47 protein-coding genes and 1 pseudogene are annotated in these 46,640 nt (G+C 70.6%); 18 read left to right on the top strand and 30 right to left on the bottom strand.

Annotated features, from left to right (window positions below):
- Both ACZ5CR_RS13210 and ACZ5CR_RS13215 read left to right on the top strand, forming a co-directional pair.
- A pseudogene (locus ACZ5CR_RS13210) lies at positions 1-266 on the top strand (DEAD/DEAH box helicase); the annotation flags it as partial.
- Positions 267-691: 425 nt separating this feature from the next.
- Positions 692-1,558, top strand: coding sequence for an alpha/beta fold hydrolase (locus tag ACZ5CR_RS13215; protein WP_468856804.1), 867 nt, complete (start codon positions 692-694; stop codon positions 1,556-1,558).
- Positions 1,559-1,561: 3 nt separating this feature from the next.
- Here ACZ5CR_RS13215 and ACZ5CR_RS13220 read toward each other — a convergent pair whose 3' ends face one another.
- Entirely contained in the window at positions 1,562-2,467 is a 906-nt protein-coding gene (locus ACZ5CR_RS13220; RefSeq protein ID WP_468856807.1) for an NYN domain-containing protein, read from the bottom strand.
- Between the two features lie 207 nt (positions 2,468-2,674).
- Between ACZ5CR_RS13220 and ACZ5CR_RS13225 the strand changes: the two genes are divergently transcribed.
- A complete protein-coding gene (locus ACZ5CR_RS13225; RefSeq protein WP_389903510.1) occupies positions 2,675-2,827 on the top strand; it encodes a hypothetical protein in 153 nt (50 codons plus the stop codon).
- Between the two features lie 117 nt (positions 2,828-2,944).
- Here the strand turns inward: ACZ5CR_RS13225 and ACZ5CR_RS13230 are convergent, their stop codons facing one another.
- From ACZ5CR_RS13230 to ACZ5CR_RS13240, 3 genes are all read right to left on the bottom strand, one after another.
- Positions 2,945-3,550, bottom strand: coding sequence for a MarC family protein (locus tag ACZ5CR_RS13230; protein WP_468856811.1), 606 nt, complete (start codon positions 3,548-3,550; stop codon positions 2,945-2,947).
- A 101-nt stretch (positions 3,551-3,651) separates the two neighbouring features.
- Positions 3,652-4,518 carry a PHP domain-containing protein gene (locus ACZ5CR_RS13235; RefSeq protein ID WP_468856814.1) on the bottom strand — a complete coding sequence of 289 codons (867 nt, stop codon included), beginning with the start codon at positions 4,516-4,518 and terminating at the stop codon, positions 3,652-3,654.
- Positions 4,519-4,771: 253 nt separating this feature from the next.
- Positions 4,772-5,413, bottom strand: coding sequence for a DUF6758 family protein (locus ACZ5CR_RS13240; RefSeq protein ID WP_389903514.1), 642 nt, complete (start codon positions 5,411-5,413; stop codon positions 4,772-4,774).
- A gap of 224 nt (positions 5,414-5,637) precedes the next feature.
- Here ACZ5CR_RS13240 and ACZ5CR_RS13245 point away from each other — a divergent pair, with 224 nt between their 5' ends.
- Positions 5,638-6,891, top strand: coding sequence for an MFS transporter (locus ACZ5CR_RS13245; protein WP_468856816.1), 1,254 nt, complete (start codon positions 5,638-5,640; stop codon positions 6,889-6,891).
- Positions 6,892-6,927: 36 nt separating this feature from the next.
- On the opposite strand, the gene ACZ5CR_RS13250 is transcribed toward ACZ5CR_RS13245, so the two are convergent.
- Positions 6,928-7,512: a suppressor of fused domain protein gene (locus ACZ5CR_RS13250; protein ID WP_468856819.1), complete on the bottom strand. Its 585-nt coding sequence runs from the start codon at positions 7,510-7,512 to the stop codon at positions 6,928-6,930.
- 482 nt (positions 7,513-7,994) lie between these two features.
- On the opposite strand from ACZ5CR_RS13250, the gene ACZ5CR_RS13255 reads away from it, so the two are divergent.
- Both ACZ5CR_RS13255 and ACZ5CR_RS13260 read left to right on the top strand, forming a co-directional pair.
- Positions 7,995-9,116: a magnesium and cobalt transport protein CorA gene (locus ACZ5CR_RS13255; protein ID WP_468856820.1), complete on the top strand. Its 1,122-nt coding sequence runs from the start codon at positions 7,995-7,997 to the stop codon at positions 9,114-9,116.
- Between the two features lie 28 nt (positions 9,117-9,144).
- Positions 9,145-9,657: a hypothetical protein gene (locus ACZ5CR_RS13260; protein ID WP_468856823.1), complete on the top strand. Its 513-nt coding sequence runs from the start codon at positions 9,145-9,147 to the stop codon at positions 9,655-9,657.
- A gap of 111 nt (positions 9,658-9,768) precedes the next feature.
- On the opposite strand, the gene ACZ5CR_RS13265 is transcribed toward ACZ5CR_RS13260, so the two are convergent.
- Positions 9,769-10,491: a hypothetical protein gene (locus tag ACZ5CR_RS13265; protein WP_468856932.1), complete on the bottom strand. Its 723-nt coding sequence runs from the start codon at positions 10,489-10,491 to the stop codon at positions 9,769-9,771.
- A gap of 299 nt (positions 10,492-10,790) precedes the next feature.
- Here ACZ5CR_RS13265 and ACZ5CR_RS13270 point away from each other — a divergent pair, with 299 nt between their 5' ends.
- Genes ACZ5CR_RS13270 through ACZ5CR_RS13280 form a run of 3 tightly spaced genes read left to right on the top strand, consistent with a single transcriptional unit; the run spans position 10,791 to position 13,808 of the window.
- Positions 10,791-12,068, top strand: a complete 1,278-nt coding sequence (locus ACZ5CR_RS13270; RefSeq protein WP_468856825.1) for a magnesium transporter MgtE N-terminal domain-containing protein — start codon at positions 10,791-10,793, stop codon at positions 12,066-12,068.
- A complete protein-coding gene (locus ACZ5CR_RS13275; protein WP_468856828.1) occupies positions 12,055-12,630 on the top strand; it encodes a DUF1003 domain-containing protein in 576 nt (191 codons plus the stop codon). Before ACZ5CR_RS13270 ends, ACZ5CR_RS13275 begins: the two co-directional genes overlap by 14 nt.
- Positions 12,631-12,674: 44 nt before the next feature.
- Positions 12,675-13,808, top strand: coding sequence for an Mrp/NBP35 family ATP-binding protein (locus ACZ5CR_RS13280; protein ID WP_351163497.1), 1,134 nt, complete (start codon positions 12,675-12,677; stop codon positions 13,806-13,808).
- Positions 13,809-13,929: 121 nt separating this feature from the next.
- Here the strand turns inward: ACZ5CR_RS13280 and ACZ5CR_RS13285 are convergent, their stop codons facing one another.
- The 5 genes from ACZ5CR_RS13285 to sigE form a co-directional block, all read right to left on the bottom strand.
- Positions 13,930-14,601 (bottom strand): hypothetical protein, encoded by a 672-nt coding sequence (locus ACZ5CR_RS13285; RefSeq protein ID WP_468856830.1) that lies wholly within the window; start codon positions 14,599-14,601, stop codon positions 13,930-13,932.
- Positions 14,602-14,910: 309 nt separating this feature from the next.
- On the bottom strand, positions 14,911-15,393 hold the full coding sequence (locus ACZ5CR_RS13290; RefSeq protein ID WP_389903534.1) for a sec-independent translocase: 483 nt from the start codon (positions 15,391-15,393) through the stop codon (positions 14,911-14,913).
- An 82-nt stretch (positions 15,394-15,475) separates the two neighbouring features.
- On the bottom strand, positions 15,476-17,179 hold the full coding sequence (locus ACZ5CR_RS13295; protein WP_468856833.1) for a S1C family serine protease: 1,704 nt from the start codon (positions 17,177-17,179) through the stop codon (positions 15,476-15,478).
- A 126-nt stretch (positions 17,180-17,305) separates the two neighbouring features.
- Positions 17,306-18,340, bottom strand: a complete 1,035-nt coding sequence (locus ACZ5CR_RS13300) for an anti-sigma factor family protein (protein WP_468856836.1) — start codon at positions 18,338-18,340, stop codon at positions 17,306-17,308.
- Positions 18,337-19,104 (bottom strand): RNA polymerase sigma factor SigE, encoded by a 768-nt coding sequence (gene sigE, locus ACZ5CR_RS13305; protein ID WP_344528354.1) that lies wholly within the window; start codon positions 19,102-19,104, stop codon positions 18,337-18,339. Before sigE ends, ACZ5CR_RS13300 begins: the two co-directional genes overlap by 4 nt.
- A gap of 153 nt (positions 19,105-19,257) precedes the next feature.
- Here sigE and ACZ5CR_RS13310 point away from each other — a divergent pair, with 153 nt between their 5' ends.
- Positions 19,258-19,956 (top strand): O-methyltransferase, encoded by a 699-nt coding sequence (locus ACZ5CR_RS13310; RefSeq protein WP_389904411.1) that lies wholly within the window; start codon positions 19,258-19,260, stop codon positions 19,954-19,956.
- A 162-nt stretch (positions 19,957-20,118) separates the two neighbouring features.
- On the opposite strand, the gene ACZ5CR_RS13315 is transcribed toward ACZ5CR_RS13310, so the two are convergent.
- A complete protein-coding gene (locus tag ACZ5CR_RS13315; RefSeq protein WP_003966491.1) occupies positions 20,119-20,286 on the bottom strand; it encodes a DUF3117 domain-containing protein in 168 nt (55 codons plus the stop codon).
- Between the two features lie 320 nt (positions 20,287-20,606).
- On the opposite strand from ACZ5CR_RS13315, the gene chcB reads away from it, so the two are divergent.
- On the top strand, positions 20,607-21,407 hold the full coding sequence (gene chcB / locus ACZ5CR_RS13320; RefSeq protein ID WP_468856839.1) for a 2-cyclohexenylcarbonyl CoA isomerase: 801 nt from the start codon (positions 20,607-20,609) through the stop codon (positions 21,405-21,407).
- Between the two features lie 9 nt (positions 21,408-21,416).
- On the opposite strand, the gene ACZ5CR_RS13325 is transcribed toward chcB, so the two are convergent.
- Together ACZ5CR_RS13325 and ACZ5CR_RS13330 are read right to left on the bottom strand one after the other, a co-directional pair.
- Positions 21,417-22,007, bottom strand: coding sequence for a DNA-3-methyladenine glycosylase I (locus tag ACZ5CR_RS13325; RefSeq protein WP_468856841.1), 591 nt, complete (start codon positions 22,005-22,007; stop codon positions 21,417-21,419).
- Positions 22,004-22,414: a DivIVA domain-containing protein gene (locus tag ACZ5CR_RS13330; RefSeq protein WP_468856843.1), complete on the bottom strand. Its 411-nt coding sequence runs from the start codon at positions 22,412-22,414 to the stop codon at positions 22,004-22,006. Before ACZ5CR_RS13330 ends, ACZ5CR_RS13325 begins: the two co-directional genes overlap by 4 nt.
- A 123-nt stretch (positions 22,415-22,537) precedes the next feature.
- Here ACZ5CR_RS13330 and folP point away from each other — a divergent pair, with 123 nt between their 5' ends.
- The gene (gene folP, locus ACZ5CR_RS13335) at positions 22,538-23,398 is read left to right on the top strand and encodes a dihydropteroate synthase (RefSeq protein ID WP_468856844.1); all 861 of its coding nucleotides are present in this window, start codon (positions 22,538-22,540) and stop codon (positions 23,396-23,398) included.
- Positions 23,399-23,521: 123 nt separating this feature from the next.
- Here folP and ACZ5CR_RS13340 read toward each other — a convergent pair whose 3' ends face one another.
- Together ACZ5CR_RS13340 and dapE are read right to left on the bottom strand one after the other, a co-directional pair.
- On the bottom strand, positions 23,522-24,277 hold the full coding sequence (locus ACZ5CR_RS13340; protein ID WP_389903547.1) for an LOG family protein: 756 nt from the start codon (positions 24,275-24,277) through the stop codon (positions 23,522-23,524).
- A gap of 88 nt (positions 24,278-24,365) precedes the next feature.
- Entirely contained in the window at positions 24,366-25,457 is a 1,092-nt protein-coding gene (gene dapE / locus ACZ5CR_RS13345) for a succinyl-diaminopimelate desuccinylase (protein WP_468856846.1), read from the bottom strand.
- A gap of 61 nt (positions 25,458-25,518) precedes the next feature.
- Between dapE and ACZ5CR_RS13350 the strand changes: the two genes are divergently transcribed.
- Both ACZ5CR_RS13350 and ACZ5CR_RS13355 read left to right on the top strand, forming a co-directional pair.
- Entirely contained in the window at positions 25,519-26,451 is a 933-nt protein-coding gene (locus ACZ5CR_RS13350) for a VldE C-terminal domain-containing protein (protein ID WP_468856848.1), read from the top strand.
- Between the two features lie 303 nt (positions 26,452-26,754).
- Positions 26,755-27,225 carry an ATP-binding protein gene (locus ACZ5CR_RS13355; protein ID WP_389903554.1) on the top strand — a complete coding sequence of 157 codons (471 nt, stop codon included), beginning with the start codon at positions 26,755-26,757 and terminating at the stop codon, positions 27,223-27,225.
- Between the two features lie 72 nt (positions 27,226-27,297).
- On the opposite strand, the gene ACZ5CR_RS13360 is transcribed toward ACZ5CR_RS13355, so the two are convergent.
- The gene (locus tag ACZ5CR_RS13360) at positions 27,298-28,401 is read right to left on the bottom strand and encodes a bifunctional succinyldiaminopimelate transaminase/glutamate-prephenate aminotransferase (protein ID WP_468856851.1); all 1,104 of its coding nucleotides are present in this window, start codon (positions 28,399-28,401) and stop codon (positions 27,298-27,300) included.
- Positions 28,402-28,510: 109 nt separating this feature from the next.
- Positions 28,511-28,831, bottom strand: coding sequence for a ferredoxin (gene fdxA / locus ACZ5CR_RS13365; RefSeq protein ID WP_030573070.1), 321 nt, complete (start codon positions 28,829-28,831; stop codon positions 28,511-28,513).
- Between the two features lie 143 nt (positions 28,832-28,974).
- Between fdxA and ACZ5CR_RS13370 the strand changes: the two genes are divergently transcribed.
- From ACZ5CR_RS13370 to ACZ5CR_RS13380, 3 genes are all read left to right on the top strand, one after another.
- Complete coding sequence (locus ACZ5CR_RS13370; protein WP_468856853.1) at positions 28,975-30,048, top strand: GNAT family N-acetyltransferase; 1,074 nt, start codon at positions 28,975-28,977, stop codon at positions 30,046-30,048.
- Positions 30,049-30,088: 40 nt separating this feature from the next.
- A complete protein-coding gene (locus tag ACZ5CR_RS13375; protein ID WP_468856855.1) occupies positions 30,089-30,925 on the top strand; it encodes a transglutaminase family protein in 837 nt (278 codons plus the stop codon).
- 177 nt (positions 30,926-31,102) lie between these two features.
- Positions 31,103-31,957, top strand: coding sequence for a transglutaminase family protein (locus ACZ5CR_RS13380; protein WP_468856856.1), 855 nt, complete (start codon positions 31,103-31,105; stop codon positions 31,955-31,957).
- A gap of 18 nt (positions 31,958-31,975) precedes the next feature.
- On the opposite strand, the gene ACZ5CR_RS13385 is transcribed toward ACZ5CR_RS13380, so the two are convergent.
- From ACZ5CR_RS13385 to ACZ5CR_RS13420, 8 genes are all read right to left on the bottom strand, one after another.
- Positions 31,976-32,605: a response regulator gene (locus tag ACZ5CR_RS13385; RefSeq protein ID WP_468856858.1), complete on the bottom strand. Its 630-nt coding sequence runs from the start codon at positions 32,603-32,605 to the stop codon at positions 31,976-31,978.
- Complete coding sequence (locus tag ACZ5CR_RS13390) at positions 32,602-33,870, bottom strand: sensor histidine kinase (RefSeq protein WP_468856861.1); 1,269 nt, start codon at positions 33,868-33,870, stop codon at positions 32,602-32,604. Before ACZ5CR_RS13390 ends, ACZ5CR_RS13385 begins: the two co-directional genes overlap by 4 nt.
- Positions 33,867-34,604: an ABC transporter permease gene (locus tag ACZ5CR_RS13395; protein WP_468856864.1), complete on the bottom strand. Its 738-nt coding sequence runs from the start codon at positions 34,602-34,604 to the stop codon at positions 33,867-33,869. Before ACZ5CR_RS13395 ends, ACZ5CR_RS13390 begins: the two co-directional genes overlap by 4 nt.
- A complete protein-coding gene (locus tag ACZ5CR_RS13400) occupies positions 34,601-35,611 on the bottom strand; it encodes an ABC transporter ATP-binding protein (RefSeq protein ID WP_468856935.1) in 1,011 nt (336 codons plus the stop codon). The genes ACZ5CR_RS13395 and ACZ5CR_RS13400 overlap by 4 nt, the downstream gene beginning before the upstream one ends.
- Before the next feature lie 216 nt (positions 35,612-35,827).
- On the bottom strand, positions 35,828-38,047 hold the full coding sequence (locus ACZ5CR_RS13405; RefSeq protein ID WP_468856866.1) for a hypothetical protein: 2,220 nt from the start codon (positions 38,045-38,047) through the stop codon (positions 35,828-35,830).
- 142 nt (positions 38,048-38,189) lie between these two features.
- Complete coding sequence (locus ACZ5CR_RS13410; protein ID WP_468856869.1) at positions 38,190-38,597, bottom strand: DUF6113 family protein; 408 nt, start codon at positions 38,595-38,597, stop codon at positions 38,190-38,192.
- Between the two features lie 83 nt (positions 38,598-38,680).
- Positions 38,681-39,613 carry an N-acetyl-1-D-myo-inositol-2-amino-2-deoxy-alpha-D-glucopyranoside deacetylase gene (gene mshB / locus ACZ5CR_RS13415; protein ID WP_468856871.1) on the bottom strand — a complete coding sequence of 311 codons (933 nt, stop codon included), beginning with the start codon at positions 39,611-39,613 and terminating at the stop codon, positions 38,681-38,683.
- A gap of 73 nt (positions 39,614-39,686) precedes the next feature.
- The gene (locus ACZ5CR_RS13420; RefSeq protein ID WP_389903579.1) at positions 39,687-39,881 is read right to left on the bottom strand and encodes a hypothetical protein; all 195 of its coding nucleotides are present in this window, start codon (positions 39,879-39,881) and stop codon (positions 39,687-39,689) included.
- A 148-nt stretch (positions 39,882-40,029) separates the two neighbouring features.
- Here ACZ5CR_RS13420 and ACZ5CR_RS13425 point away from each other — a divergent pair, with 148 nt between their 5' ends.
- Positions 40,030-42,207: a S9 family peptidase gene (locus ACZ5CR_RS13425; protein ID WP_468856874.1), complete on the top strand. Its 2,178-nt coding sequence runs from the start codon at positions 40,030-40,032 to the stop codon at positions 42,205-42,207.
- A gap of 229 nt (positions 42,208-42,436) precedes the next feature.
- On the opposite strand, the gene ACZ5CR_RS13430 is transcribed toward ACZ5CR_RS13425, so the two are convergent.
- Genes ACZ5CR_RS13430 through ACZ5CR_RS13445 form a run of 4 tightly spaced genes read right to left on the bottom strand, consistent with a single transcriptional unit; the run spans position 42,437 to position 46,509 of the window.
- Positions 42,437-43,510 carry an ABC transporter ATP-binding protein gene (locus ACZ5CR_RS13430; protein ID WP_468856938.1) on the bottom strand — a complete coding sequence of 358 codons (1,074 nt, stop codon included), beginning with the start codon at positions 43,508-43,510 and terminating at the stop codon, positions 42,437-42,439.
- 52 nt (positions 43,511-43,562) lie between these two features.
- Positions 43,563-44,609 (bottom strand): ABC transporter ATP-binding protein, encoded by a 1,047-nt coding sequence (locus tag ACZ5CR_RS13435; RefSeq protein WP_468856875.1) that lies wholly within the window; start codon positions 44,607-44,609, stop codon positions 43,563-43,565.
- A gap of 6 nt (positions 44,610-44,615) precedes the next feature.
- Positions 44,616-45,593: an ABC transporter permease gene (locus ACZ5CR_RS13440; protein ID WP_468856877.1), complete on the bottom strand. Its 978-nt coding sequence runs from the start codon at positions 45,591-45,593 to the stop codon at positions 44,616-44,618.
- On the bottom strand, positions 45,586-46,509 hold the full coding sequence (locus tag ACZ5CR_RS13445) for an ABC transporter permease (RefSeq protein WP_468856879.1): 924 nt from the start codon (positions 46,507-46,509) through the stop codon (positions 45,586-45,588). The genes ACZ5CR_RS13440 and ACZ5CR_RS13445 overlap by 8 nt, the downstream gene beginning before the upstream one ends.
- Positions 46,510-46,640 lie beyond the last annotated feature (131 nt).

Here is a 46,640-nt window from a genome sequence, read left to right on the forward strand (position 1 = left end):
ACGCGGAGCCGGTCGCCGAAGCCGCTGCTGCCGCTGAGGCCGAGGCACCTGCCACCAAGCCGCGCCGCCGCACCCGCAAGGCCGCGGAAGCCGCCGTCGAGACCGTCGAGGCCGAGATTCCCGCTCAGCCGACGGAGGAGACCAAGCCGCGTCGCCGTACGCGCAAGGTCGCGGAGGCGGCTCCGGCTGTCGCCGAGGAGGCCGCCGTGGCGAAGCCGCGTCGCCGTACGCGCAAGGCGGTTGCTGCACCGGCTGAGGAGAGCTGAGGCACTCCGCCAAGGCTCAACGCCTGAAGGCCCGGCACCCCGTACGGGGCGCCGGGCCTTCTGCGTACCCCCCCCCAACTTCCCCTTGCCGTAACCCAGTTCCTGTCCCGGCGCTCCGCGCCGGATGTCTCCCACCCACCCACCCGATCACCCCGCGACAAGACGGCAACGAGCAGGCGAACAGGCGCCGCAGCTAGTGACTCCACCCCCGCCCGACCCGCCAACGCCGGGCAAACGGGCGGGTGGGCGGGAAAGACCCGCCGCAACTCCGACCCACAGGCACCACACTGCAACTGAGCGACACCCCGCCCGACCACCCCGCCGACGCGGGGTAAACGGGTGGGCGGGTAGGGAAGACCCGCGCGGAGCGCGGGAAAGCCGCCCGCCCCCTCCACGCCCCCGCCCCTGCGACTAGCCTCGGAGGCATGAGCAGGCCCCCCACCTTCACCCCGCCCCCCGGCGTCGACGCGCGGCGGCTCCAGACCGTGCGCGGCGACTTCGCCACCCTCGACGCCCGCCCGGCCGGCGAGGCCAAGGGCACCGTCCTGCTGCTCCCCGGATTCACCGGGAGCAAGGAGGACTTCATCGCCCTGCTCAGGCCCATCGCAGACGCCGGCTACCGAGCGGTTTCCGTCGACGGGCGCGGGCAGTACGAGACCCGGGGCCCCGAGAAGGATGAATCCCCGTACGCCCAGGCCGAGTTGGCCCAGGACGTACTCGCCCAGGCCGACGCGGTCACAGTCACCGGCACGCCCCACCTCCTGGGGCACTCCCTCGGAGGCCAGATCGCCCGCGCCGCCACCCTCCGCGCCCCCGCGGACACCTTCGCCTCGCTCACCCTCATGGCCTCCGGGCCCGCCGCCATCTCCGCCTCTCAGCAGGCCCGCGCCAAGATGCTGACGGACGCGCTCGGCGTCCTGTCGATGGCAGAGGCCTGGGAGGCCATCCAGGCCTTCGATCCGCCCGAGGACACCGCCCTCGACGGTGACGTCCTGCGCGAACGCTGGCTGCGGCACAGCCCCGCCCAGCTCATCGCCACCGGCAAGCAGCTCTGCGCCGAGCCCGACCGCGTCACGGAGCTCGCCGCCGTACCCCTGCGCAAGCACGTCATCTCCGGCGAGCGCGACGACACCTGGCCCATCCCCTGGCTCGACGCCATGGCGGACCGCCTGCACGCCCACCGCACGGTCATCACCGGCGCCGAGCACTCCCCCAACACCGACCGCCCCGCGGAGACCACCGCGGCCCTCATCGCCTTCTGGGACCAGAACGCCGGCGACGAGAGCCCCTAGCCCCTAGTACTGCGTCTGCAACTGCCCCCAGAAGCCGTCCCGCAGTGCCCGCCGCAGGTCCGACTGCCCCCGCAGCGAGTACGCGAGCAGCTTCTCCGCCTCCACCAGGAGTTCCTGGTCCACCGATCCCGGCAGATACGGATGGCCCGGCAGCAGGTCCACAAGGGCCGCCCGCCCCCGCGCGGCCAGCCACTTCGCGGCGATCTGCGCGCCGACGAAACGCACGTCCTCGCGCGAGGGACGCGAAGTGCCCGCCGTCTCGTACGACATCGCGGCGTTGCGCCGGGACACGTACGGCTTGAAGAAGTCGAGGTCGAACGTGCGCTGGCTGTCGACCTCCCACAGCAGCGGCTCGGCCTGGTTGCGGCCGTCGGTCGCCTCGATGCCCCACAGGTGCACCCGCGCGCCGTAACCCTGCGCCGCCTCCACCGCCGAGACCAGGTCCTCGTCGCCCCCGATCAGGGCCGCGTCGCTGATCGCGCGGTGCCGGGCCAGCGACTCCAGATCCGTCCGGATGAGGGAATCGACGCCCTTCTGTTGATTGTTCGCGTTGAGGTTGCCGAGACGGACCTTGACATCCGGCAGCTCCGCGATCGACTGCTGCTCCACCGTGTGGATGCGGCGCCGCGCACCGTCGTACCAGTAGACGCGCAGCAGACGGCTGTCCGCGAAGATCGTGCGCGCCTTGTCGATGAGCGCGTCGATCAGGCCCTCCGCGTCCAGGTCGAAGGCCCGCCGGTCCTCGGTGCCGACCGCGAGCCGCCCCGCCGCCGCGTACACATATCCGGCGTCGACGAAGATCGCGTGCGTGGACGGCGTCTTCGCCACCTCGGCGAGCACGCGCTCGAGGAGTCCGTTGGCGCGCTCCAGCTGGGCGCTGATCTCGATCTCGTCGTTCATGGGGGCCATAGGGGCACATTGTCCCGTCGGTCACGCAGCGAACACAACCGGTCTCGCTACTCGTGAGTAATTAGTCTGTCGAAAAATTTCCTTAGCGTAGGGAATGTTTGCTGGGGGCAACTCGTTGTACCCGTAGGAACGCCGGACACAGCTGTCCCGGTGGCCACACACCAGTAGTTCTCCTCCAGGAGGATGACCAGACGAAGGGAGCGCCCCATGCGCTTCGAAATCATGCGACTCGACGACGTCGACGGCTCCGCCGTGGACCGGACCGTCGTGGACGCCGCCTCCGTCAATCGGATCGTGCAGCAGGCCGCAGCGATCGGCCAGCGCATCTATATCCGACCGGCCGAATCTCAGGCCTCGTAACGCACAGGTTGAACAGATAGAGGTTGAAGGGCCCCCGTACACCTTTGGTACGGGGGCCCTTGGCATGTCCGGGCGGCCTGCCCCCGGTGGAGGCGCGTGGAGGCGCGTGGAGGCGCCCTAGGCGCCGTTGATCACCTGCGTCACGCCGTTGATGATCTGCTGCACCGCGATCGCGGAGAGCATCATGCCCGCGAGCCGCGTCACCAGGACCACGCCGCCGTCCTTGATGACCCGGATGATCAGCAGCGAGTAGCGCATCACGAGCCACAGCACGACGTGCATCGCCACGATCGCCGTCCACACGGAGATCTGCGCACCGACGCTGTCGGCGTCCTGGACGGCCAGGATGACCGAGACGATCGCGCCGGGCCCCGCGAGCAGCGGCATGCCGAGCGGTACGAGGGCGACGTTGACGTCCTTGGTCTGCGTCGGCTCGTCCGTCTTGCCGGTGAGCAGGTCGAGCGCGATCAGCAGGAGCAGCAGACCGCCCGCGATCATCAGCGCGGGGACGGAGACGTGCAGGTAGTCGAGGATCTGGTGCCCCAGGACCCCGAAGACCGCGATCACGCCGAACGCGACGCACACAGCCTGGAAGGCCATCTTCCGCTGCACCTTGGCGGGACGGCCGGAGGTGAGTCCGAGGAAGATCGGGGTGATCCCAGGGGGATCCATGATGACAAAAAGAGTGAGAAAGAGGGAGCCGAAGACGGCGACGTCGAACACAGTGATGGCCTTGCGGTGAGTCGTACGAAAGTGCCGCGCGAGGGCGGCGGAAAAGGTGGGGCAGGCAGGGCAGCCTGGCGGCCCGAGCGGGGAAGCCGCTGTTACGCGGCAGGACCTCCGCCCGCGCCCGGCACCGGGAACGCCCCGGTCGCGCGGCGCGTGATCTCCCCGTAGATCTCGGGGTCGGTCGTGAACTCCCCGAGTACGCAGGTCTTCCGGCTGCCGTGGTAGTCGCTCGACCCCGTGGCAAGCAGGCCGAGGTCCACGGCGAGGCCGTGCAGCCGGGTGCGGGTGGCCGGGTCGTGGTCCATGTGGTCGGCCTCGACACCGTCGAGACCGGCGGCGGCCAGCGCCGCTATCGCGGCCTCGGGCACCACCTGCCCCCGCTTGACCGCCGCCGGGTGCGCGAAGACGGTGACGCCGCCCGCGGCCTTGACCAGGCGGATCGCGTCGAAGGGGTCCAGTTCGTGCTTCTCGGCGTACGCGCGGCCGCCGTCCGCCAGCCAGTCGGACGTGAAGGCGTCCGAGACGGTCGGCACGACGCCCAGTTCCACCAGGGCCTCGGCGATGTGCGGGCGGCCGACCGAGCCGTCGCCCGCGATGCGCGCGACCTGCTCCCAGGTGACCGGGACGCCGAGCTCCTGGAGCTTGCCGACCATCGCCTTGGCGCGGGGCACCCGGTCGTCGCGCACGAGCTCGCGCTCGCGGGAGAGTTCCGGCTCGTCGGGGTCGAAGAGGTAGGCCAGCATGTGCAGGCCCACGCCGTCGAGGCGGCACGAGAGTTCGGCGCCGGTGACAAGGGTGAGGCCCGCGGGCAGGGCCGCGACGGCCTCCGCGTGTCCGCGGGTGGTGTCGTGGTCCGTGAGCGCGACGACGTCGAGCCCGGCGGCGGCAGCGTTGCGCACCAGCTGCGCCGGGGTGTCCGTGCCGTCGGAAGCCGTGGAGTGGGTGTGCAGATCGATGCGCACGACGCTGAACTCCAGACTCTGACGGGACGACCTACGGCTGACTACGACTCACTACAGCTGACTACGGCTGACTCGACCGGCGCAAGTGACGCGAGTGAGACGCGAGCGACAGGCGCCAGGGGGACGCTCAAGGATAACGGGACTCGAACACTCCCCCGTCCGCCACAGAGGAGACACCCCTCACGGCGGCAACAGCCCCACCAGGCGCCACCATCACACCGTTACGCCCTCACGCCCTCCGGGCACCACGCCCTCACGGCATCAGAATCCGCGGCGAAAGCGCCCCGCACGGCAGCAGGTCCGTCTCGGCCCCCGCGTCCCGCAGATCGGTGAGCACCAGCTCGTCGTACATCAAGAGCCCCGACTGCTCCGGCCACGCGATCGCCCACAGCCACAGCCCGCGCGCCTCGCCCGCGAAGACCGCACGGTCGTCCGGCGCACCCGCCACATGCCACATCGGGGTCGGCCTGCCTGCCGCGAGGAGCTTGGCCGGTGGCGGCTTCTCCACGTTCAGGTAGGGCCCGGGGTCCGGGCCGTCGATGCCCGCGTACCGCGCGCCGAGGCCGACGCCGAGCTCCTCGGCGACAAGGACCAGCTCTCCCATGCCGCCGAGCGGCGCGGGCCCCGAGCAGGCCACGGCGGTCGCACGGCCGCCGCTGCGGTCGTCACCCGCGCAGGCCACACCCGTGAACAGCCAGCCGACCGGCAGCGGCCACGGCATCCAGACCGGCACCTGCGCGCGGTGCACCACGACCTGGAGAGCCTCGACGCTGGGTGGGATCACCGGCTGCAGCGGATGCACCGTCCCGTGCACACCGCACTGCCAGGAATCGGCAAAGAGACCGGGAGCCCTGACCCGGCCACCACACTTCGGGCAACTGGGTTCGCCCCTCATAACGACCAACCGTCCTCCCCGGCCGTCGCCCCGTCAAGGACGATCACCCGTCCGGTGGCCCTGTCCGTGGCCCTGTCCGTGGCCCCGCCACCAGGCGAAGCTAGATGTAGCTTGCATCTTTTAGCCTCGCTAACTAATATATGTATACGTCAACGATCTCGACGGAAGCCGCTTCTGCGAGCCGCACCACGGAAGCCGCTTACGGAAGCCGCTAAGGAGCAGGCATGAACAGCAGCACAGGAGGTCCCGCCGAAGGGGACCCGTTCGACGAGGGAGCCCCGAGCCTTCTGCGTCAGCCGAAGGCTGTCTGGGCGACCGCGGGCGCGTCCGTCGTCGCCTTCATGGGCATCGGGCTCGTCGACCCGATCCTGCCCTCCATCGCCAAGGGCCTCGACGCCTCCGCCAGCCAGGTCTCCCTGCTCTTCACCTCCTACTTCCTCATCACCGCCGTCGCGATGCTGGTGACCGGATTCGTCTCCAGCCGGATCGGCGGCAAGAAGACCCTGCTCCTCGGCCTCGCACTCGTCGTGGTCTTCGCCGGACTCGCGGGCACCTCGGGATCGGTCGGCGAGCTCGTCGGGTTCCGCGCGGGATGGGGCCTTGGCAACGCGCTCTTCGTGTCGACCGCCCTTGCCGTCATCGTCGGCGCGGCGGCCGGCGGCAGCGCCGCGGCGATCCTGCTCTACGAATCGGCGCTCGGCCTCGGCATGGCGTGCGGACCGCTGCTCGGCGCGGTGCTCGGCAACGCCAGCTGGCGCTACCCGTTCTTCGGCACCGCGGTGCTGATGGCGGTCGGCTTCCTCTGCATCACGGCGTTCCTGAAGGAGCAGCCCAAGCCCGCGCAGAAGACATCACTGCTCGCCCCGATCAAGGCCCTGGGACACGGCGGTCTCGCGTCCGCCGCCGCCTCCGCGTTCTTCTACAACTACACGTTCTTCACGGTCCTGGCCTTCACGCCGTTCGTGCTGAACATGACCCCGTACAAGTCGGGTGCGATCTTCTTCGCCTGGGGCCTGCTGCTCGCGGTCTTCTCGGTGCTCGTGGCCCCGCGGCTGCAGGCGCGGTTCGGCTCCCTGAAGGTGCTCGGCGGTTCGCTGGTCCTTCTCGCGGCGGACGTCCTGGTGCTCGGGTACGGCAACCACGCCACGGCCATCGTCTGCACGATCCTGTCCGGCGCCTTCATCGGCGTGAACAACACCGTCTACACCGAGCTCGCGCTCGGCGTCTCGGACGCGCCGCGCCCGGTGGCAAGCGCCGGTTACAACTTCGTCCGGTGGTTCGCGGCCGCCGCCGCGCCGTTCTTCGCGCCGAAGATCGAGGAGTGGAGCGACATCCACATCCCGTTCGTGGTCGCGGCCGTCACGGCGGCGCTCGGAGCGGTCGTGGTCTGGGTCCGCAAGGACGCCCTCAACCACGAGGCCGCGGAGCTCGAACCGAAGCACGCCACGGAGGACAGCGTCACCGTCTTCGCCAACTGAGGCCGCCGACAAGGAACTTCGGCCCAGTAGGGGACTTCAGTCCAGGGAAACGGACCTGCGTAGCGGATCGCGCAGGTCCGCCCCGCTGTTCAACCACCGTTCCTGAAGGGCCTGCGCGCCGTGCACCCGCTTCCACGCCGCCTCGTTCGGCGTCATGGGCAGCAGCGGCAGGAAACGTACGGGCTCCATCGGCTCGTCGAGCTCCAGGTCCTCCACCAGGCCCCCCGGCTCGGCGACGAGCACCGAGGTGAACTGCGCGCCGGGCCACAGCGGTTCGCCCACGTCGAGCGAGGCGCCGGGGGTCACGATCAGGCCCTCGACCTGAGGTGAGGCCGCCAGTACGGCGAGGGGGCGCAGCACCTTGTCCGTGTCGGCCACGCCGCCTCGTACGGAAAGGATCAGCTCCGCGCGCGGGCCCTTGACCGGGTCGGCCAGGGCGGCGGTGGGGTCGGCCATCGGCTGGGCCGCCATGCCGAGGGTGGCGTATCTGACCACGTCCCCGTCCGTGAAGCGCAACACTTCGACGCGGTCGGTGCCGAGGAAGGTCACCGCGGCGCGGGCGTCCGGTTCACCCAGGCCAGTACGGAGACGGGCCTCGACCAGAGCAAGAACATCAGCCATGACGCGAGCATAGAACTCATCAGTGGAGGGTAAAGACGGGGCTTGACACTTCAGTCGGCTGATAGTGTTGGCCGCTGGTTCCGGGCAGCACGAAGGCAGCACGCAGAGCGCGCTCTCAAGCCCGGGCAGATGACTTCGCGCGCTACGCGCTTGGGACTTCCCCTACGGGGGACCGGCCGGAGGAGGTGGGGCTGCCATGGATCGAAGTCGACCGTGCAGTACCACCCGTTCTTCCGTCTGACACCTCACGCAGCCCTGTAGCTGCCACTGTGCGCCTGTACTCTCCGTGCTCGCGTGCGACGGAAGAGCACTTCGTTTCCACCTGATCTCTCTGAGTTATCTGATCTGAGTCAGTAGCGAAGCTGCCACCGCGATGGTGCGGTGCTCCCCGCTTTGTGGACGTGCCAAACATCTTCAGCAGGACGTCCCCATTCCGGGTAGTTCCACCCGCCGCCGGCGGCCTCCGTCAAAGGAGCCTGCCCATGTCGATGATCCGTGACCTTCGCGCCGCCGTACGCCCCTCGCTCCGCAAGGACGGCAGCGCCTACAGCTCGTACGACACCACGCGCGACCCGACGGCCGCATCCGCCGTCGTCGACTGCGCCGTCTACCGCGACGGCCGCCGCGCGGCCTGCGACGACACCCTCACTCCGCACGAGGCGATGCTCCAGGTGCGCCGCGACGGCGGCTTCGCCTGGATCGGTCTGCACGAGCCGACCGAGGCCGAATTCTCCGGTATCGCCGCCGAGTTCGGGCTGCACCCGCTCGCCGTCGAGGACGCGGTCCACGCCCACCAGCGGCCCAAGCTCGAGCGCTACGACGACACGCTCTTCACCGTCTTCAAGACCATCCACTACGTCGAGCACGCCGAGCTCACCGCCACCAGCGAGATCGTGGAGACCGGCGAGGTGATGTGCTTCACCGGGCGGGACTTCTTCATCACCGTGCGGCACGGCGGCCACGGCTCGCTGCGCGCCCTGCGGCGCCGGCTCCAGGAGGAGCCCGAGCTCCTCGCCAAGGGGCCTTCTGCCGTCCTGCACACCATCGCGGACCACGTCGTCGACGGCTATCTCGCGGTGGCCGACGCCATGCAGGACGACATCGACGAGGTGGAGACCGAGGTGTTCTCCGCCCCGAGCAAGGGCAAGGGCTCCGCGCGCGGTGTCGACGCCGGGCGGATCTACCAGCTCAAGAGGGAGGTCCTGGAGTTCAAGCGGGCCGTGTCCCCGCTGCTTCGGCCCATGCTGCTCCTGAGCGAGCGGCCGATGCGGCTCGTCGACCCGGACATCCAGAAGTACTTCCGCGACGTCGCCGACCACCTGGCCCGCGTCCAGGAACAGGTCGTGGGCTTCGACGAACTGCTCAACTCGATCCTGCAGGCCAACCTCGCGCAGGCAGCGGTCGCGCAGAACGAGGACATGCGCAAGATCACCTCCTGGGCGGCGATCATCGCCGTGCCGACGGCGGTCTGCGGGGTCTACGGCATGAACTTCGAGCACATGCCCGAGCTGCACTGGCGGTTCGGCTACCCGATGGTGCTCGTCCTCATCGCCGGCGCCTGCTTCACGATCCACCGCACCCTCAAGCGCAACGGCTGGCTGTAGCCGCAAGGCCTGTCGATAGGCTGCGCGCATGACAGAAACGCTGCTCGCCCAGGCCCTCGTCGAGGAGGCCACCAAGAAGTCGGGCCTCATCTGGGTGCGCGGCGAAGAACCGGCCCGCGCCCTGTGGCACGTATGGCACGAGGGTGCGGCGCACCTCATCGGCGACGGCCCCGGAGAGCAGCCGTTGCCGGGGCTCGTCGACGGCGGCACCGCCGAAGTCACCGTACGCAGCAAGGACAAGGGCGGGCGGCTCATCGCCTGGACGGCTCAGGTGACCGAGCTGGCGCCGCGCTCCGAGGCGTGGGAGGCGGCTGTCGCCGAGCTCAAGGGCAAGCGCCTGAACGCGCCCGACGGCGAGCGGATGCCGCAGCGCTGGGCGGACGAGTGCCGCGTCGTCCGGCTCACCCCGCGGGACACGATCACCGACCTGCCCGACGGTTCCCTCGCGGCCCCGCCGCTGCCGACCGCGGCGACCACCCGGCAGCCGGTGCCCGAGAGTCTGCCGCGGCTGCTGTTCAAGCGGAAGAAGCGGCGCGGCTAGACGTGCACGCGCCGACCACGGCGTACGCACCGCCTGGCGCGCCCCCACGGCGCACGCACGCCGCCTCTACGCACGCCGCTTGCACGCACACCGCTTGTACGCACACCGCCCCTACGACGTGGGCAGCTGCTCGCCGTAGTCCACCATCTCGTCCTTGTCGGGTTCGGCGAGCGTGAAGTCCTGGCCCCAGTCGCTGAGCCGGAGCGTGCCCGTGTCGCCCGCGCGCTCCAGGCGCAGCGGGTAGGGCTTGCCCTCCAGGGAGACGTCCAGGGTGCCGCCCGCGCCCTCGTCGCCGTTGATCTCGATGGTGGGGTTGCCGTCCGTCGTACCGCGGTCGCCGGTGGCCAGCTCGCCGTGCAGGGTGAGCATGCCGTCCAGGAGGAGGTCCTTGTCCGTGAAGCCGCTCAGCTGCTTGTAGGCCGCGTCTCCCGCGGGCACCTTCACGAACTTGCCGTCGAGCTTGGCCGCGGCCGCGTCGTCCGTCTTGCCGGGCTTCTCGGCGCCGCCCTTGGCGTCCTCGTGGGTCCAGAAGGCGGAGTCGGCCTTCAGGAAGAGCTCCTTGCCGACGCGCAGCAGCTGGAAGGTCTCCCCCTTCGAGGTCACGGAGCCGGTGCCGCCCTCTTCCTTCAGGCGCATGTCGAGCTTGTACGTGTGGCCCTTGCTGACCAGCGTGCCCGCGAGCCGTACCGCGGGTGCCGCGTCGGCCGCCGCTCGGGACTTGCTCTGGATCTTCGCGGCGGAGAGTTTGCCGATGCCGTTCGTGCCCGCGTCCGGATCCTCGTCACTGCTGCACCCGGTGAGGCCGGTGACCCCCACGACGAGACCCGCGCACATCGCGCTCACGAGTGCCGTCTTGCGGATACGGCGGACCGGGGGAATGGCTGGCACAGGGGGCGCTGCCTCTCGTGGGGACGACGGCTACGGCTACGGCAGTACGGCAGCGTACCCGTGCTGACTAGGTGGATCGTCGCCAGTGCGGCCGGACGCTCCGCCGGGGCGCATCCGACCGGGACGGGCTAGCCTGAAGCCCGCATTGCAGGACAGAACAGCACATAACGTCAAGAGCCGACATCAAGAACTGACATCAAGAGCTGACGCCAAGAGCTGACGCAGGAGCGAGGGAGGCGCGTGACATGGCGGCGAGCGCCTCCCGGGTCTTCGTCTCGCACCTGGCCGGCAGCGCCGTCTTCGACCCGAACGGCGACCAGGTCGGACGGGTGCGCGACCTGGTGGCGATGCTCGGGGTGCAGCGCAGGCCGCCCCGGCTCCTCGGCCTCGTCGTCGAGCTGTCCACGCGGCGCCGCATCTTCCTGCCGATGACCCGCGTGACCGGCATCGAGACGGGCCAGGTCATCACGACCGGCGTACTGAACGTGCGGCGTTTCGAGCAGCGGCCCACCGAGCGGCTCGTGCTCGGCGAGATGCTCGACCGGCGGGTCAGGCTCGTCGAGACGGGCGAGGAGGTGACCGTCCTCGACGTGGCGGTGCAGCAGCTTCCGGCCCGGCGCGACTGGGAGATCGACCGGGTCTTCGTACGCAAGGGGAAAGGCCGCACCTTCCGGCGCAAGGGCGAGACGCTCACCGTCGAGTGGTCGGCCGTCGACGGCTTCTCGCTGGAGGAGCACGGCCAGGGCGCCGAGAGCCTGCTCGCCACCCTCGAACAGCTGCGCCCCGCCGACCTCGCCAACGTCCTGCACCACCTCTCGCCGAAACGGCGGACGGAGGTGGCGGCCGCGCTCGACGACGACCGGCTCGCCGACGTCCTCGAAGAGCTCCCCGAGGACGACCAGATCGAGATCCTCGGCAAGCTCAAGGAGGAGCGCGCCGCCGACGTCCTGGAGGCGATGGACCCGGACGACGCGGCCGACCTGCTCGCCGAGCTGCCCGAGGACGACAAGGAGCGGCTGCTCACGCTGATGCAGCCGGACGACGCCGCCGACGTGCGGCGCCTGATGGCGTACGAGGAGCGCACCGCGGGCGGTCTGATGACGACCGAGCCGATCGTGCTGAGGCCCGACTCGACGGTCGCGGACGCCCTCGCGCGGGTGCGCCAGCAGGACCTCTCCCCCGCGCTCGCCGCGCAGGTCTACGTGTGCCGTCCGCCGGACGAGACACCGACGGGCAAGTATCTGGGCACCGTGCACTTCCAGCGGCTCCTGCGCGATCCGCCGTACACGCTGGTCAGCTCGATCCTCGACGACGATCTGCAGACCCTCGCGCCGGAGACCACGCTGCCCCAGGTCGCCGGATTCTTCGCCACGTACGACATGGTGGCGGCCCCCGTCGTCGACGAGGGCGGCTCGCTGCTCGGGGCGGTCACGGTCGACGACGTGCTCGACCACATGCTGCCGGACGACTGGCGCGAGACGGAGTTCCACCAGGAGGAGGGGGCGCCACGTGCCGCCGGCTGACCGCGAGCGGGACACCCGCGTCGAGCAGCGGATCGCTCCCCGCTTCCGCCTCGACCAGCCGAGGCCGCCGCGCCGCAGGTTCCTGCCGGAGTACGACCCCGAGGCCTTCGGGCGGCTCTCCGAGCGGATCGCGCGGTTCCTGGGCACGGGGCGCTTCATCGTCTGGATGACGGTCACCATCATCGTGTGGGTCGGCTGGAACGTCTGGGCACCGCAGGCGCTGCGCTTCGACCCGTTCCCCTTCCTGTTCCTGACCCTCGCGCTCTCCCTCCAGGCGTCCTACGCGGCTCCCCTGATCCTGCTCGCGCAGAACCGGCAGGACGACAGGGACCGGGTCAACCTCGAACAGGACCGCAAGCAGAACGAGCGCTCCATCGCGGACACCGAATATCTGAGCCGCGAGATCGCCTCGCTGCGCATGGGTCTCGGCGAGGTCGCCACCCGCGACTGGATCCGTTCCGAACTCCAGGACCTGGTCAGGGAGCTGGAGCAGCAGCGTGCGGGGAGCCGCGCGGTATTCCCGGCGGAGGAGAGCGGCGGGCGTGATCTAGGCGACCGTTGACGGCTCTTTCCGGGGCGGGGTTACCGCGCCGTACTATCGGTCTTATGGCTACGGAAGACGCGGTGCGTGAAGCACTGGCGACGGTGAACGACCCCGAGATCCACCGACCCATCACTGAATTGGGGATGGTCAAATCGGTAGACATCTCCCCTGATGGGGTGGTGGCGGTCACCGTGTACCTCACGGTCTCCGGGTGCCCGATGCGCGAGACCATCACGAAGAACGTGACCGACGCGGTCGCCGCCGTCGAAGGCGTCACGCACGTCGACGTCACCCTCGACGTGATGAGCGACGAGCAGCGCAAGGAGCTGGCGAGCGCCCTGCGCGGGGGCACCGCCGAGCGCGAGGTCCCCTTCGCCAAGCCGGGATCGCTGACCCGGGTCTACGCGGTCGCGTCCGGCAAGGGCGGCGTCGGCAAGTCCTCGGTGACGGTGAACCTCGCGGCCGCGATGGCGGCGGACGGCCTGAAGGTCGGCGTCGTGGACGCGGACATCTACGGCCACTCCGTACCCCGGATGCTGGGCGCGGACGGCAAGCCCACCCAGGTCGAGGACATGATCATGCCGCCGTCGGCGCACGGCGTGAAGGTCATCTCCATCGGCATGTTCACGCCGGGCAACGCCCCGGTCGTATGGCGCGGACCGATGCTCCACCGCGCCCTCCAGCAGTTCCTCGCGGACGTCTTCTGGGGCGACCTGGACGTCCTGCTCCTCGACCTGCCCCCGGGCACCGGCGACATCGCGATCTCCGTCGCCCAGCTGGTCCCGAACGCCGAGATCCTGGTCGTGACGACGCCCCAGCAGGCGGCGGCCGAGGTCGCCGAGCGCGCGGGCTCCATCGCCGTACAGACCCACCAGAAGATCGTCGGCGTCGTCGAGAACATGGCAGGACTTCCCTGCCCGCACTGCGGCGAGATGGTCGACGTCTTCGGCACGGGCGGCGGCCAGCGGGTCGCCGAGGGCCTGACCAAGACCACCGGCGCCAACGTCCCGGTCCTCGGCTCCATCCCCATCGACGTCCGCCTGCGCGAAGGCGGCGACGAGGGCAAGCCGGTCGTCCTGACGGACCCGGACTCCCCGGCGGGCTCGGCGCTGCGCACGATCGCCGGCAAGCTGGGCGGCCGCCAGCGCGGCCTCGCGGGCATGACCCTGGGAATCACCCCGCGCAACAAGTTCTGAGGCCTTTCCGCGCCTCTGCCGTACGCCGATGGGGCGCCGCTCATGATGAGCGGCGCCCCATCGGCGTATGGGTGCGGGGCAGCAGCCCTGAGGGCTCACCACCGCGATTCCGGCGGAGGGCTCAGGCCGCGTACTCGTGGATGTCCTTGACCACCGAGAAGCCCAGGCCGTACGCGCTCATGCCGCGTCCGTACGCGCCCAGGTGCACGCCCTCCTTGGTGGACCCGGCGAGCACCCAGCCGAACTCGGACTCGCGGTAGTGGAACGAGGTCGGCACCCCGTCCACCGGGAGCGAGAGCGTCGACCAGTCCTCGCCCTGAAGGTCGTCAGCGAGGACCCAGGCCGTCTCGGTCTGCTGGTCCAGCCAGTCGTCACGCAGGCTGTGGTCCATCTGATGGGGCCAGGTGAAGGACAGCAGCCCCACTCCGGCGAGCCAGGCCGCGGACGACACCGAGGTCGCCTCCAGCAGGCCCGTGCCGTCGGGGCTGTGCCGCACCGGGTTGGCCGCGACGGTCACCACGGCCGCGAAGCGCTCCTTGTCGCTGTTCCCGAAGGGTCCGTCGCTCCGTACCGACGGCTCATCGCCGTGCCCGATGGAGCCGTGCTCCACCGCGCCGTCCGCGGCGGTGCCGACCTGCATCAGCCAGCGCTGCCCCGTGAAGGCCTCGTCGAGGCCGTACCAGGGGAAGGGCGCCAGCAGATAGCTGTCGACCGTGCGCCGGGCGGAGGGCGTCGCTTGCGCGCCGCCGTCCGCGGCCGGCGCCTGTGCGCCTACGCGACTTGTCGTCTCCATGTACCCGGCCGCCTCCTCTATCTCATCGGTCCGATGGGCCCGCCCCCCTCGGGCGTCCTCAGCCGGACAACAAGGCAGGATAGCCACACCCGTTCCGGAAGCTGCTACACCGGTAGGCCGACGGGTGTCTCAAAGGGAGTGTCCCGGGGCGCGATCGGGGGCGCGCCGAGGGGGCCTCGCAGGAGGTCGGGCGAAGGTCGGGCGAAGATCAGGCGAAGACCGGGCGGGGGTCGGACACAGGCCGGACGGAGGTCATCGCACGCAGGCCATCGGATGGAGAGGTCAGGTGGCGTCCGCGTCGGACGGAGGTCAGGTGGCGTCCGCGTCGAACGGCGGGTGCTCGGCGGGTGCGGCCTTCCCTGGCTTCTTGTCCATGTCGATACGGCCGTCCTTCTTGGCCATGTCCACACGGTCACCAGCCGCGTCGGACGCACTGGACGTGGCGGCCGCGCCGTCGGCGGATTCACTCTCACGCCCGTGCACGGCATCCGTGACCTCGGCCATCTCCTTCTTGAGATCGAAGCCGTTCCGGATTTCCTTCAGACCGAGCTCGTCGTTGTCGATCTGCTTGCGGATGAAGGTCTTCGGATTCAGGTCCTCGAACTCGAAGTCCTTGAATTCCGGGCCGAGTTCGCTGCGAATGTCTTCCTTGGCGCTGTCGGAGAATTCGCGGATCTTACGGATGGTGCGCGAGGCGTCCTGAATCAGCTTGGGAAGCTTGTCCGGGCCGAAAACGAGCACAGCGAGGATGATCAGCGCCACTACCTCGAGCGGGCCAATGTCTGAGAACACCTTTAGCTCCTTGCCATCCGGACCGGGTCCACGGTACCCGGCGTTCCTGTCCGTCCGGTAGCCGCTGGGCGACAGACGTGGATCAGTTGCCGCTCGACGCACCGAGCACGAGCGTCGCTTTCCGGTCTTTTCCGGCACGCTGGACCGTCAATTCGAGACTGTCCTTGGGGCGGTGGGCTCGGATCTTGACGATGAGCTCGTCGCCGGAGTGGATGCGCTGGCCGTCCACCTCGGTGATGACGTCGCCCGGCTTGATTCCGGCGCGATCGCCGGGGCCGCCCTTGTTCACGGCTGGGCCGTCGTCCTTGCCCTTGTCGCCGACGCGGGCGCCGTCGCCCGTGTACTCCATGTCGAGCGTGACACCGATCACGGGGTGCGTGGCCTTGCCGGTGTTGATCAGCTCTTCGGCGACGCGCTTGCCCTGGTTGATGGGGATGGCGAAGCCGAGCCCTATCGAACCGGCCTGGCCCCCGCCGGGCGCCGAGCTGTCGTCGGCGGAGCGTATGGCGCTGTTGATGCCGATGACCCGGGCCTCGGAGTCGACCAGGGGGCCGCCGGAGTTCCCGGGGTTGATGGGGGCGTCGGTCTGGAGCGCGTCGACGTAACTGATGTCGCTGCCGTCGCCCTTCTCCCCACCGGCGGTGATGGGCCGCTCCTTGGCGCTGATGATGCCGGAGGTGACGGTGTTCTCCAGGTCGAAGGGGGCACCGATGGCCACCACGGGGTCGCCCACCTGGACGTTCTCGGAGTTGCCGAGGGGCAGCGGCTTGAGTCCGCGCACCCTGGAGACCTTGACCACGGCGAGGTCGTACCCGGAGTCGCGGCCGATGACCTCCGCCTTGGCGGTCTCGCCGCCGCTGAACGTCACCGATATCTCGCCGCCGGTCCCCGCGGGCTCGACCACGTGGTTGTTGGTGAGGATGTGGCCCTTGCCGTCGAGCACGAAACCGGTCCCGGTGCCCTGCGCCTCGTCGCCGCTGACGTGCAGGGTCACGACGCCGGGCAGCGAGCTCGCCGCGATCCCGGCGACGCTGTCCTTGGCGCGCGCCTTGCTCTTCGAGTCCACCTGCGGCAGCTCGATGTCCGTACCGCCGCCGTTGCGCTCCAGATAGGCCCCGAAGACTCCGCCGACACCGCCGGCCACGAGGGTGATGACGGCAACCCCGACCAGGATGATCCGCCGCCCGCGCTTCTTCTGCCTCTCCTCATCGACAGGAACGGCACCGGTCTGCTGGAGGGGGGCGTTCCAGGGGTCGTAGGGCTGGCGGGGAGGGGCGGGGGCCTGGGGGTGTTGCGGTTGGGGCGGTGGCTGCGGGGCGACGCCTTGCGGGGGTGTGGGGTTCGGGGTGCCGTGCGGCGGGGTTCCGCTGGGGGCCGCAGGGAGCTGCGTGCCGTGCGCGGGGGTGGCCGCCGGGTGCTGGACGGGCGGGGCGGGGGCCCAGGGGCCCGGCTCGCCGTAGGGCGGGGTGCTGTAGGGGTCGGGGTCGTGCAGTGGGCGGGGGCGCTCGGCGGGGGCGGGGGCGGCCGGGGTGACGTCGACGGGCGCCGAGTCGACCGGAAACGCCTCGGTGGAGCCGGGCACGGGCGCGGGCCCCGGCGCGGAACCCGGCGCGGGCTCACCCCCCGGCATCGCCGCAGGCGGAGTCGCCGCGGCCAGCGTGAAGTCGCCGGACGTGTCCTCCGCTCGTCCGGCGGCCTCTGCCGCCCCCGCGTCCGTTCCGTCAGGCGCGGACGCCGACTTGGGACGGCTCCACCATTTCGCCTTCGTGGGCTTGCCCTCGTCCATGCTCTCCCCACACCTGGCCTACGGCGGACGCCGTTCACATGCTCAACTCCGCGCCCGCCACAAGCCTCGGGCAGGCACGGCCCACCAAGGATTCAACCAGGTTCCCGCGCCGAAGCGCAGAGCACGTCAGCGGATCTGCGAAGTGCCCTGCAGCGTGCCTTCGAGGGGCGAGGCCGCCGCGGTGCGCTCCGGATCCGCCCCGGCGCCCGAAGCGACGCCGCCCAGGGTCGGCACCGAACCAGCGGGAGACGTGCCTTTCGGTGTGGCGGGAGGGATCGGACGGATCAGGGGAGACATGATCGCCGCCCCGGTCAGCATCGGCGCCGTGACCTCATGCCTGGCGGACACGGGCTCGGGCTGCTGGATGCGCGGGCCCTTCGCCGTCACCCCGGGCAACAGGGGTCCGGCAGCCTGCGTCGGCGCGACCGGCGCCGCCAGGACACCGGGACGCGGGCCCTGCGCGGTCAGCGGGCCGCTGCCACGGCGGCGTACGGAATCGGGAGCCGTGGTGGCACCCGAACCCTGCGACCGCAGCGGCGACGCGTTGCTGTTGCTGCTGCCCGAGCCCGCGCGCGAGTCACCCGGGTCCGCGGGAACGCCCGTCGTGACGCCGCCAAGGGCTATCGCGGCCAGCGACACCGCACCTGCGGCGGCGAAGGCGAACCGCCGCCCGCGCCACATCGACCGCTCTGCTGCCTCGTGACGACCGACGTCGTGCCGGTCGACGTCATGGATGCGGAAACCGCGCCCCGCGCTCGGCAGCACCGCGGCATGGGCACCCGAGGGCGCGTAACCGAAGGTGTCGGGCCGCACGCCGAAGACTCCGGTCGGGGGCAGCCCCGACTCGGTGTCCGCCGTGGCGAAGCCGCCGGTCCCAGGAGGCCTGGGACCGGAAGGAGGCTCGCTGCCACCGCCGGGAAGGCCCTGGAGGCGGGCGAGGAAACTCTCGGAGGGAGGCGGCGGTGCCACCTCGGCGAAGACACTCTTGAGCCGCCGCTGCGCGTCGGCCTCGGTCTTGCACTTCGGACAGGTCGCGAGATGAGCGAGGACCCGCTCACGCGCGTCATGGCCCAACTCGCCGTCCACCAGGGCGGCGAGTCGGTCCCCCAGATGCTGCTCGGCCAGACGCGGCTCGACAGGATTCGACCGTGATCCACTCACGCGGTCGCGCCCCCTCCTCCCAGCGCCACGGCTCCTGCGAGCGAGCGACGCTCGGCGCGGGCTTCGGGCGACCGGTGCTGAAGGGCCTTGCGCAACTGCGAGCGGCCACGGTGGATACGGCTGCGGACCGTGCCCAGCTTGACGCCCAGGGTCGCGGCGATCTCTTCGTACGACAGGCCCTCGATGTCACACAGGACCACTGCCGCACGGAACTCGGGAGCCAGGGTGTCGAGAGCCTGCTGCACGTCCGCGTCGAAATGCGTGTCGTTGAAGACCTGCTGCGGCGAGGGCTCACGGCTGGGAAGGCGCTCCGCCGCGTCGTCCCCGAGGGCGTCGAAGCGGATGCGCTGCTTGCGGCGCACCATGTCCAGGAAGAGGTTCGTGGTGATGCGGTGCAGCCAGCCCTCGAACGTGCCGGGGGTGTAGGTCGACAGGGACCGGAAGACACGGACGAAGACCTCTTGTGTAAGGTCCTCGGCGTCGTGCTGATTGCCGGTCAGGCGGTAAGCCAGGCGATAGACCCGTCCGCTGTGCGTGCTGACGATCTCCTCCCAGGTGGGGGGAGTCCACGCCTGCGATTCCGCGTCAGCGGCAAAGGTCGCGGTCTGAGCGGAGCTGGCAGTGTGGAATCGGTCAGCGGTGTCGGTCACAGATTTCGGCTCACCCGCCAACCTGAGAAAGCGCCTCAACGCTCCTCCCCGATCCGCAGACGCAGCCGCACCTCCCCTGTCGGCTCTGGTGGTGTCCAGTGGAGCCCCTACCATAACCACCTCGCCCGTTAGCTCCGGATAAGTGTTTTTACTGGAATTTGGTACGAGCTCCCTGCCAGCTGTCCTGCCTGGTCGAAGGGCCCGCAGCCAGTCTTGATCCATTCGTTACCCCCGGCGTCCGCCTACCCCTACTAAACGCCCGGTCCCATCTGCGGGTTCCCGCCCCCAACGGATACAGTCACGGCCAGGCACCCACGGGGACAGGAGAGGGCCATTACCGGCAACCGGCAGACGAGCTGGGCGTTCGCCGACGCCTTTGTCGCCGAGGACGAAGCAGCGCGCTGGGCCCGTGACCGAGCCCAGGAAGCAGGGCTGCCCTCGGTGTCTCCCGGTACCGGCGCCGCGCTGCGCATGCTGGCCGCCACGGCGGACGCCAAGGCCGTCGCCGAGATCGGGACGGGCACGGGCGTGTCCGGCCTCCACCTGCTGCACGGAATGCGGCCCGACGGCGTCCTGACCACCGTCGACCCCGAGCCCGACCGCCAGCAGTTCGCGCGGGAGGCCTTCCGCGCCGCCGGATTCGCCGGCAATCGCGCGCGGTTCATCCCCGGCCGCGCACTCGACGTACTGCCCAGGCTCGCCGACGGTGGCTACGACCTCGTCTTCTGTGACGGCGACCGCACGGAGTACCTGGACTACCTCGCTGAATCGTTGCGCCTGCTGCGCCCCGGCGGCCTCGTCTGCTTCGAGGGCGCCTTCGCCGACGGCCGGACGGTGGACTCCGGTCCGCAGCCCGCCGAGGTGCTCCGGACCCGCGAACTCCTTCGCACCGTGCGCGAGAGCCACGACCTGATGCCGGCGCTGCTCCCGGTCGGCGACGGGCTCCTCTGCGCCGTCAAGCGCTGAGCGCAGCGCTCCGCGGGGGCGAGCAGCGTTCTCCGCGGGTGCTTCGTGGCTGGTCGCGCAGTTCCCCGCGCCCCTTCGGGGCCCTCCACCACCCTGGACATAGCACTGCCCCGAGCACCATGAAGGTGCTCGGGGCAGTGAAAGAGTGTGAGCGCTTCCGCGTCAGCCGACGACCTTCTTCAGGGCGTCGCCGAGTGCATCGGCCTCGTCCGGAGTCAGTTCGACGACAAGTCGTCCGCCGCCTTCGAGCGGAACGCGCATGACGATGCCCCGCCCCTCCTTGGTCACCTCGAGCGGGCCGTCGCCCGTTCGCGGCTTCATGGCCGCCATGCTCGTTCCCCTTCCTGAAACCAGCTCATCGCAGCCGACAACCCAGGTGTCACCGGCATCGAACATATTGCTTCCTCGCCATTATCCCGCATGGCAGGACCCGATGACCAACATCGGTCTGCATCGCTTGCGCAACGCGCGCCCTCAAAACCACTCAATTCGGCGATGTGGCTGCGATACTGCGCCGCTCCTTACACCTGCTGGACCAGTAATTCTTTGACGCAGGTCACATATCTCCCCTCATGCCGGAGCCCGAAGACCTCCGTCATGCTGTGCTCGGACAAAGATGACCGGCGCAGGACCACTGGAGGGGATTCACCATGGCCGACACCGTGCTCTACGAGGTGAGCGACGGGCTCGCGACCATCACGCTGAACCGCCCCGAGGCGATGAACGCGATGAACACCGAGGCCAAGGTCGCCCTGCGGGAGGCGGCGCGGTCGGCCGAGTCGGACCCGGAGGTCCGCGCCGTCCTGCTCACCGCCACCGGGCGCGCCTTCTGTGTGGGGCAGGACCTGAAAGAGCACGTGGGATCGCTCATGGCGGACCGCGCCTCGGGCACCGGACAGACGATGAGCACGGTGCGGGAGCACTACAACCCGGTGCTGCGCGCGCTGACCGGGATGGCCAAGCCGGTCGTCGCGGGCGTCAACGGCGTCGCGGCCGGGGCGGGCTTCGGCTTCGCGCTCGCCGCCGATTACCGGATCGTCGCGGACACCGCGCGTTTCAACACGTCCTTCGCCGGGGTCGCGCTGACCGCCGACTCGGGCGTCTCCTGGACCTTGCAGCGCGTGATCGGGCCGGGCCGCGCCGCCGATCTCCTCCTGTTCCCGCGCAACATCGGCGCACAGGAGGCGTACGACCTGGGCATCGCCAACAAGGTCGTCCCCGAGGCCGAGTTGGCGGCCGAGGCCCAGAAGCTGGCCCGCACCCTGGCCGAGGGCCCGACCCTCGCGTACGGGGCCCTCAAGGAGTCGCTCGCCTACGCGGCGGGCCACACCCTGGAGGAGGCCCTGGAGAAGGAGGACGAACTCCAGGCGAAGGCGGGCGCGTCCGAGGACCACGCGATCGCCGTCCAGGCGTTCCTGGACAAGGCGAAGCCCAAGTACCTCGGCCGCTAGAGCCCGTCGTCAATGACCCTGGGGGACGCGGATCACGCAGTCCTCCAGGTGGTCGTCGACCAGACCGCAGGCCTGCATCAGCGCGTACGCCGTGGTGGGGCCGACGAACCGGATGCCGCGCTTCTTCAGGTCCTTGGACAGGGCCGTGGACTCGGGCGTGATGGCCGGTACGTCGGCCAGGGCGGCCGGGGCCCTGCGCGATGCCGGGTCCGGGGCGTGCGACCAGATGAGCTCGTCGAGCTCGCCGTCGGCCCAGTCGACGAGCACGCGCGCGTTGGCGAGAGTCGCGTCCACCTTGGCGCGGTTGCGGATGATGCCGGGGTCGGCGAGGAGCCGCTCCCGGTCGGCATCCGTGAACCGGGCGACCTCGGCGATCTTGAACCCGGCGAAGGCGGCACGGAAGCCCTCGCGGCGGCGCAGGATCGTGATCCAGGAGAGGCCCGACTGGAAGGCCTCCAGGCAGAGCCGCTCGTACAGGGCGTCGTCCCCGTGGACCGGGCGGCCCCACTCCTCGTCGTGGTACGCCACGTAGTCCTCGGTCGAGAGGCCCCAGGGGCAGCGCAGTCTGCCGTCCGGTCCCGCCACCGCGTCGCCGCTCACTGGCCGTTCTCCTCTTCGACAGCGTCCTTCGGGGTTTCCTGGCCCTGGGGCGTCGTCGCCGGGGCGTGCGTCTTGAGGAAGAGGCCGGGTCCGCCGACCGCGGTGGCCTGGGCTCCTGCGAGTGCCGCCTCAAGCTCCGCGATGTGGGCGTCGCGCTCGGCCAGTTCGGCGGCGATGCGGCCGAGGGCGTCGTCGACGTCCACCATGCGATAGCCGCGCACGGTCAGCGGGAAGCGCAGTGCCTCCACGTCGGCGCGGCGCAGGGCGCGGTCCGGTGGCAGCGGGTCGGTGAACCGCTCGGCCGGCACGTCGGGCAGCGCGGCGCGCTCCCCGCCGCCGACCACGGCAAGCGTCACCGCGCCGACCACCACGACGAGGGCGACGACCAGGAACAAGAACAAGACCATCTCTTCAGGCCCCCACGCTCGACTGCCGTGCTCAAACTGTCAGGGTCTGATCGTGCCATGCGCCTGTGACAGTTAAGGTCGCAGGCGGCCGGACCACGGCCCCGACAGAGAGGCTCACAGGGGATGCTCAGGCTTGGCAGGCGTGAATTCGACGCACACGAGCCGGTGATCATGGCGATCGTGAACCGGACCCCTGACTCGTTCTACGACCAGGGCGCCACGTTCCGCGACGAACCCGCGCTCGCCCGCGTGGAGCAGGCGGTGTCGGAGGGCGCCGCCATCATCGACATCGGTGGGGTCAAGGCCGGTCCCGGTGAGGAAGTCACGGCGGACGAGGAGGCGCGGCGGACGGTCGGCTTCGTCGCCGAGGTGCGCAAGCGCTTCCCCGATGTCGTCATCAGCGTCGACACGTGGCGGCACGACGTCGGTGAGGCGGTCTGCGAGGCGGGGGCCGACCTCCTGAACGACGCGTGGGGCGGGGTCGACCCCCGGCTCGCGGAGGTGGCCGCGCGCCACGGAGCGGGCCTGGTGTGCACGCACGCCGGTGGCGCCGAGCCGCGGACCCGACCGCATCGGGTGACGTACGAGGACGTCATGGCCGACATTCTCTCGGTCACCCTGGGCCTCGCCGAGCGCGCGGTCGCGCTCGGGGTGCCGCGTGAGTCCGTGATGATCGACCCCGGGCACGACTTCGGGAAGAACACGCGGCACTCCCTTGAGGCGACGCGGCGGCTCGGGGAGATGGTCGGGACCGGATGGCCCGTCCTGGTGTCCCTGTCCAACAAGGACTTCGTCGGCGAGACGCTCGACAAGCCGGTCAAGGAGCGCGTCCTGGGGACCCTGGCGACGACCGCGGTGTCGGCGTGGCTCGGGGCGCAGGTGTACCGGGTGCACGAGGTCGCGGAGACCCGGCAGGTGCTCGACATGGTCGCGACGATCGCCGGACACCGGGATCCGGCTGTGGCCAGGCGAGGGCTGGCGTAAGGGCACGCGCCCCGGCCGGGACTGGCGTAAGTACACGTGGCGCGGCGAGGGCCGGCGCAAGGACGGAGGAACGACCGCCGGGCGTGCGGACGGGAAGCCGCCCGGCGGGGCCGGACCGGCTGCCTACCGGCCGACTTCCTTGGTCACCAGGGCGACCGCCTCGTCCACGTCGTCAGTGATGTGGAAGAGGTGCAGATCGCGCTCCGCCGCCTTGCCGCCCGCGATCACCGTGTCGCGGAGCCAGTCGACGAGCCCGCCCCAGTACTCGGAGCCGAAGAGCACGATCGGGAAGCGGGTCACCTTGCGGGTCTGGACGAGGGTGAGGGCCTCGAAGAGCTCGTCCAGGGTGCCGAGGCCGCCGGGCAGGACCACGAAGCCCTGCGCGTACTTCACGAACATGGTCTTCCGTACGAAGAAGTAGCGGAAGTTCACGCCGATGTCGACGTGTTCGTTGAGACCCTGCTCGAAGGGCAGCTCGATGCCCAGGCCGACGGAGACGCCCTTGGCCTCGCGCGCGCCCTTGTTGGCCGCCTCCATGGCACCGGGGCCGCCCCCGGTGATCACGGCGAAGCCCGCGTCGACCAGGGCCTTGCCGATGCGGATGCCCGCTTCGTACTCGGGCGAGTCGACCGGTGTGCGTGCCGAGCCGAAGACGCTGATGGCGCTGGGGAGTTCGGCGAGCGCGCCGAAGCCCTCCACGAACTCCGACTGGATGCGCATGACCCGCCAGGGGTCGGTGTGCACCCACTCGGACTCGCCCTCGGCGTCCGTGTCGAGGAGCCGCTGGTCGGTCGTGCCGGAGGTGATCTGCTCACGACGCCGCACCACAGGCCCCAAGTGCTGCTCCTCCGGCGGGCCCTGCCCCTCTGGACTACCCATGAACGTCCCCTTCCGCTGACGGTCTTGCTCGACGTGCCTCTTCAGCGTAGGTCCAAGGGCGTTACAGACGACGCATCCTTGTGGGAACTCAGGATGTCAGCCAGGCGCTCAGCCGCTTCTCGGCCTCCGGGATCAGCGAGACCTGCACGCGCTCGTCGATCTTGTGGGCGAGCAGCGGGTTGCCCGGGCTGTAGTTCACGGCGGGCACGCCGAGCGCGCTGAAGCGGGAGACGTCCGTCCAGCCGAACTTGGGCTTCGCCTCGCCGCCGACCGCCGCCATGAAGGCCGCGGCTGCCGGGTGGTCGAGGCCGGGGCGTGCCCCGCCGGTGTGGTCGTCGACGATGAACTCGTCGATGTCGCAGTCGGCGAAGTAGTCGCGCACGAAGGCGAGTGCCTCGTCCTCGGAGCGGTCCGGCGCGTAGCGGAAGTTGACGGCCACGGTGCACTCGTCGGGGATGACGTTGGTCGCGACGCCGCCCTCCACGCTGACGGCGTTGAGGCCCTCGTGGAACCGGAGGCCGTCGACCACCGGCGTGCGCGCCTCGTACGCGGCGAGCTTCGCCAGGATCGGCGCGGCCTTGTGGATGGCGTTCGAGCCCATCCACGCGCGCGCGGAGTGCGCGCGCGTGCCCTTCGTCTTCAGGAGGACCCGCAGCGTGCCCTGGCAGCCGCCCTCGACCTGGTTGTCCGTCGGCTCCAGGAGGATCGCGAAGTCGCCCGCGAGCCAGTCGGGGTGCGCCTCTGCGACATGGCCGAGGCCGTTGAGATGGGCGGCGACCTCTTCGTTGTCGTAGAAGACGAACGTGAGGTCGCGGTTCGGCTCGGTCACGGTCTGCGCGATGCGCAGCTGGATGGCGACGCCCGACTTCATGTCGCAGGTGCCGCAGCCCCACAGGACACCTTCCTCGTCCAGGCGCGAGGGCACGTTGTCCGCGATCGGGACCGTGTCGATGTGCCCGGCGAGGATGACGCGCTCGGCCCGGCCCAGGTTCGTGCGCGCCACCACGTTGTTGCCGTGCCGGTCCACCGTGAGGTGCGGCAGGCCGCGCAGGGCGGTCTCGATCGCGTCCGCGAGTGCTTTCTCCTCGCCGCTCGGCGACGGGAAGTCGACCAGCTGGGCGGTGAGCGCGGCGGCGTCGAGGGTGAGGTCGAGCGGCGTGTCGTGTGAGGTCTGGGCCATGGCTTCGACCCTAACGCCACTAGGGCCTCGCCCTGCCCGTGGCCTCCAGTACCTTGGTCGCGTGCCTGAGCCCCGCACCCTCGTCCGGCACGGTCGCCTCGTGCGTATCGGGGCGGCCGTCGCGGTCCTTCTCGCCCTCGTGGGTTACGTGGTGGTGCAGTACGTCTTCGGGGGCAGGGCCGCTCCACGCTGCACGGTCGTCTCGGGCAACGGCGACGGGGCGTCGTTCGAACTCGGCGCCGACCAGGCGCAGAACGCGGCGACGGTCGCCGCCGTGGGCACGTCGCGCGGCATGACGGAGCGCGCGGTCACGATCGCCCTCGCGACGGCCCTGCAGGAGTCCGGCCTCCGCAATGTCAGCCACGGTGACCGGGACTCGCTCGGCCTCTTCCAGCAGCGGCCTTCGCAGGGCTGGGGCAACGCGAAACAGATCATGGACCCGGCGTACTCGGCGGCGCGTTTCTACGTCCATCTCAAGGACATCCCCGGCTACTCACGCCTGCCCCTGACCGTCGCCGCCCAGCGCGTGCAGCGCAGCGGCTTCCCCCAGGCGTACGCGAAGCACGAGCCGGACGCCGTGCTGCTCACCGCCGCACTGGCCGGCCGCGCCCCCGCCACCTTCACCTGCGAGGGCCGCACGGCCGCAGAGCCCGGCGACCCGGCGAAGGTGCGGGCCGCCCTGGTCCGCGACTTCGGCCGCGACGTGGCGCTCACGAGGGGCCGCGGCGGCACGGTCACCGTGCCGGTGGACGCCATGGCGGGAAGCGCGGAGGGCGGAGCCGGGCAGCGGGGCTGGGAGCTCGCGCACTGGGCGGTGGCCCAGGCGTCCACGCTCGGCATCGAACGCGTCTCGTACGGTGGCCGGGAATGGAGCGCCGCGAACCCCGGCAAGGAATGGCGCATGCCGGGCAAGGCGGGCAAGACGGGCGCGGGCGGGCGGCACGGCGGGGCCGGGACCGGCACGAACGCGGTTCGAATTGTCCTTGGTCAGTAGTACGGATGATCACTCGATCGGGCCACGCTGATCACTCACGGGCGACCTGCCACCCAGGCTTCCGCGCACCCCTCCCCGTACATGCCAAACCCCTTGCGGACCAAGGGGATTAACGATTCAGCAGGCTCGCACGGCGCAGTCCCTTTGCCCGTTTTTATCCACAGCTGATTATGCGATGCATTGCTAATTCTTTACGTTGGGCCACCGCAACCTTCGAGGGCTTCGAGCGGTAGTCACTGCGTCCAAGCGCCGGGCCCCATCCGGCCGGACACACCAACGTTCTCTCCCGTCTGAAGGAGCATCATGTCCCTCCCCCTGACCCGTCGGATCGCCCGCGCCGCGCTGCTCATCGCAGCGGGGGCGGCTCCCGTGGTCGGTGCGGCCGGCTCCGCAAGCGCCGCCGAACTTCCGGCCACCCCCGACCTGGGCGGTGTGACCGCCCTGGACGGTGCCAACCTGGGCAACACCGTCGACGGCGCGGCCCAGAGCAGCACCGGTCTCGCGGGTGAGACCGGCAGCAAGGCCGTGAAGAAGGGTGTCCCGACCGCGGGCAGGGTCGTCGGCACGACCGCCAAGACCACGACCCCCGTGGCGCAGAAGGCCGCCGGTGACCTCGCGGGCAACGCCGGCAACACGGTCGGTGAGACCGCGGGCACGGCCACCAAGGACGGTCTGCCCACCGACGCCGTCGGCGAGGGCCTGCCGACCGACTCGCTCACCAAGGGCGGCCTGCCCACCGACCAGCTGCCGGTCAAGAGCCTGCCGCTCGGCTGACCGTCACGCACACGCGAGGAGGGCCCGGAGCCACTGGCTCCGGGCCCTCCTCGCGTGCCGCCCGCTCTCGCCTCAGGCGAGCCGCTCGACCGCCGCGGCCACGCGCTCGTCCGTCGCCGTCAGCGCGACGCGTACGAAGCGGTCGCCCGCCGAGCCGTAGAAGTCACCGGGGGCCACGAGGATGCCGAGGTCCGCGAGGTGGCCGACCGTGTCCCAGCAGGACTCGTCACGGGTCGCCCAGAGGTAGAGGCTCGCCTCGCTGTGCTCGATGCGGAAGCCGTGCCGGAGCAGGGCGTCGCGCAGGGCGGTGCGCCGGGCCAGGTACCGCTCGCGCTGCTCGCGCACGTGCTGGTCGTCGCCGAGCGCCGCGACGACCGCCGCCTGTGTCGGGGCGGACGTCATCATGCCGCCGTGCTTGCGGATCTGAAGCAGTTCGCCAAGGACGTCCGCGTCACCGGCGACGAACGCCGCGCGGTAGCCCGCGAGGTTCGACCGCTTGGAGAGCGAGTGGACGGCGAGGATTCCCTCGTACGAACCACCGCACACGTCCGGGTGGAGGACCGAGACCGGCTCCGCCTCCCAGCCGAGCTCCAGATAGCACTCGTCGCTCACGAGGAGCACCCCGTGCTCGCGCGCCCAGGCGACTGTGCGGGTCAGCTCTTCCTTGGACAGGACTCGACCGGTCGGGTTCGACGGCGAGTTGAGCCAGAGGAGCTTGATGCCCGTCGGGTCGAGGTCGGTCGGGTCGTCGTAGGCGACGTACTCGGCGCGGGCGAGGCGGGCGCCGACCTCGTACGTCGGGTAGGCCAGGCGCGGGTAGGCCACGACGTCACCCGGGCCCAGGCCCAGCTGGGTCGGGAGCCAGGCCACCAGTTCCTTGGAGCCCACGATCGGCAGCACGTTGCGGTGCGTGACCTCGCGCGCGCCCAGGCGCCGCTCGCACCAGCCGGTGATCGCGTCACGCAGCTCGGGCGTGCCCCAGACCGTCGGATACCCCGGTGAGTCCGCCGCCGCGACCAGCGCTTTCTGGATCAGCTCCGGAACCGGGTCGACCGGGGTGCCCACCGACAGGTCGACGATGCCGCCGGGATGGGCGGCCGCCGTGGCCTTGTACGGCTCGAGCTTGTCCCAGGGGAAGGCGGGAAGGCGGCCGGAGAGACCGGAGACTACGGACACGTGCTGACTCCCGTAATGCGTGGGTGGGCAATGCCCGTGGGTGGGCAAATGCCTCGGCCCCGTACAGCGACAGTGCCGTACGGGACCGGGGCGGCGCTTCAAGCAGCCGTTACTGGTTCTGCGGCGGCAATGCGGCGATGAAGGCGTGGTCGCGCTCGATCAGGCCGAGCTTGCTGGCACCACCGGGCGATCCGAGTTCGTCGAAGAACTCGACGTTCGCCTTGTAGTAGTCCTTCCACTCCTCAGGAGTGTCGTCCTCGTAGAAGATCGCCTCGACCGGGCAGACCGGTTCACAGGCTCCACAGTCGACGCATTCGTCCGGGTGGATGTACAAGGACCGGGAGCCCTCGTAAATGCAGTCGACCGGGCACTCCTCGATGCACGCCTTGTCCTTGACGTCGACACAAGGCTGCGCGATGACGTAGGTCACGCTGTCGTTCCTCCTCGATACGGGCGTTGGCGGGCCGTCTTCAGGCTCCGCTCGCCTGGCGCGCGGGAGCGCGGCGTCGTCGATGCCCACCTCTAGTATCTCCGTTCCCGGGCATGATCCGAACAGGAGGGGCGTACAGAGCTGTGGAATTCACCGCGGGCGGACGGCTTGAGGTCCGCATCACCCCTGCTGACGTGGGCAAACGAGTGTCGGTACGCCGCCTGAACCAAAGGACTGGGCCGGGGATCAAGTTCACTGACACGGTGGGTGTTCTCACATCGTGGAACGACGGTGTGGTGCTGATCACACGACGCGACGGTGAGCGTGTCAGCTTCGAGGAGAGCGCTCTGGTGGCGGGCAAGGTCGTTCCCGCGGCCCCGGCCCGCAGGCGCGGCCCCGCGGCGTCCTACGCGGAACTGGCCCGGGTCTGCGCGCGCGCCTGGCAGCCCGTCGAGAGCGAGCGGCTCGGCGAGTGGGAGCTGCGGGCGGCAGTTCAGGAGGGGCCGCGCGAAGCGCGTCGTGGAGGGGCGGTGGTCGGGCGACGGGTGGGCTTCACCCGGCGGGCCAACTCGGTGCTGCCGCTGGGCGATCCGGGACGGCCCCTGGACGAGGCTCTTACGTACGTACGCCAGTGGTATGAGGAGCGGGGGCTGCCCGCGTACGTGCAGACCGCGACCGGCGCCGAAGGCACCCAGGAGCTGCTCTGCGCGGAGCTCGAGGAGCGGGGCTGGGAGCGCGAGGTGAGCGCGCAGCTCCATGTCGGTGCTCTCGCGCCGCTCGGCGATCCGGACCTGCCCGAGGCGGCCGTGGAACGGGTGCGCCTCTCGCGGTCCTTCGACGAGGCGTGGCTGCGGCGTTACAAGCGGTTCAAGGTGCTGGGACCTCATGTGCTCGAGGTGCTGGCGGGCGGCCCCTCGGTGTGGTTCGCTTCCGTGCCCGGGGCCTCTTTCGACGAGGGGCCCGCGGCGATCGGGCGGTGCGTCGTGGACGGGCGCTGGGCGGGATTCATGGCGGTCGAGGTGGATCCGGCGCACCGAAGGCAGGGACTGGCGACCGCGGTGATGGCCGCACTGTCCCGGCAGGCGCTCGCCGAAGGCGCTTCGGCGGCCTGGCTCCAGGTCGAGGACGACAACGAGGGTGCGCGGGCGCTGTACGGCAATCTTGGCTTCGCCGCGCACCACACGTACCACCACTATCGATACCCGTCGGCTCGGTAGCTTCTACCGGTCGGCTCGGTAAGTAAGGCACGAGGCACGCATGCACGAGGAGTCAAGAACCGCCGCGTCCCGGCGGCGTTTCGCCGAGGAAGCCAGGTCGGAGCGGCCCGACCTGTCCCTGCTCTGCCTCCTCCTGAGCGCGGAGGCGGACCCCGAACTCGGTGACGACGGCATCGACGCGGCGCAGATCGATCTTGACCGGCTCGCCGGGCAGGTGCCCTACCGCCCTGGTGGGGCACGGGAGTGGGCGGGGGCGCTCGCCGAGCTCCTCGGCGCTCGGTGCGGGTTCATGGGAACGCCCGCCGACTACCAGCGCCTGGAGTCCTCCCTCCTGCACGAGGTGCTGCGGCGCCGACGCGGCCTGCCGATCCTGCTCTCGGTGGTGTGGATCGAGGTGGCGCGCCGGGCGGGCGCGCCCGTCTACGGCGTCGCGCTGCCCGGTCACTTCGTGGTCGGCTTCGGCCCCCGTGACGAGCAGGTGCTCACCGACCCGTTCGCCGGCGGGCGGCTCCTGACGGGCAAGGACGCGGAGCAGCTCGTCGCCGGGGCGTCGGGCGGCACGGTGTCCCCCTCGATGCTGACGCCCACCGATCCGCTGAACATCGTGCTGCGGATCCTCAACAACATCCGCGCGTGGGCGGCGGCCCGCCCCGAGCGCTCGGACGTCGCGCTCTGGGCCGTCGAACTCTCCCTCCTGCTGCCCGCGCACCCGGCTCGCCTGCGTTACGAGCGGGCCCAACTCCTCGTACAGCGCGGTGACTTCCTCGCGGGCGCGGCAGAGCTGGAGACGTACGCCGACGTGGTGACTGCGGTGGAGCCGACCACCGCTGACCGCGTACGGGACCAGGCGCGGGCCGCCCGGGCGATGCTCAACTAGAGACCCGCGGCGGACTAGAGGCCCGCAGCGGTCGACCAGGCCGGGGCCTTCCACCGCGGGCCAACGCGGTCGACAAGGTCCTCAAAAAGGGGCCCGGACGTATCCCTGACCGACGGGGGCGACAGCGCGAGGTAGATCGGAGCGCTATCGATCGGCCGGGCAGGGCACGAAGGACCTATGCACCCCCAATCCCCGGAGCGGCGATACCTCTTCGCCGATCAGGCCCGGTCCGCGCGGCCCGATCTCGCGCAGCTGTGCCTGTTGATCGGAGCGGAGGCGGACCCGGATCTCGACGACGCCGGCATCCGCGCGGCGCGGCACATCCTCGACCGGCTCGCCGACCAGCTCGCCAAGCGGTTGGCCGAGCGACCGCCGGACCAGGCCGACGGCCCCCTGTCCTGGGCACTCGCGCTGTCCGAACTCCTGGGCGCGCGCTACGGGTTCAAGGGCAGGCCCGGCGACTACCAGCACCTTCGCTCCTTGCTGCTGCACGAAGTGCTGCGCAGGCGCAGAGGCCTGCCCATCCTCCTGTCGGTGGTGTGGATCGAGGTGGCCCGGCGCGCGGGCGTCCCCGTCCACGGGGTGGCCCTGCCCGGCCACTTCGTGGTCGGCTTCGGCGCGCGCGACGAGCAGGTCCTCGCCAATCCGTTCGCCGGAGGTCCCGTACTTCCCTACCCGGACGCGGAGTTACTGGTGGCGGGCGCCACGGGCGCGCCGCTCGTGCCGTCGATGCTGAGCCCCGCGGGGCCCCTCGACATCGTCCTGCGCGTCCTCAACAACGTCCGCGCGTGGGCGGCGGCCCGCCCCGAGCGCTCGGACGTCGCGCTCTGGGCGGTCGAACTCTCCCTCCTGCTGCCCGCGCACTTGGATCGACTGCACTACGAGCGGGCCCAACTCCTCGTACAGCGAGGTGACTTCCTGACCGGTGCCATGGAGATCGAGACGTACGCCGACGCCCTTGCCGCCAGCGACGAGGTGACCGCGGTGCGACTGCGCCGGGAGGCGCATGGTGCGCGGGCGATGCTGAACTGAGGGAAGCGGCAGGGCGGTTCAGAGCCAGCCCTTGTCCCGGGCGACGTTGACCGCCTCGGCGCGGTTGCGTACGGCCAGCTTCTGGATGGCCGTGGAGAGGTAGTTGCGGACCGTGCCCGCGGAGAGGTGCAGGGCCGTCGCCAGTTCGGCGTTGGTGGCGCCGTCCGCCGCCGCGCGCAGGACCTCGCGCTCGCGGTCGGTCAGCGGGTTCGCTCCCCCGGCGAGCGCCGCCGCCGCGAGCGTGGGGTCGATGACCCGGTCGCCCGCGAGGACCTTGCGGATCGCGTCGGCGAGCTGGGCCGCGGGCGCGTCCTTGACCAGGAAGGCGTCGGCGCCTGCCTCCATGGCGCTGCGGAGATAGCCGGGGCGGCCGAACGTGGTGAGGACCACGATCTTCAACTCGGGGAACTCCGCGTGGAGTTCGGCCGCCGCCTCGATGCCCGTCCTGCCCGGCATCTCGATGTCGAGCAGCGCCACGTCCACCGCGTGCTCGCGCGCCGCGGCGAGCACCTCGTCGCCGCGGGCCACCTGGGCCACCACCTCGATGTCCGGCTCAAGGCCGAGCAGCGCCGCAAGCGCCTCGCGGACCATCGACTGATCCTCGGCGAGGAGCACCCTCACGGCGGCGCCCGCACTGTTCGTACTCATGCGGAGGATCCTAGAGCCGAAGATCCCGAGGCGGAGCCGCCGGTCCCGCCACCCGCGCCCTCGTCCAGCGGCTCCGTGGGCTCCGTGGGCTCCGTGGGCTCCAGCGGCACCCGCGCCGTGAGTCGGAAACCCCTCCGCGCGCCGGGCCCCACGTCGAGGACACCGCCGACCGCCTCCACGCGCTCGGTCAGGCCCGTCAGACCGTTGCCCTGGGCGGCGGCAGAACCGCCTGTGCCGTCGTCCTCCACCGACAGTTCGATGACAGGGCCGTCCAGGGTGTGCCGGGACGTGAACGCCACCGTGCAGCGGCGCGCACCGCTGTGCCGCACGACATTGGTCACCGCCTCGCGCAGCGCCCAGGCCAGCACCGTCTCCCCCTTCTCGCCGGGCAGCACCGCGGGCGCCTCCAGCGGTACGTCGGCCACGACACCGGCGGCGGTGAGCGCCGTGCGGGCACCCGCGAGCTCGCCGGTGAGGGTGCGCCTGCGGTAGCCGGAGACCGCCTCGCGCACGTCCACCAGGGCCTGGCGGCTGACCTGCTCGATGTCCGCCACCTGCTGCGCGGCCTTGTCGGGGTGGACCGGGAGCATCCGCCCGGCCAGCTCGCTCTTCAGCGTGATCAGGGAGAGCGAGTGGCCCAGGAGGTCGTGCAGATCGCGGGCGAGCCGCAGCCGCTCCTCATTGGCGGCCAACTGGGCGACGGTGGCCCGCGCCTGGCGCAGCTCGATCGTCGTACGGACCAGCTCGCGCACCCCGGTCATCGCGAAGCCTGCCAGGACGGTGAGAACGCCGAGGCTGCCGAGCAGGTCCGCCACGCTGTCGGTGCGCAGACCGACCAGGATCATCACGCCGGTGACGGCCGGGATGGCCCACGCCGCGTGCCGCATCGGAAGCACGGCCCCGGCGGACACGGCCACGTACACGAAGAGCCCCAGCCAGGGCGTGCCGAAGGCGAAGGAGAGGGTGACGGCCAGCACGATCAGCACCCCGAACGACACGTGCACCACACGCCACTCGAACACCTTGGAGGTGTAGCGGAAGACCAGGGTCAGATAGCAGAGCACGAAGGCCACGAGCCCCAGCCAGCCGAACACCTTGGCCGCGCCGCCGCGGTCCGCCCGCAGCAGGTCCTGCACCGGACTGGCCAGGAAGACCAGCCAGATCCCGATCCACAGCGACTTGGTGAGCAGCTGACGGCGGTCCGCCACGGGGCGGCCGAAGCTCTTCAGGGGGTGGCCGGGCTCGGCGCAGTCGGTGTCGTTCACGCCTTCGATGTGTCCTTCCGGTACAGCCATGCCGCGCCGCCGGCGAAGAGGACGAAGTACCCGACGAGGAGCGCGATGTCCTTCGTGTGCGGGGCGTCGCCCAGTTCGATGGCCTGTCCGAGGGCAGCGTACGCATGCGTCGGCAGCCAGGTGGCGATGGAGCTCAGCCACTGCGGGAAAGTGGCCGTGGGCATCCACAGGCCGCCGAGCACGGAGAGCCCGAAGTACACGATCATCGTGATCGGGCGGACGGCGTCGCCGGTCGCGAGATAGCCGATGGCCACGCCGAGCGCGGCGAAGCAGAGGCTGCCCGCCCAGATCGCTCCGGTCAGGGCCAGCCACTGCCAGGCATCGAGGCGTACGTCCTTGACCGCCGCGGCGACCACGAACACCACGACGATCGAGGGCAGGCTGACCACGGCGGCGCTCGCGGTCTTCGCGATGACGTAGCCGCGCCCCGGCAGGCTCGTCAGACGCAGCTGGCGGACCCAGCCGCTCTCGCGCTCCTTGGCGATGCGCTCGCTGTTGCCCATGAGGACGGCGGTGAGCGCGCCGAACGACGCCATCGACACCATGAAGAAGGCGGGCAGCGCGAGCCCCGTGTCGCCCACCATCTCCGTGCTGTCCTGGCCGCCCGCGATGATCAGGAAGAGCATCGAGGGGTAGATCACCGAGAAGAACAGGAACTTCTTGTTGCGCAGGGAACGGATGATCTCCAGCTTGGTCAGCGTCATGCCTTGGCCTCCTCGGCTGCGGTGATCGCCACGAAGGCCTGTTCGAGGCCGAGGCCCGCGACCTCAAGATTGCGGGGGTAAAGGCCGAGCCCGTACAGCGCGTGCACGGTGGCGTCGGCGTCCGTCGACTGGAGCCGTACGGTGTGGCCGGACACGTCGGCGGCGGTCAGGAACGGCAGTGCGCGGAGCTTCTCCGTGAGCGCGGTGTCCGTTCCGGGGAGCCCTGACTCCGGGAGCCCTGACTCCGGGAGCCCTGACTCGGCGAGCTCGGACTCGGCGAGATCGAGCTCGGGGAGATCGAACGAGATCTTCCGCGCCCCGGCCTTCGCCTTGATCTCGGCGGCCGTGCCGTCCGCGAGGAGACGACCGCGGTGCAGGACGAGGACCCGGTCCGCGATCGCGTCGGCCTCCTCAAGGTAGTGCGTGGCGAACAGGACCGTACGGCCCTGGTCCGCCTGTTCGCGCATGGTGGCCCAGAAGGCCTGGCGCACGGTGACGTCCATGCCGGTGGTCGGCTCGTCCAGGACGATCAGGTCGTTCGCGCCCGCGGTCGCGAGTGCGAAGCGGACGCGCTGTTCCTGGCCGCCGGAGAGCTTGTCGACCTTCCGGTCGGCGAGCTGGGTGAGGCCCGCCGCGGCCAGCACGTCGTCCGTGCGGTAGGGCCTGGGGTGCAGATCGCAGGCGAGCCGCACCAGCTCGCGGATGGTGACCTCCCCCATCAGGCCGCCGCTCTGCAACATTGCGCCGACCCTGCCCGCGGTGATCGCCTCGCGCGGGCTCGTGCCGAAGACCCGCACGGAGCCGCTGTCCGCGCGCCGCAGGCCGAGGAGAAGGTCGAGGGCGGAGGACTTGCCCGCGCCGTTCGGCCCGAGGAGCGCGACCGTCTCGCCGGGGTGGAGGTCGAGCGTGAGGTCGTCCACCGCGCGGACGTCCCCGTAGCTTTTGGTCACCTTCTCGAAGCTCACCGCGGTGACGGGCGGTGCTGCGGTCGTCGTCATGTGGTCCATCGTCGCCAGAAGGCGGTCGATGGCGGCAGTGTCGTGTGTGCCGAGTGCGGGATGACAGATGTCATGTCGTGCCGTGCCGTTTCGTGTCATGCCGTGCCACGGCATGCGTAAGGCCGGGCGGTTCACTCCTGTGAACCGCCCGGCCTCCGCCTGCCCAGATGTACCGGATGTACCGGATATACCGGCTGTACGAGAATCAGCCGGTGTGTACGGGAATCAGCTGCCGTTGGTCTCGATCACGCCGATCCGCTCCGCCGGCGTCTTGCCGATCAGCGCCTTGTTCATCGCCTGAGCCACGTCCGTCGGCTGGACCGGCGTCTTGTCGCCGTTGCCGCGCTGGATCAGGATGCCGTCGAAGACGTTGCCGTAGAGCTTCTTGAGCTCGGCGGTGTTGTAGTGCACCTGCAGCGTGCCGTTCTTCAGCACCTGCGTCTCGAGCACCTTCGGCAGCGACTTGGCCGGGCCGAACGGAATCGACGCGTTGCCCGCCTTGATCGTGACGTTGGAGGACATGGCGGGCTTCGCGAAGCGCGTCATGAACTTGTCGACCTCGGCGTTCGCGACGGTCGGCTTGCGCGTGGTGGTGGGCACCTGGACCGTGCCCGCGCTGCCGGTCGCGACCTGCTTCTCGTACGCCTGCGAGACGGCCTTCGTCGACGCGGCGACGTCGATGCCCTTGCCCTCCTTGCCGTACACGGGGACGGCCTTGCCGGGCACGAACTGGACCGAGCCCTCCTTGGCCGAGCCCGAGCCGCCCGCGGCGCGCTCCAGGGCGGCCGCCAGCTTCTCCTCGTCCACGGGCATGACCGGCTCGGCGACGCGCTCGCCGCCGAAGAGCGATCCGATCACCGAGACGGGGTTGTAGTCACTGCCCGCCGCCTCGCGGACGGTTGCCTGGCTGTCCAGGGTCAGGCCCGCCTGGTCCGGCTTGAGCGTGACCGCTTCGCCGTCGACCGACAGCTTCAGGGGCTTGGTGACGCGCTCGCCGATCTCCGCGTCGAGCTTCTTGACGGCCTCGTCTCGCGTACCGCCGCCGATGTCGACGCCGAGCACGGTGGTGCCCTTCGGTACGTCGGCGTGGTTCATCAACAGACCGGCGCCGTAAGCACCGCAGGCGACGACGACCACGAGGGCGCCCACGAGAACGAGCTTGTTGCGCCCCTTCTTCTTGGCCGGGGCCGCGGCGACGGGCACGTTCGGCTGCACCGGCTCGGGCAGCTTGGGCGGGGTGTGCGGCACGGGTCCGTCGGTCTGCGGGCCCGCGGGGAACGGTGAGTTCTGTGCGGGCGGTACGACGGGGATGCCGCTGGTCAGGGTGTCGCCGGAGACGTTCGTACCGGGCGAGGGCGCGCTCGGGCCGCCGGGGATGGAGCCGGGGCCGCCGTGCACCGGGCCCGCCTTCTGCGGGGTGAGGATGGCGGTGTCGTCGCCCATGACGGGGGCGCCCGTGCCCGCGCCCGAACGGGCGGCGGGGTTGGCCGGGTTGGGGCGCTTGCCCGGGTTGCCGGGGCCGCCCGAGTTCGGCGGGGCCATCGGGTTCGCCCGGCCTGCCGGATTGGCCTGGTTCGCCGGGTCGGAGGGGTTGGCCCGGGCGGCCGGGTTCGGCGCCATCGGGCCGTCACCGGTCACCGGTCCGCTGGTCGGGCCCGAGGGACCGCGGGCACCGTCGCCGCCTACGCCTCCCGCGCCTCCTGCACCTCCCGTGCCTGCGGAGAAGTACGGCAGGTCCCCGCGCTGAGGGTCGCCGCCGCCCTGCGGCGCACCCGCGCCGAGCGGGCCCGACGCCACAGCACCGGACACGTCGAAGGAGCCCGTACCGGAGCCGCCCGCTCCAGAACCAGCGGACGGACCGGTTGACGGACCAGTTGACGGACCGGTCGACGAACCAGCGGACGGACCGGCGGACGAACCGGCCGCCCCGGACATGCCGTTCCCGCCGATGGTGCCGCCGCTCTTGCGCGGCGCGAACCAGTCGCTCGTCTTCTCCTCCGGCGCTGCGGCAGGGGACGAAGGACCGGCGGCGGACGGCGCGGCGGGCGCGGAGCCCGAACCGGACGTCCCGGCGGAACCGGAACCCCCGGCACCGTTCGCGGACCCCGGACGCCCCGCGCCGTCCCCGGCGTCGGATCCGTCCGCGGCGCGGCCCGTGTCCTGCGGACGCCGCGCGTTCACGTCGCTGCTCGCGACGGGCGTGCGCATGACGACCGGCGGGATGGGCCGCGACCCGGGGATGTTGATCCGGACGCGCGTGGTCAGCGTGGTCTCGGTCTTGGGCTCGTCGGGCCGCTCTTCGGCGGCCTGCCGCTGCGCGCCCTCCACGGCACCGTCCGACCCGGCGCCCTGCGCCGGGGAGCCGTACGGCGGCGTCCCCGAGGGGTAAGCGGCTCCACCGCGCCCCTGGGGCCCGGAGGACGAACTGTCAGTTTCACGACTCAAGGCAGGTTCTCCCGGTTGGCTCCGCCGCCCGTCTCGACCTCACTCGGGCGGCTCGGCGGCGCGCACCACCATACTGGCCGCCGTCGGCACTCATTCTGTGACCGCCGTCAAACCCGTGTGGGACACGGGCTGAAGTGGTACGTCACTTGCCAAGTCGGGCGGCGGGCCCGCCTGGTTGCGGCCGCAGACCGAGGGTGGCACACATCACAGCGACCGCCATTCCGCCGAGCAGGAAGGCGTACGAACCAAGTCCGGCGCCGAAGAGGAAGTCCCCCTCGGGCCGACTGGCCGTGAGCAGTATGACGGCGACGAGCCAGCCCGCCGCCGGCGCCACCGCCCCCGCTCTGCCGCCGATGGCCCGCACCCCTCCGTGGAAGAGTCCGGCGGCCCCGACGAGCGCGAGCAGCAACCCGCCCGGGAACCAGCCCCCTTGGACGAGCGCGCCGGCCACGCCGACGGCCGCACCGAGCACGAAGAGCCCCGCACAGGCGGCAAGACGGCCGAAATCGAGCGGCTGGGCGAGCGCGCTGCCCCCCGGGGGCGGAGTCACGGAGGACGACCCCCCGGAAGACCTGGAAGACCCGGAAGACCTGGAAGACGGCCCCGCGGACGATGTCGCACGCGAACGAGTACTCACAGCGCCGTCACCCCTCCGTGCCCCGCACCGCGCACCGCGCCGTCGAGCCCCGCGAACAGGTCCGTCTCACGCTCGCCGTCCACCGCACCGGCTACTCCTCGCACCAACTCGTAGTACTCCACATCAAAGATCGGCTGCGCGAGCCCGTTCGACAGGACGAAGAGCGGGCCCTGCACCTCGATCTGCGTGGCGTGCGCGCGCATCGCCGCCGCCTTCGCCTGTGCGAAATCCGTCCCGTCGATCTCCGCCGTGATCCGTTCGTCGTCCGTCACACCTGGCACGTCCGCGACCACACCGGGGGTCGTGAACGGAGAGTGCCGCAGGGCGCCCTCCATCCACCGGAACCGCTCTTCGACGACGGAGCGCGGCGCACGGTTCCAGTAGATCTTGTCGATGGTGTGCGGCGCGCCGAGATCCGCGCGGAAGGCGCCCTCGGCCGCGAGGTCCGCGGCGCGCATCGCGACCCGGTGGGCCTGGATGTGATCGGGGTGGCCGTATCCGCCGTCCGGGTCGTACGTCACCAGGACCTGCGGGCGCACCTCGCGGATCACCTCGACGAGGTCCGCCGCCGCGGCGTCGAGATCGGCGGACCAGAAGGCGCCCGCCCGGTGGTTCTGCTCGATGCCCATCATCCCGGAGTCGCGGTAACGCCCGGTGCCGCCGAGGAAGCGGTGGTCGGTGACCCCCAGCTCCTTCATCGCGGCGGCCAGCTCGCCGATGCGCTGCGGGCCGAGCACGTCCTCGCGGTCGGCCGCGAGATGGGCGAGCTCGGGCGGGATGACCTCGCCCTCCTCGCCCAGCGTGCAGGTCACCAACGTGACATGGGCACCGTCGGCCACGTACGCGGCCATCGTCGCGCCATTGTTGATCGACTCGTCGTCGGGGTGCGCGTGCACGAGCAGCAGACGCCGGGCGGGCAGTTCCGTCATGGGACCACCCTACGAGCACCCCGCGCACTGATCAGAACGTACTGCGCACCGATCAGAACGTGCCGCGAACGGATCAGAACTTAATGTCGCCGATCATCCCCGCCACGTTGGTCGTCAGCTCGTTGATCGTCGGCGCGATGGAGGAGCTCGCCAGATAGAAGCCGAGCAGTACACAGACGATCATGTGGCCGGCTTTCAATCCTGACTTCTTGATCAGCAAGAAGACAATGATCGCCAGTAGCACCACCGCCGAAATCGAGAGTGCCACGACGGTCACCTCCAAGTCCCAGACCCTGCACCAGTGCGGACGCCAGCAGGTACATACCCACTAAGCGCTACGGATCATAACTATCCGTGGGTCCGCATGAGTCGGAGCACGGCAGCACAAGGGGGCGCATGCCCCATAGGCTCGGAGGATGACCACCGAGACGCCCGCCACCGCCGGGCACGCCGAGAGCCAGACGCAGCGGCTCTCCTTCCCTCGCCTGCACGCCCGCACGCAACGCTTCACTCTCGGTGCGCCCCGCGCGTTCACGGTGGCGCCTGACGGGTCCCGCATCGCCTTCCTGCGCTCGTCGTCCGGCACGGACCGGGCCAACCAGCTCTGGGTCCTCGACCTTGAGGACGGCGCGGTCGAGCGGGTCGCGGCCGACCCCGGGGCGCTCCTGAAAGGCGCCACCGAGCGCCTCTCCGCCGAGGAACGCGCCCGCCGTGAGCGCAGCCGCGAGGGCGGTGCGGGCATCGTGGGGTACGCGACGGACTCGGCGGTGGAACTCGCCGCCTTCACGCTCTCCGGGCGGCTCTTCGCGGCGGAGCTGCGCGCGGGCACGGCACGCGAACTGCCCGCCCCCGCCCCGGTGATCGACCCCCGCCCCTCGCCCGACGGCCGCCACATCGCGTACGTCGCCGAGGGCGCCCTGCGGGTCACGGGCGCCGACGGGACGGGCGACCGTGCCCTCGCCGCGCCGGAGCCGGACTCCGCCGAGAAGGAGACCGTGACGTACGGCCTCGCGGAGTTCATCGCGGCCGAGGAGATGCAGCGTTCGCGGGGCTTCTGGTGGTCGCCCGAATCGGACCGCCTCCTTGTCGCACGCGCCGACGACGCCCCTGTGCGGCGCTGGTGGATCGCCGATCCGGCGCACCCCGAGACGGAGCCCACGCGGGTCGCGTACCCGGCGGCGGGCACGGCCAACGCGGATGTACGCCTCTTCGTCGTGACCCTGGACGGCGCGCGCACCGAGGTGATGTGGGACCGCGCCCGCTACCCGTATCTGGCGCGGGTGCACTGGTCGTCGGCCGGGGCGCCGCTGCTCCTCGTCCAGTCCAGGGACCAGCTCAGCCAGCTCTACCTGGCGGTCGACCCGGACGACGGATCGACCCGTATGGTGCACGCGGAAGAGGACCCGCAGTGGCTGGAACTGTTCCCCGGCGCCCCCTCCTGGTCCCCCAGCGGCCGCCTTGTGCGGATCGTGGACGAGGGCGGCGCGCGGGTCCTGGCCGTAGGCGAACGCCCACTCACGGGACCCCAGTTGCACGTTCGCGCGGTGCTCGACGTGGCGGACGACGATGTCCTGATCTCGGCGTCGGCGGGTGCGGCCGCCCCCGTCCCTGAGACCGGCGAGGTGCACGTCTACCGCGTCAACGAACTGGGAGTCGAGCGCGTCTCCGCCGAACCCGGGGTGCACTCGGCGGTGCGCGCGGGCGGCCTCACGGTCCTCGTGTCGGCCACCCTCGACCAGCCGGGCGCCCGTGTCCAGGTACTGCACGAGGGCAAGCAGGTGGCGACCGTCGCCTCATACGCACAGCATCCGGGGCTCACACCGCGCGTGACTCTCACCGAGGGGGGCGCACGCAAGATCCCGTGCGCCGTTCTGCTCCCCAGGGACTACGAGGAGGGCTCGGGCCCGCTGCCCGTGCTCCTCGACCCGTACGGCGGCCCGCACGGCCAGCGGGTCCTCGCCGCCCACAATCCCTACCTCACGTCCCAGTGGTTCGCCGACCAGGGTTTCGCGGTGGTCATCGCGGACGGCCGGGGCACTCCGGGGCGCTCCCCCGCCTGGGAGAAGGAGATCCGGCGGGACTTCACGCTCACCCTGGACGACCAGGTGGACGCGCTCCAGGGCCTGGCCGCGTCCTTCCCCCTCGACCTCGACCGGGTCGCCATCCGGGGCTGGTCCTACGGCGGTTACCTCGCCGGGCTCGCGGTCCTGCGCCGTCCCGACGTCTTCCACGCGGGGGTGGCGGGGGCGCCGGTGACGGACTGGCAGCTGTACGACACGCACTACACGGAGCGGTACCTGGGAAACCCCGGTGAGGACCCCACGCCGTACGCCCTGAGCTCTCTGGTCACCGAGGAGGGCCTCGTTACGCCCGAGGTGCCGCACCGCCCTCTGATGATCGTGCACGGCCTCGCGGACGACAACGTGGTGGTGGCGCACGCGCTGCGCCTGTCGTCGGCGCTGCTGGCGGCCGGCCGCCCGCACGAGGTGCTCCCGCTCTCCGGGGTCACGCACATGACTCCGCAGGAACAGGTGGCGGAGAACCTGCTGCTGCTTCAGGTGGACTTCCTGAAGCGCTCGCTGAACCTGGCGTAGGCGCGGCGATCGGCCGGGGCGACATGGCGAACCCCGGCCGATCTACGGCACCCGCACGGCCGTACGCGGCTCAGCCTGCCGGGTGCGTATATCGCGGGGGCGACGGGGTGGTTGCCCGCGTGTTAAGCACATCACCGGCTCCGCCGAGCTTGTCGGGGGTCCAGGGGGCGGAGCCCCATGGTTTCGGGTTCGGGAAGGGGCGGGATCGGGGAAAGCCCCGCAGGGCCCCCTACGGAACCACTTGCTTCTCCTCAGCGAAGTGACAAGCCGAGTCGTGCGCGGCGGGCCCCCCGTCAAAGCGGAACTCCGCCGGAACGGCCAGCTCGGGCACCTCCAGCGCACACCGCTCCCGCGCCTTCCAGCACCGCGTGCGAAACCGGCACCCCGACGGCGGATTGGCGGGCGAAGGCACATCCCCGCTCAGGATGATCCGCTCCCGGTGCTCCCGCGCCGCGGGATCGGGCACCGGCACGGCGGAGAGCAGCGCCTGCGTGTACGGATGCGTCGGATGCTCGTAGATCTCCTCGTCGGAGCCGATCTCGACGATCCGCCCCAGGTACATCACGCCCACCCGGTCGGAGATGTGCCGCACGATCGACAGGTCGTGGGCGATGAACACGTACGACAGGTCGAAGTCGTTCTGCAGCTGGTCGAGGAGGTTGACGACCTGCGCCTGCACCGACACGTCGAGCGCGGAGACCGGCTCGTCGGCCACGATGATCTCGGGCCGCAGCGCGAGACCCCGCGCGATCCCGATCCGTTGGCGCTGGCCGCCGGAGAACTGGTGCGGATAGCGGTTGATGTACTCGGGATTCAGCCCGACCACGTCAAGCAGCTCCTGCACCCGCTGCCGCCGCGACCCCTTGGGAGCGACCTCGGGATGGATCTCGTAGGGCTCCCCGATGATGTCGCCGACCGTCATACGGGGATTGAGCGACGTGTACGGATCCTGGAAGACCATCTGGATGTTGCGGCGCACGGCCTTCAGCGCCCGCCCGGAGAGCTTGCTGATGTCCTCGCCCTTGTAGCGGATCTCGCCCGCCGTGGGCCGCTCCAGATTCACCAGCATCTTCGCGACCGTCGATTTCCCGCAGCCGGACTCCCCCACGATGCCGAGCGTCTCGCCCCGCCCGAGGTCGAAGTCGACGCCGTCGACGGCCTTGACCGCGCCGACCTGCTTGCGGATGACGATGCCCTGGGTGAGCGGGTAGTGCTTGACCAGACCTCGCACCTGGAGGATCGGCTCACGGCCCGACGCCGATCCGTGCGCGGCGAAGTCGTTCTCGGCCCGCGCCTTGTCCATCAGCTGCCGTGCGGTCTCGCCCTCCTCCTCAAGCTGCTTCTTGCTGACGTGCTCACCGTGCGGCATCGAGCGTCTCCTTCCAGAAGTGGCAGGCGCTCCGGCGGTCGGCGGCGAGGCCGTCGTACGCCACGTCATAGAGCGGCGGCACATCGGTCCTGCAGACGTCCTGTGCCATCGGGCAGCGGGGGTTGAAGGCGCAGCCCGGCGGGATGTGCATGAGGTTGGGCGGCAGGCCCTTGATCGCGTAGAGCTCCTGGCCCTTCTGGTCGAGGCGCGGGATGGATTCCAGGAGGCCGCGCGTGTACGGGTGCGCGGGGGCCCTGTAGATCTCGTGGACGGGGGCCTTCTCGACGATGCGGCCCGCGTACATGACGGCGATGTTGTCGGCGACGTCCGCCACCACGCCCAGGTCGTGGGTGATGAGGATCAGGCCCATGTGCAGCTCGCGCTGGAGCTCGGCGAGGAGGTCCATCACTTGGGCCTGGACGGTGACGTCCAGGGCCGTCGTGGGCTCGTCGGCGATGATCAGCTTCGGTTCGAGCGCCATCGCCATGGCGATCATGATGCGCTGGCGCATGCCGCCGCTGAACTGGTGCGGGTACTGCCCGACGCGTTCCTTCGCGGCCGGGATGCGTACCCGGTCCATCAGCTCGATCGCCTTGGCCTTGGCGTCCTTGCGGGACATCCCCTGGTGGACGACGTACATCTCACCGAGCTGCTGGCCGACGCTGAGCACGGGGTTGAGGGACGACAGGGCGTCCTGGAAGATCATCGCCATGCCCGCGCCACGCGTCTTGCGCCGCTCCTCCGTCTTGAGCTTCAGGAGGTCCTGGCCCTTGAAGAGGATCTCGCCGCCGGTGATCTTCCCGGGCGGCATGTCGAGGATGCCCATGATGGCCTGCGCGGTCACGGACTTGCCGGACCCGGACTCGCCGAGCACGGCGAGCGTCTCGCCCTCGGCGACGCTGTAGTCGACGCCGTTGACGGCCTTGGCGACGCCGTCCCTGGTCCTGAACTCCACGTGCAGATCGCGCACTTCGAGCAGCTTGGACGCCCCCGGGGCGGACGCCCCTGATGCCTCGGATGCCACGGTTGCCATGGGCGCCTACCTCAGCTTCGGGTCGAGGGCGTCGCGCACCGCGTCGCCGAGCATGATGAACGCGAGCACGGTGATCGCAAGGGCTCCCGCGGGCCAGAGCAGCATGTGCGGGGCGTTGCGGATGTACTGGGATGCGGCCGAGATGTCGATGCCCCAGCTCACGGTCGGCGGCTTCAGACCCACACCGAGGTACGAGAGGGTCGCCTCCAGGGCGATGTACGTGCCGAGCGCGATGGTGGCCACCACGATGACCGGCGCGATCGCGTTCGGCGCGATGTGCCTCAGCAGCATCCGCGAGTTGGAGGCGCCGAGCGCGCGCGCCGCCTGGACGTAGTCGTTCTGCTTGGCGGTGATCACGGATCCGCGGGCGATGCGCGAGAGCTGCGGCCAGCCGAGGAGCACCATGAAGCCGATCACCGGCCAGACGGTGCTGCTGGTGACGACGGACAGGAGCACCAGGCCGCCGAGCACGACCGGGATGGCGAAGAAGACGTCGGTGATCCGGGAGAGGATCGCGTCCCAGACCCCGCCGAAGAACCCCGCGAGCCCGCCGAGCACGCTGCCCAGGATCGCGACACCGAGCGTGGCGCAGACGCCGACGGTGACCGAGGCGCGGGCTCCGTAGACGGTCCGCGTGTAGACGTCGCAGCCTTGTCCGTCGAAGCCGAAGGGATGGCCCGGCTGGGAGCTCTGTTCCCTCTTCGCCAGGTCGCAGGAGAGCGGGTTGCCGGAGGCGATCAGGGACGGCCAGATCGCGATGAGCACCAGGAAGAGGACGACGAGGCTCGAGATGATGAAGACCGGGTTGCGGCGCAGTTCGCGCCAGGCGTCGGACCACAGGCTGCGGGCGGGGACCGAGGGATCGGTTCCGCCCGGTCCGCCGGGGTCCTTCTCCAGGGTGGTCCCCTCGGTCGCCGCGAGGTCCATCGCGCCCCCGGCACCGGTCGGGGCGATGGACCCGTCTTGCTCCTGCGGTTCAGGCATAGCGGATCCTCGGGTCGAGTACGGCGTACAGCAGGTCGACGACCAGGTTGGCCACCAGGAAGACCAGGACCAGGACGGTCACGAAGCCGACGACGGTCTGGCTGCTCTGGCGGAGAATCCCCTGATAGAGCTGGAATCCGACACCGTGGATATTGAAGATCCGCTCGGTGACGATCGCACCGCCCATCAGTGCGCCGATGTCCGTGCCGATGAAGGTGACCACCGGGATGAGTGAATTGCGCAGCAGATGCCGGGTGATGACGCGGCGCCTCGGAAGCCCCTTCGCGATGGCAGTACGGACGTAATCGGCGCGACGGTTCTCGGCGATGGAGGTGCGGGTGAGACGGGTCACGTACGCCAGCGACACCGAGGCGAGAACGAGCCCCGGCACGATGAGTTCGTTGACGGGCGCCTCCGAGGAGACGGAGGGTTTCATCACCCCCCATTCGACGCCGAGGAGCAGCTGTAGAAGCAGGCCGGTGACGAAGGTGGGAATGGCGATGACGACGAGCGTCAGAAGCAGGACGACGGTGTCGACGGGACGCCCGCGCCGCAGCCCGGTCACGACCCCGAGCGAGATTCCGATGACGATCTCGAAGACGATGGCGACGAGGGTCAGCCGAATCGTGAGCGGGAAGGCCGTCGACATCAGCTCGGTGACCTTCTGCCCGTTGAAGGCGGTACCGAAGTCACCGGTGAAGACATTGCCCATGTACGTCAGATACTGCTGCCACACGGGCTTATCGAGGCCGAACTCCTTCTTCAGCTGGACGGCCGTCGCGGGATCGCACTTGCGGTCCCCGCACAGGCCCGCGATGGGGTCGCCCATCACGTTCACCATCAGGAAGATCAGCAGCGTCGCGCCGAAGAAGACCGGGATCATCTGCAGCAGACGCCGGATCACATAACGTCCCATGAGGGGCTCCGGAAGTAATGGGAGCGGGGGGGGGGGGGGGGGGGGGGGGGGGGGGGGGGGGGGGGGGTGGGTGGGGGGGGGGGGGGGGGGGGGGGGGGGGGGGGGAGGGGGTGTCGCCCACGAGAGAGAAA

Source organism: Streptomyces sp. NPDC031274 (assembly GCF_055570235.1).

Excerpts from the sequence above, each read along its gene's own strand:
- ACZ5CR_RS13330 (WP_468856843.1), bottom strand. The coding sequence starts at position 22,414 with ATGGTCTTGTTCTTGTTCCTGGTCGTCGCCCTCGTCGTGGTGGTCGGC.
- ACZ5CR_RS13255 (WP_468856820.1), top strand. The coding sequence starts at position 7,995 with ATGTCGATGATCCGTGACCTTCGCGCCGCCGTACGCCCCTCGCTCCGC.
- ACZ5CR_RS13385 (WP_468856858.1), bottom strand. The coding sequence starts at position 32,605 with ATGAGTACGAACAGTGCGGGCGCCGCCGTGAGGGTGCTCCTCGCCGAG.
- ACZ5CR_RS13315 (WP_003966491.1), bottom strand. The coding sequence starts at position 20,286 with ATGGCGGCCATGAAGCCGCGAACGGGCGACGGCCCGCTCGAGGTGACC.
- ACZ5CR_RS13340 (WP_389903547.1), bottom strand. The coding sequence starts at position 24,277 with ATGGGTAGTCCAGAGGGGCAGGGCCCGCCGGAGGAGCAGCACTTGGGG.
- ACZ5CR_RS13260 (WP_468856823.1), top strand. The coding sequence starts at position 9,145 with ATGACAGAAACGCTGCTCGCCCAGGCCCTCGTCGAGGAGGCCACCAAG.
- ACZ5CR_RS13295 (WP_468856833.1), bottom strand. The coding sequence starts at position 17,179 with ATGGACGAGGGCAAGCCCACGAAGGCGAAATGGTGGAGCCGTCCCAAG.
- ACZ5CR_RS13215 (WP_468856804.1), top strand. The coding sequence starts at position 692 with ATGAGCAGGCCCCCCACCTTCACCCCGCCCCCCGGCGTCGACGCGCGG.
- ACZ5CR_RS13445 (WP_468856879.1), bottom strand. The coding sequence starts at position 46,509 with ATGGGACGTTATGTGATCCGGCGTCTGCTGCAGATGATCCCGGTCTTC.
- ACZ5CR_RS13285 (WP_468856830.1), bottom strand. The coding sequence starts at position 14,601 with ATGGAGACGACAAGTCGCGTAGGCGCACAGGCGCCGGCCGCGGACGGC.
- ACZ5CR_RS13280 (WP_351163497.1), top strand. The coding sequence starts at position 12,675 with ATGGCTACGGAAGACGCGGTGCGTGAAGCACTGGCGACGGTGAACGAC.
- ACZ5CR_RS13225 (WP_389903510.1), top strand. The coding sequence starts at position 2,675 with ATGCGCTTCGAAATCATGCGACTCGACGACGTCGACGGCTCCGCCGTG.
- ACZ5CR_RS13375 (WP_468856855.1), top strand. The coding sequence starts at position 30,089 with ATGCACGAGGAGTCAAGAACCGCCGCGTCCCGGCGGCGTTTCGCCGAG.
- ACZ5CR_RS13400 (WP_468856935.1), bottom strand. The coding sequence starts at position 35,611 with ATGGACCACATGACGACGACCGCAGCACCGCCCGTCACCGCGGTGAGC.
- ACZ5CR_RS13355 (WP_389903554.1), top strand. The coding sequence starts at position 26,755 with ATGTCCCTCCCCCTGACCCGTCGGATCGCCCGCGCCGCGCTGCTCATC.
- dapE (WP_468856846.1), bottom strand. The coding sequence starts at position 25,457 with ATGGCCCAGACCTCACACGACACGCCGCTCGACCTCACCCTCGACGCC.
- sigE (WP_344528354.1), bottom strand. The coding sequence starts at position 19,104 with ATGGTAGGGGCTCCACTGGACACCACCAGAGCCGACAGGGGAGGTGCG.
- ACZ5CR_RS13240 (WP_389903514.1), bottom strand. The coding sequence starts at position 5,413 with ATGAGGGGCGAACCCAGTTGCCCGAAGTGTGGTGGCCGGGTCAGGGCT.
- ACZ5CR_RS13265 (WP_468856932.1), bottom strand. The coding sequence starts at position 10,491 with ATGTGCGCGGGTCTCGTCGTGGGGGTCACCGGCCTCACCGGGTGCAGC.
- chcB (WP_468856839.1), top strand. The coding sequence starts at position 20,607 with ATGGCCGACACCGTGCTCTACGAGGTGAGCGACGGGCTCGCGACCATC.
- ACZ5CR_RS13440 (WP_468856877.1), bottom strand. The coding sequence starts at position 45,593 with ATGCCTGAACCGCAGGAGCAAGACGGGTCCATCGCCCCGACCGGTGCC.
- ACZ5CR_RS13220 (WP_468856807.1), bottom strand. The coding sequence starts at position 2,467 with ATGGCCCCCATGAACGACGAGATCGAGATCAGCGCCCAGCTGGAGCGC.
- ACZ5CR_RS13395 (WP_468856864.1), bottom strand. The coding sequence starts at position 34,604 with ATGACGCTGACCAAGCTGGAGATCATCCGTTCCCTGCGCAACAAGAAG.
- ACZ5CR_RS13270 (WP_468856825.1), top strand. The coding sequence starts at position 10,791 with ATGGCGGCGAGCGCCTCCCGGGTCTTCGTCTCGCACCTGGCCGGCAGC.
- ACZ5CR_RS13250 (WP_468856819.1), bottom strand. The coding sequence starts at position 7,512 with ATGGCTGATGTTCTTGCTCTGGTCGAGGCCCGTCTCCGTACTGGCCTG.
- mshB (WP_468856871.1), bottom strand. The coding sequence starts at position 39,613 with ATGACGGAACTGCCCGCCCGGCGTCTGCTGCTCGTGCACGCGCACCCC.
- ACZ5CR_RS13435 (WP_468856875.1), bottom strand. The coding sequence starts at position 44,609 with ATGGCAACCGTGGCATCCGAGGCATCAGGGGCGTCCGCCCCGGGGGCG.
- folP (WP_468856844.1), top strand. The coding sequence starts at position 22,538 with ATGCTCAGGCTTGGCAGGCGTGAATTCGACGCACACGAGCCGGTGATC.
- ACZ5CR_RS13380 (WP_468856856.1), top strand. The coding sequence starts at position 31,103 with ATGCACCCCCAATCCCCGGAGCGGCGATACCTCTTCGCCGATCAGGCC.
- ACZ5CR_RS13425 (WP_468856874.1), top strand. The coding sequence starts at position 40,030 with ATGACCACCGAGACGCCCGCCACCGCCGGGCACGCCGAGAGCCAGACG.
- ACZ5CR_RS13245 (WP_468856816.1), top strand. The coding sequence starts at position 5,638 with ATGAACAGCAGCACAGGAGGTCCCGCCGAAGGGGACCCGTTCGACGAG.
- ACZ5CR_RS13430 (WP_468856938.1), bottom strand. The coding sequence starts at position 43,510 with ATGGACAAGGCGCGGGCCGAGAACGACTTCGCCGCGCACGGATCGGCG.